The sequence below is a fragment of the Legionella cardiaca genome (assembly GCF_029026145.1).
In the GTDB taxonomy this organism is placed as follows: domain Bacteria; phylum Pseudomonadota; class Gammaproteobacteria; order Legionellales; family Legionellaceae; genus Tatlockia; species Tatlockia cardiaca.
In genome coordinates this window covers 1,485,686-1,543,356 of record NZ_CP119078.1, presented here as the reverse complement: position 1 = coordinate 1,543,356, position 57,671 = coordinate 1,485,686, and the positions used below count along the sequence as shown (strand labels likewise).

Below are 57,671 nucleotides of genomic sequence, written 5' to 3'. Positions count from 1 at the left end.
GTAGGAAGTGATTTATAAATCCCAACTGACATACCTGGATATAATCGCTCTTGTCCCTTGGTTACTAGTATTTGCCCTGGCTTTAAGCCGGAAATCACTTCAATATGTGATTTATTTTGTAGTCCAGTCTGAATAGGAGTCAAAACGATTTTATGATCGTCAACGACATAGACACAACGATTACCATTTTTAAGAAAAACAGCCTGATAGGGAATAACGACTACTTTTTTCTTTTCTTGCATAACAAGTTCAACATCGACACTAGCGCCCATAATACAATCTTCACAGACAATATCGACATCCGCGGGACACATGTGTGTTTCTTCATCAATCATTTTTTGAATGTGAGAGATACGGTATTCAGTGCCTAAAACCCGAACGAATTGACCCTCCCTGATGGTTTTAAGGTTGGTGCATGGAACATCAAAATCGATGGTTAGGGAGGTCGGATCATAAATGGTGACGACAGGATCACCAATGTTAATTTGTGTGCCCTCGCGTTTTTTATAGGCTCCGATAATACCGTCAAAAGGAGCATAGAAACGCATTGTATCCAATTCAATTTTGGTTTGAGAGAGATTTTTCGAAGCCTCTATCCAAGCCTGCTTTTTCTCTTCAACTTCCTTTGTACTTACATAACCTGTTTTAAGTAACGTTGATAATCTTTCATATTGAGTTCTTGCGATTCGTTCTGCGGTTTCGGAAAGCTGGTGGTTTTTTTCCATATCCGGATTATCAATTTTGGCGATTAACGTCCCTTTTTTTATATTTTGGCCTGTTGCTAATAATGAATCTAACATGCCATTTGCTTTGGCAATTAATACGGTGGTGTGTTTGGGGTGAATTGTCCCTATTAATTCTGCCGTTTGTTGGATATTTTGGAGTTTAATCTCTTCTACTTCAACGATTTTTAGGGTGTCGTTATTGACTTGGCTTTTGGAACCCCAAAAAAAATAATAAGCAAAAGTAAGTAAACAACAGGCAAAAAGAAACAAAACACACTTTATAAAAGTTTGTCTTCGAAGTACGCGATGAAAAGGGAACTTACTTTTCACAAGGCCTCACTTTAAGGAGTTCAGTAGTTATTTATATCATAAGGAACTTTATCATATAGCTGAAAAAAAACTAGCCAGCTTATGCGCTTGTATTCCAGTTTAAGTCTTGGATTTAAAATTAAGTTTTTGCGAGCATTCGAATGGTTCAAAACAAATCTAATTGCAATCTGGATTAAATATATCTCCAGCAGGAAGCTCTTTTTTGAAAAATTCCAATTGTTGTTTAAGTTCCGGGACATATTTCTCATCGGTTGCATAAAAATTCACTGTTTTATCTGCTACAGAAACTCGAGGTCCTACAAAAGATAAACAGCCCAGCGATACCCAATTAGAGGGTACAGTATAAAACCACTCTTTGTAGAGCATAACCAGTTTTACATGTGATTTTTTAATCGTTTTATCCATCCATAACGTATTTTTATGAGCGCTTCTTTTTTTATAAATATCATAACTTCCCAGTCCCCAAAGATCTAAAACGTAATAGGGATTATTAAAAGAAACCCAGCCTATATCATTGACTGCAACAGGAGACTTCACCCAATTGATAACAAATTTTCGCATCTGATATTGTTGTAGGTAAACATTGTTTGTGGCTTGGGGTAAGGTAATTAATACCGTGAAGTAAGGATAACCCGCTAAAAAAGTACCTATTAACAGCAAGACATACCATGTATTGGGCGTTTTAGATTGATAATAACTATCAAAATATAAATAAAAAATGAGAAGTAAGATTGCCGCATACAAATAAAGTTCATAGCGATGAAACCAATTAAATTTTCCAAGAAATAAATGCAGGAGAAGACTAATACTAACTACGCTTAATAATTGCTTTTTAATGAGTGTTAGTTTGGAAAAAGAAATCACGACCGTAAAGATAAATAAAAGAATTAGAAAAATAAGCCCTTGTCTCTGCGTTAAATTTAGATTGAATTGTTCGAATAATTCTTCACGAAATGAAGGATACTGTGCAAAACCAATTTTATTCAAAATCGATGCAGGCAAGATGGGTTGACCAAGATAAAGAAGAAAGATGGAAAATAGACTTAAAAGTACAAGCAAACCAATGCTAGTATAAATCACTTCCTTTCTATGTCCTCTATAAAACAAAAAAAACAATGCAGGTAGTAGTAACGATAAATTTTCATAGCGTATTAAAGGGCCTATCACTATGACTACTGCCAGCCATCGAGGAAAATATTGAGTGCGACTTTCACGGATAAGCCCAGATATTAAAAGTACACTAAAAAGCATCTGTAAGGAGTGTTCCATTCCAGAAAATATCAGGCCGACCAAATTTATTGCTGGTATTAAGATGCAAAATAAAAATACATGTTTCCATTGAATTTGAGAATTTTTAGGGTCGACAGATAAACAAAGTAAAATAAAAACTGACAATATTAAAAGAGAAAATAAGCTGTTGAGAAACAACGGCATAAACTCATAAAAAGACAAATGAGAAAAGAGGGATAATAAAAAAGGCCATAGAACACTGGAAGAAGGGCTAGAGACTTCACTATGATTAAAGCCATACTCGCCATTTGCGATGTGCTTGGCAAGAGATAAATGAATATAGGGGTCGTCAAGCGTATAGCTAAAGACACCATTATTAAGATGAAGTATTTCTAACCATTCAATGACCACCAGTGAAATAAGGAATAGGCAGGGAAATAGATAATAATGAATGCGCCCAGGAAATGAAGTCATTTCAGTTTATTTATCCCTAATGTGAAGGTTAAGAAATTTCACATGAAAAATAATATAAATTTTGTAAAAAATTCCCTTATACTGCGTGATAAGCTTTTTGTAGTCAACAGAATATCCAACTCTGAGCCCTTATAATGCAGCAGCTTGGCTTCGACATTATTGCTGGTATTTTTCTCCATGTTTGAAAATAGTTTCTGTCTCTTCATGAGGACACATATCATAAAGAACAGCACCAACGTCATCAGGTACTGGTTGTAGCCAAAGCGATTTTTTTAAAGCATTCGCTGCTTGTTCATAACCCATTTGTATCCCGTTATCGATAGATTTTGATGAGAAAGCATAATCTTTTGAAGATAAGTCGGTATTTAAGCCATGTCGATGAAATCGCACTAAGGTCATAATTGTTTTGCAACCCATTGCCCTTATTTTTTGCGCTTTAGGATTATTTTTCATATTCTCGGGGAGCATATTGTAAAGTTCAGTAATGGCGTGTCGCATATCATGTGCTTCGCAAAAACTTTTTAGAACACGCTTATAATGACTCGCATAAGTCATGTCTTTCTGCTTCAATAACACCTCATCCAAGGTTGTCGGATCCTTACTCTCAGGATCGAAAAGTTGCACCATAAAACATAAAGTACTGACACGAGGTAAGTCATTTAAAATAACCTCAATAGGGGTATTATTAACAATACCTCCATCCCAATAATAAAGCCCATCGATTTTAACTGCTGGAAATCCAGGAGGTAATGCTCCGCTTGCCATAATGTGTTCGGAATAAACCTTTTGATGCAAGGTATCAAAAAGAACTTGTTGACCATCTACCAGGCGTACTGCAGATAAGGTCAAACGTGTCTTGCCACTATTAAGAATATCAAAATCAATTAAATGCTCAAGCGTGTCCTTGAGCATGGAGGTATCATAAAAACTAAGTTCATCTGGTGTTGAGTTAGATGCAAAATGCGGATTGAATAGCCTTGGTTTAAAAAATCCTGGTTGTCCAAAAAGAAGGGTGGTATGTGCATGCAATTGATTATACCAGCGATGCATATCCACGTTTTCCAGGTATTGTTCCCACCAGGAAAAATAGGAGGGGGTTGCAATAATCTTCCAAAATTCCTTCAATTTCTCCACACGATGTTCTGGCTTATTACCAGCAACAATGGCAGCATTGATTGCGCCAATAGAAATGCCACTTACCCAATCTAATTGGTAACCGGCATTATGGAGTGCCTCATAGATTCCCACTTGAAAAGCTCCTAGAGCTCCACCCCCTTGGAATATAAATGCAACTCGATTCCAGGTAGGTTTTTCAAGAAATTTTTTCTTCACGCTGCCCCCTCCCTGAGTATGTTTCAATAGCGCTGTTTTAATTTTTGCTAAAGTGCAACTTTAACCGTGGTCTTGTTTTTATAAGCAATTTTTTTGCCTTTCTTACCGTACAGGCGCCAAAAAAGCCATATAATGACGATAAATGCATAAAATACAATGAACGATAAACGTATTGTGCTATTTTGCCACCGATAAAATGTTGTATTTTATGGAAGCCTATATTTCCAAATGTGTCATAGCAACTTAAGGTAACCAACGATCCTCGATCGTGATATTTAAAATCAATCAATGGCTTATTATTGAGTCGATTTTTAAGTGATTTCGCTAGGATACAAGCCTGTTGATGAGCAGATTGGGCTCTAGGTGGGACGGGGATGCCAAGCTTTGGATCAATAAAATTAGCACAATCACCCAGAGCAAAGATATTTTCATCTCGAGTTGTTTGCAGTGTTGAATTAACAATTAAGCGGTTAATTTGATCTGTTTCTAAGCCATTGAGGCTGGCTAAAAAATCAGGCGCCTTAATGCCAGCAGCCCAAACACACAAATCAGAAGGATGAAATTGCCCGCTCTTGGTATAGATGCCGTGTTCAGTCGCACGAGTAACTGTTTCATTCGTGTAGACAGCAATATCAAGAGACTTTAAGCGTTGGGTAACTGCTGTGGCTATAGCCTCAGGTAAAGGTGATAAAATTCGAGGGGCACTTTCAATTAAAGTAATTTGAGCTAATCGAATCGTCTCATGATCTAAACCATAAGTTTCAGCTTGTCGTAAACTGTTATGAAGTTCCGCAGCTAACTCAACTCCCGTAGCGCCACCACCGACAATTACAATATTAAAAGTGGGGTGTAGTGATGGAGGTCCATACTGCGTGCAGAGAAGTTTGTTGAGGTATTTTCTTTGAAATAAATTTGCCTGGTCAAGATTATCAAGCGATAAACAATGTTGCCTAACCCCAGGAACATTGAAATCATTGCTTAAGCTACCCACCGCTAATACCAATGTATCGTAGCTTAAGAAGCGTTTAGGAACTAGTTCTTCGCCATTTTCATCTACCAGTGCCGCTAGCAAGATTCGTTTTTTATCTCTTTCCAGACCTTCCATTGTGCCGGGTTGGTAATGATAATAATTGTCTGCAGCATGGGCATAATAATTGACTTGATCAATATTGGAATCAAGAGAACCTGCAGCAACTTCATGAAGTAGGGGTTTCCACAGATGAATAGGCTGCTCGTCAATCAAAGTAATTCTGGCTTTTCCTTGCTTGCCTAAGTTTTGTCCTAGTTTGGTGACTAGTTCAAGCCCTCCAGCCCCTCCACCGACAACAAGAATATGATGTTGTGTTCGGACACTCATAGCCATTTCCAAAAATATTAATTTTAAATAGTCGCAATAATAGGCTCAAGTTAAAAAATTTTATTTCTATGCAAGTGATGCTTTGAGCCAATTAGCAATTTGTTCCTGTTCCTTATTTTCAAATAGCATCGGGGCATGTCCGGCATTTTCCACCTCGATAACGTCGACATGCGGATGGGCTCTTTGCATGCGTTTGATGTATTCTGGCAAAAGCATGTCTGAATTTTTACCGCGAATTACCAAAACTGGGCATTTGACATTTTGCCATAGGTACCAAAGATCAATATCGAAGAAAATACCTTCCAGGGCTCGATGAGGGTTTGTGAAAAACTCTTTTACTAATTGGCCACTTGGTTTGGATCCTTTAATATGAGGGTCTAATTTAGAGACATAAATGCCCGGAGCTTGCTCTTTGATACTATGGATTGTTAGATAATTCCACTGTTCATCGCTTAAATTACCAAAGCTTTCATAAATAATTTTGAAATATTTTTTTGCTTCTTCTACATTACTAAATTCAGGATGTTTACTAACATATTGGCTTAATCGCCATAAAGCCTGAACGGGAATTTGTGGTCCAATATCATTTAAAACCAATGAACGAATAGGTGTGTCAGGCAAAGAGGCGAGTGCCATGCCAATCAGCCCTCCCATAGAGGTGCCAATCCAATCTATTTTTTCTGCCCCCGTTCTTGCAATAAGCGTGGTCATATCTGCAATATATTGTTGATAATTATAATGTTTTGGATTTTTAAACCAGCTGCTGTCTCCGCGACCGACAACATCAGGACAAAATACATGACGGCCTTGTGCACTTAAAAATTGTGCGAGATGATCGAAATCACAGCGATTGCGCGTTAAACCATGAACGCAAATAATCGCTGAATTGTCTAATTCAGCATGCCCCCATTCGGAATAAGCAATTTTATGAAATCCCTCTTGTGATGTGCAGGCAACATAATTTAGCTTCATCAGATTCTTATCCTTTTGAGCTCTTTATTCAGAATAGTATAGAAAATAAATAGCAAGGATAAAATTATCATGCTATTTGGCGGCTAACATCCAGTGGTATCACAGCATTTGTCTTATCAAAATGAATAATCGAATCAAATTGATAGGTTAGGTGAGTAAAAAAATAATGGCTAAGACGTTCAGTTTCAGGACGGTAAATAACACCAATTGCGCGTTGTAATCGAGGAATTTTTAAATAATGTTCCAAATGTTCATTGTTTTTTAAATCCAGCAAAAAATCATCGAATTTTAATTGATGAAATAACTCTTCATAGCTGCTTTCAAAGCCTGGAATTATTTTTTTACGTTTAGGAGGATCATCCCATTCGGAAGCTGCAGTTACAAACCCTTCATAAGTAGAAAAACCAATGGAATAACTATTTCTGTCATGTTGTTCGCGCACTAGTTGACCAAGATTGATTTCGCCTTGTTCGCTCATTTCTGTCGCCCGAGCATCACCAATATGGGAGTTATGAGCCCAAATTATGATTTTTGCAGGCCTATCAAAGCGGTTTTCTAAATGATCAGCAAGAGTATTTAAGGTTTCATACATATGCCTGTCGCGAATATTCCAGGAGGATGCGCGCCCTTCGAACATGGAACGGTAATAAACCTCAGCGTCCTTAATTACTCGAGCATTTTGAGTGGCGAAAAAATATTCATCTTCTGCAGTAATTCCATCTTGGCGAATATACTCAAAAGCGTGATGCTGTAGCTCCACTAAAACAGCGATTGCTTCGTCAATGCAGGATTTTTTAATACCGATATTGGTTAAATAGCCATAGGTTTGTGGATCAATATTGCTGTGATCAAAACAAGCATAACGTTTTCTTGCTCGCTGAGCAGCAGCGGGATCAATGCTCATTAGATAACTAATTACAGCTTGCATGGAGGCATTTAGACTATATAAGTCAAGGCCGTAGAAACCAATTTGGCCAGTGAGCGGCAGATTTCTATTGTAGTTATGCAGCCATTTCAAAAAAGGAGGCATGGTCTTATTGCGCCACATCCATGTAGGAAATCGGCGAAAGTCTGCTAAAGCTTGCTCTGGCTGAGTAAAGTCAGTTTTTCTCTGTATGTAGCGATGAACGGTATAGGCATCAGGCCAGTCACCCTCGATGGCTACGGCCATAAAATCCTTTTCTTCAATAAGGCGGCGGGTGATGTTGATTCTTGTTTGATAGAATTCACTAGTCCCATGAGTGGCCTCACCAATCATTACAAACCGTGCATCATCAATTTTATCTAAAATAGTCGCATCATTATCCGTAGTAGAATCTAAAGGTTCTATCGCTTCATTGAGTACATCAATTAGTTTCTGCTTATTGTGATTCAACATAGAACCTCCTACACTCAGGAAAATGACAAAGATCAAGAATTATGAAGATATTGAACAAACCAATCTTTTGCCAATCTAGCTACTTCACCAAGTGTTCCTGGCTCTTCAAATAAATGAGTTGCTCCAGAAACTATTTCTAATTGTTTGATACATTTTAATTCAGAAAACGCGGATTCATTCATCGTAATGACGATTTCATCATGACTACCGACTATCAATAATGTTGGCGCCTTGACATCTGCTAACGATTCTTGTGCTAAATCGGGTCTCCCCCCTCGTGAAACAACTGCTTTTATAAGTTCTTTTTTGTTAGCGGCAGCAATCAGTGCAGCAGCAGCTCCTGTACTTGCTCCGAAATACCCCAAATGCAAATTAAAATTTTGCTCACTGCACCAATTGGTTGCATCAATTAATCTATTGGCCAAAAAATGAATATTAAAACGAAACTCGCGTGTGCGAAGATCAAGCGCCTCTTCTTCAGGTGTTAATAAATCAAATAATAAAGTGGCTAATTGGGCTTTATTTAATGCATGAGCAACAAATTGATTTCGAACACTAAAGCGACTACTACCACTGCCGTGCGCAAAGAGGACAATACCTACAGCATTTTGAGGGATATATAAAATTCCATTAAGAATAATACCATCATTTTCAATAGTAATGGCGTGTTCTACCTCAATGGAAAATCTCATAGAGCCTCCCTGGTACTACAAAACTGGCGATTTAAACGTGTTGCTAGTTTTATTGGCCAGTAACGCAGACACTTCATTATCGCTGGTTTGAGCAAAATCTTCATACCATAAGCCCACTGCATAAAAATGTAGTGGTTGTAATGGACAGATGATCTCATCAACGAGTTTTGCCATTTCCTGGTAAGTCGAATAGGCTGCAACTGGAATGGCCATAACAAGACGCGCAGGATTCTGTTTTCTTAGTGATTTAATGGCTGCACGCATGGTAGCGCCTGTAGCAACGCCATCATCTACTAAAATAACGATTTTATTTTTAAGACTCGGATAGGGCTGATTGTGACGGTACATGTTTTCACGACGAGCCAGTTCTTGTTCTTCAGAGTGAATAACGCTATCGATTGCCTCTTTGGAGACATGTAAAGCGTCAATTATCTCTTCATTAAAAATTACTGTGGAGCCAGAAGCAATCGCTCCCATGGCTAATTCCTCATGCCCTGGTACGCCAAGTTTACGCACAATAAACACATCAAGAGGTGCAGAGAGAGCCTTGGCTATCTCATAACCTACAGGGGCACCGCCACGAGGTAAGGCTAAAACAATGACATCAGGATTATTCGCGTAAGATTTAAGTTGATCAGCTAAAATTCTTCCTGCCTCGTGTCGATTAATAAACTTATCCATACAATGACTCCGATTATCGGGTTTTTCTTCCTATTTTTATTCATTTTTACAAAGATTTTAATTTGTTATCTTACCTATAATTTTAGCATATGGACCTAGGGTTAATTGAGTAAACAATCTATAGAAAATCTATACTAAGAGGTTTGGAAAAGTAAATTTGATGAGAACACGTGGTTGTTGTTCACAAGCAGACAAGCTAATCGAGTAGAGATGAAAATGTGTGAATTTCCTTGTTATTTCGCATTTAAATAACAAGGAGCTTATGAAAAATTACATGTGTAACAAGCCAAAGAGAATAGCGGAGATCGCAACGAGACCAATAAAGCTTATAAATAGATTGACCAGGGGATTTCTAAATTTTTGCATTGCAGGGACCTTGGCAATCGCATACATCGGCATTAAAAATAGAATAACGGCAATAACAGGGCCACCCAAGGTTTCAATCATACCCAAAATACTAGGATTTAATGTGGCAACTATCCAACATGTCAAAATCATAAATCCTTCGATAAGCCGATTTATTTTTTTCGAGCATAAACTCTTGCCGCGGCTTTCAAGTCCTTTAACGATTAACCCTTGCAGACCCTCACTGGCACCAAGATAGTGGCCAAGAAAAGATTTAGCAATGGCAATGAAAGCAATTAATGGCGCAATATAAGCCATTATTGGCGTATGAAAATGATTTGCTAAATAAGATAAAATAGAAATGTTTTGTTTTTTTGCTAGTGCAAGATCTTGAGGTGAAAGACTTAAAACACAGCTAAACACAAAAAACATAACCGTAGTAACCATCAAAATGTGGCTATATTTTAGAATCCACGAGCTTTTTTCATCAGCATCTTTGCCATATTGCTGCTTTTGCGCAACTGCGAAAGAAGAAATGATGGGGGAGTGATTAAAAGAGAAAACCATTACCGGAATAATTAACCACAAAGTCATTAATAACCCTTGAGCTCCATTGCCAGGAAAGGTATTTGTCTGTTGAAAAATGGCATCGTTCCAGTGTGGTATCAAATAAAGTGATAACATAAGAAGAATAGCTACAAAGGGATACACAAGCATACTCATTGATTTCACAATGATTTGTTGACCAAAACGCACAATCGCCATGAGTACAAAAATAAGCAGAATAGCTAAAAGAGCTCGCGGAGGGGCTTGCAAACCCATTTGATTAACAATAAAACTTTCAGTCGTATTAGTTATAGCGACACTATACATCAATAAGATAGGGTAAATCGCAAAGAAATAAAGAAACGTTAATATTTTTCCAGCCGCACGTCCAAAGTGTTCATCAACAACCGTCGTGATATCTCCTTTAGCTAAAGAACCTGAGAGCACAAATCGACATAGAGCCTGGTGGGAAAAATAAGTCATCGGAAATGCGAGTAACGCCATAATAATTAACGGCCAAATACCGTTTAGTCCTGCGTTAATGGGTAAAAAAAGTGTACCTGCACCAATTGCTGTACCATATAGACTTAGCATCCATACTGTATCTTGCTTTCGCCACTTTGAAAGTTCGTTCTGTGTTTCGGGCACACTGACTGCAATCTCATTCAGAGACATATAACATCCTCGTTTCTTATTTGAGTTGAAATTAACTCACGCTAGAGTTTGGCCTTTCAGTTGTTCTTTTTTTATGCAACATGTAACCATCTTAACGAAACCTAAAATACAAATCAAGAGCGGTGTTCTTTTAGTAAAGCGAAGGCAGGAAGGTATTTCGCACTAACAATAAATATGCTTTTGATTTTAATGGAAAAAATAAACGATTAACCGATTAAGGTTAAGTAAACTATTTTATCATCAAAAACACTTACTAAAGAATAATCAAAGTAAAAAAGCAGTGATTTATTTATGATCTAATTAAATAATTATTTATCTCTAAATAAAGTAAATGTACAATTAGCGCAATTTAATAAACAAATCACTTCGAATTATTATGGCTGTAGCAATTTTAGGAGCGGGTCCTAGCGGTCTTTACTTAGCGGCTAAATTATGGAAAGCCGGGGTAAAGGATATTGTTTTAATAGATCCACGAGCTAACGAATATGTTAGGCCTGGACATATCCTTAACACAGTTTTTGAGAAAGCAGAGAAAGGTGTTGGACAAAAATTACGCTCAAATACAAACACGGCACATATCAAAGACCTTGAACGGGCACTTTATAAATACGTTGAATCATCAGGCATTTCTATCCAACGAGGTACATTTCTTCGTTTCTCAGAAGAGAAAAAAGGAATCATTATTACATTAGAAACTGGTGAGGAAAAATTTATAGCTTGTGAGTATGCTTTTGATTGTACAGGAGCAAAACGAGCACTAGTTCATGCTGTCAATGCCAGAGTAAAACCAGAAGATCCCAAACCATTTGAAATTGTTCCTGTGACAAAAGATGTCACCGTTAAAAATCATTTGTTGGCTTATGTCAAAATGAATTCTTTAGAAATGACAGAGGTTAATTACATTGATCATGCAGGTTTTAAACTTGGCTCTAAAACATCGTTGGATTTTGCTCATGCAATGGAGGCCTTTCGGAAATTAGGTTGGCGTGAAATGGGCTACCCCCGTTGCTACGGTATGGAATTTGGTAAATCTAAAATATGTCTTTACCTAGAGGCTCCAGATAACCTTCCTGAAAATAAAAAAGCAGAGTGGTTGCAAGCAGTGCTTGCCTATGAAACGGAAAATCCAGATATCAGTTTTCAGTTTGTAAAAGACTCTCAAAAATATAAATATAAACCAAGATTTACGACTTTCGAAATTGATCCAAAGCAACTGAAGCAGTTTTGTTATCAGAAAACAGGATTACCTTGCGTTATTACTCAAGGTGATACTCAAATCGATCCAAATTATTTTCTTGCGCATGGTATTGAAGATTCATTCGAACGAATTGATAAAACGATTAGTTGCTTGCTTATAGATGATGGAAAAATAATCTATTTCGATAAAGAAACCTTTGAAAAACAAATGGTAAAAAGCTTAATCAAACATCGCAATGCTCTTATTGAACATTATGAAGAGCGACAGGAATATTTTCTGGGATGGTTATTGAACTCCAGGCTTTACTATGAGAAGGCTATTAAGGTTACCTTAAACCCAGAGACAAGAGTTCTTTTTAAAACTCGCTTAGCAGAAATTTGTGCTCGTCTAGCTTATCATGATGCTGTCGATATTATTGATAAACTAAAAGGATTCAACGGCGGTATTAGTTTTACTTCTTATCCTCCCGCAGAAGTAATGGCTCAGCTAGTAAAAGCAAGAAAATTATTTGAGCAGGCCAATAGAGAGTTGCCGCCAATGTTTAAGAACGAGCAAGAGGATACTAAATTGCAATTGGCTCGTCTGGCAGGCTATTTTAAAGAATTTGGTAATCATTTGTATTCCCAAGCTGCATTTGTTAAAGCATTAGAAGCTTATCAACATGTGATAGATATATCTAAAATGGGGTTTGTGGACATGCAAACGCTCATCAGTCTCTATTCAAGCATGATTTTTACTCATCGCAAATTAAATCAGCCTTTAGTTGCTATCCGGATGGCTTGCAAAATTCTTGGTGAAAAAGAAGTTAATGAAATGATGAGAAAAAAGATTTTATTTAATGCTATTTGTGCTGCGATTGATGCGATAGAAGGGATGGATGGTAATAATATCAAAGATGTATGCAGGGAAATCGAGCAACTTCAAGAACTTTGTTCCAGGAATGAGGATTTTATTGAGGAGCCATTGCAAGTTGAGTTCTCGAAGGGGCTTGAGAAGGTTAAGTATTTTCTAAGAGATCTTGCAAAGCAATTTTTGGAGCGCGGCGATTTTGCTGCTGCTGCAGAATATAATGAAAAAGTGTTAATGATTGCAAATAAAGAGACTAAAAAATCTCAAATTACTTCCGTAGCAGGTGCAGTTGACGATTTAATAGCTAGTGGTAAAACCCATTTAGCTTCTGGCAAATTCGCATTAGCCTTAGTAGCCTACGAAGATGCACTTTTAATGCATCGCTCCTCAACTAAGTCTAATGATAGAGAACTTGAAGGAAACCTGGTTGCTGAGATTGTTTGTATTTATCGCAAGTTAAATCGGACAGTGGAAGCATTTCCTGTAGCAATTCCGCTTCTTGAGTTAGCGTTATCAACCGATATTAAAAAGAAAATATTATTTACTCTTATTAAAGGGGCTGCTGAAGTAATTAAAAGTACTTCTAATCCGCCTCAAAATATTTCTAAACAGATTGAAAAATTGTGCTTAAAGCATGGTGATTTTATCGAACAAAATCTAGAGAAAAGTTTAAGAGCGGAGCTGGAATGCATTACTGCTAGTATAACTTCTGAGAATAATAAGGCGCCTAAACCTTTATTTTAATTAAACGAGGCGTTCATGAATCCAGGTATAAACCGCGCTACGTAGTCATTTGAGGGAATAAAGCAAACACAGGAGATTCTTAAGTCAACAATTCTGGTAATTATAACTAGAACCTGGCTATATTTTGATCTGTGAAAAAAAGTATATTAAATTTTCAGTTTGGTTAATATTTTCTTAATCTCCCTCTATTAAAGTAGCATACCTTTGTAATGCCGAATTATTAAACTTATGAGTACTGTCATTATTGGCGCTGGGCCTAGTGGTCTTTATACAGCCATAAAATTAAAGTTAGCGGGTGTTAAAGACATCGTCGTTATTGATCCACGTGCCGGAGAATATGTTAGACCAGGACACATTAATCATTCCGTTTTTAAAAAAGCTGAAAAAGGACTTGGTGTACCTTTAATCTTCGATGAGAAAAAAACAACGCATATTAAAGATATTGAACGAACACTTTACTCGTATGCGAAATCATTGGGTATTACCTTTGAAAATGCTTCATTTCTTCGTTTTGACAACAAGTCAAAAGCTGTTGTCATTAGTAAAGGAAATAATGTCCAAACACTCACTTGTGATTATGTTTTTGATTGTACTGGTTCAAAGAGAGAATTAGTTAACAAAATCAATGAAGAAGCAAAAGATACAACAATGAAACCGTTTCAACTGTCTCCTATCTCTAGTGAAGTAGTTGTCAAAAATCATTTACTCGCTTATGTGAAAATGGATGCCAAGAATGCAAAAAAAGCGGATCTAATTGAGTTTAACGATGAGTTTGGGCTTAGTGGAAAAACACCCTTAGAGTTTGCAAAGGCGATGGAGCGCTTACGTGGATATGGTTGGCGTGAACTGGGATTTCCCTGTTGTTATAACATTCATTTTGAAAAAGATAAGGTATGTTTTTATACTGAGGCCCCAGATAATCTCTTAGCGGAACAGAGGGCTGAGTGGCTGCAAACAGTGCTTGAATGTCTTACAGGTGATTCTGCTATTAGCTTTGAATTATTGCCACCTTCAAAAAAATATAAATCCAAGCCTAGACTAACTAGCTTTCAGGTCGATCCAAAGCAACTTGATCATTTTTTTTATAAAGTAGGCGATGATTTTTGTTTGATTGCGCTGGGTGATGCGCAAATTGAACCTAATTATTTTCTCGCTCATGGCTTAGAAGGTGGATTTAAGCGCATTGATATCCTAATGAATTTTTTAACGATTTCTAATGGAGAGATTGTACAATTTGATGGGGTAGGCTATGAAGAAAATATGGGGAAAGCTCTAGAGAAGCATCGAAGTGCTATTGCTGAGCATTATCACGAACGAAAAAAATATTTTCGCCGATGGTTACGTGATGCAAAAACTTATTATGAATTGGCTTGTTCTATGCAGCCAGAGCTTGCTGTGCTGCAAGAGCGATTAAAAGAAATTAATATCCTTATTGCTTATCAAGATGCTGTAGACACTCTTCAGAACTCCTTGTTGGAAGGAAACTTCACAGCTGCCGCATTCCGTGAGACTTTACGAAAAGTAAAAGAGGCGTTTAGCACAGCTAAAAGGGAGTTGTCTTCCACCTACGAACTGGAACAACTAGATGCTCAGTCAAGGTTAACAAATCTACCACTTTATTTTAAAGCCTTAGGGAATCAACGTTATCAAAAAAATGAATTTGATTTAGCCTTAGTCGCTTATAAAGAAGCATTGAATCTGTATGAACATGAAGCTAGAGATAGGCAAGAGATCATCAAACTTTATTCAAACATGATTTTGACCTATCGGAAATTACATCAAGGAAAAGAGGCACTTGAATTAGCGGAACAGGTATTAATTACAGATTTAGACTCTTCATTGAAATTTAAAAAGAAAATAATCTTCAATACGCTGAAAACATTTATTGCGAGTTTAAGCGCTATGAGTGGTGCCGACGGAAAAAAATTTACCAGAAAAGCCGCTATTTTTTATTTAAAACATAAAGAATTTATTGATAAAAATTTATCTCCTCACTTAAAGGCGGAGCTTAAAAAAATCCGAGATACCCTAGGTGGTTATAACGAGTTAAGACAAGAAGGCATAAGTTATTTTTCAAAGGGCGAATCGACGATGGCTTTAAAAAAATATAAGGATGCTTTATTGGCACATTCTCTCTCTAGCCCCTCTCCTGATAACCCCATCGCAGCAGAGCTAATTGCTAACATAGTAGTGCTTTATCGTAAATTAGATCGAATATCAAAAGCGTTTTTTATTGCAACACCAGTACTAATGAATAGTCAATTAGCAACTGTGTCTAAAAAGAAAATATTGTTTAACCTTATTAAAGGTGCTGTAAATAAAATACAAGAAAATTACGCAGATGCGGCGACTTTAATCAAAGAAACTAAAGCTGTTTGTGATTCACACCATGCATTTATTGAGAAAGAGTTGGCAACAGGCTTAAAAGACGAGCTGGCCTTTATTGATTCTCTTACACAAAAAAATATGAAGTTGATTACTCAAAACCTATATTAAAAAAAATGTAATAAGCATACTTAAGTAATAATCATTCAGACTACTTTTAGTTGTCTAGCTTCAGTGCCTGTTTTTGCTATTATTAGCTCAGGTATGTTACTTTTTTTTAGAATTAGGACGCCTCATGACAACTGAATTGATTTTTCAAACTTTACAAAAACAAAGTTATGTACAGGTACCTTTTTTAATGGAAACAAGCGTCCTGACCAATGCCGTCACTGCTTTTTTTAAATTTTTAGAGGAGCCTGATTCTGTTAAAAATCACATTGATTTTTCGATTGCCCCATTGCATCGACGAGGAGATGTAGGATTTAAGCATCGTAATGCTGGTGAGCATATTTATAATGATTCAAAAGATTTTTTTCACTTTCATCCTGCATTATTTGAGAAATATAGAGATTTTCTTAATGAAAACGCTGTCGTTTTTGATTTTGTCTCCAAGGCTAAACCAATATGGGATTTAGCGTATAAGACCGTGTACAATATTTTACACACACTAGAGGAAAAATTTCCTGGGGTGGTTAAAAAGGTATTTGATACTGAGCATGCACATCTTCTTTTAAGGTTCTTAAAATATGACTGGCAAGAGTCGGGAAAATATCTTGCAAAGCCGCATTTTGATGCAGGTTCCTTTACGTTGGCTATTGCTGAAAGCTCACCAGGCTTGAGGATTGGGAGCTGTCCTGATAACTTAAAACTCGTTGAGCATAGAGAGGGACATGCAATTTTCATGCTTTCAAGTAATTTTGCACAGGTAATTGAAACCGAGGAATTGTCAGCAGGATGGCACGATGTAATTCAGTTGGATGAAACCCTGATTGGTAAACCCTACGCAAGATGGGCGATTGTCGCGTTCATTGATGGTCATGGGGTGAAAGCTTTACCAAGAAGTGAAACACATAAATGGTATACTGGTGAAGTCGCATAGTAATTTAGCATAAAAATAAGTGATAAGGATTCATAATTTATTATGAATAAAACAAAAATATGAGGGCACTTAAAAGAACTCTGCTTTTTATTTATTTGTATTTAGCAAAGCAGACGGAAGAAGCAAGCCATCAAATTACTTTATTTGCCATCGTTATGATGATCAATTTCCCTTTATTTGGTGTACTGTGGAAATTTGAGATATTTCAAGTCAGCGAAGAGTTTGTGCTTCGAATCATAGCAACTGCTCTTTGTGCGCTATTGGCAACACACCAATTTTGGCCTGGACGAATACTTAAAATATTGCCATTTCTTTGGTATATCACTTTATTATTTTGTTTGCCGTTTTTTTTCACCTACTTAACCTTGCTTAATCATGGTTCAACTTTATGGTTAATGAATTGTGTCTCTGCCATTTTCTTTTTGCTTTTAGTAACCAGCGCTCTTAATGCTCTGATTCTCTTATTTTTAGGAGTAGGGTTAGCGTTTATCAGTTATTTTTATTTAATGGGCAATACAGTGGTTTATCTGCCCGGAAATGTCTCAATTTATAGTCTGATTATTACCTTTGCTGCTGCAGCAATTATTGGTGCCTTGTTTGCACGAGACAGGGAGTTAATTCAGGAAGGAAAAATTTCAGGAATGCGTTTATTAGCCGGTAGTATCGCCCACGACCTGCGCACACCACTAGCGAGTATTCATTTGCAGGCAGAATTACAGGAAATGTTTGTTGAAAAACTTAAAAATCCTAAAGTACGTAAGCATCTGAAGGAAAGTCTTCATAAGATCACTCGTGGTATTGAAATGAGTAATCAATTAATTAGCATGCAATTAAATAATATTCAGCGTGATAAATTCGATACTAAAGATTTTTTAATCTTACCGATTAAAGAGTTATTGGAAAGAGCTTTGGAGGAATATCCTTTAAAAAAAGGACAAAAAGAATTAATTCATTTGAATTTGGAAACAAATTTTTCCATATGGATTGAGGAAGTAGCCTTCAAAAATTTAATCTGGAATCTATTAAAAAATAGCTTGGATTTTATCGATGAAATTGGAAAAGGCGAGATTACTATTTGGCTCGTTACTGGTGAGGAAAAGGATGATTTTAATTATTTGCATATTAAGGATACGGCTAAGGGCATTAAAAATCCCGAAAAAATTTTTGAAAGTTTTTATTCAAGTCGTAAGGGAGGAACAGGGGTAGGACTAGCATATTGCAAATTATTGATGACTGCTGCGGGCGGCGATATATTTTGTAAGGGAAAGCCTAATGAGTATGCGCATTTTATTTTGAAATTTCCTAAAGTTGATTAGGCTTGCCCTCAAATGTAAACAACACTCTTTATGCAAAAATAATATCAGAAAAGTCCTCCCACATTTTTAATTGATGCGAGTAAATAAAATTAAACGAGTTTTTAACCTTATCTTCAGAATGTTCCCAAATAGGTGCTAATTTCCCTATTGTTGATTCAAAATGTTCAACATGCATATGTACATGAAAAAAAGCAGAGGCGGATGAAGAGAGATTCAAAGACTGTGCAAATCCTGTTAAGTAATGATAATCAATATTATCTAATCGCTCATAAGCAGCAAAGGTAGCAAGACGTTCATCTGCATCATGTGTGGCAAGCCAACGTAAATGCCCTTTATTAAATTCTTTAGCAAACGGTAGATAGTGAGTTTCATTTACAATCTCATCATGAATATCTACTTGGCATTCTTTAGCAAAATTTTCATAGAGTTTTTCATGAGAAAAACGCGTGCCAGGGCCCAATTCTTCATGAATATTTTCAAGAATAATTTTCTTTGTATACTCATCATTAGAAAAGTTTGCCACATACCACATAAACTCAATAAAGTGACCGCGAAGATGGTAAAAAACCCCCGCAAAGAAATTTTTTTTACCGTCACTAAGCTTGCTCGTTCGCGTTTTGTCAAATAAAGAAATCATGTGCATACGTTGACGATAACTATCATCTATTTTTTCGAGAAATTTAGCAAAGGTTGATGGTATTTTTCTGACGTTGGTATTTGACATTGTTTCTGCAGCCAAGTTAATTATTTTCTGTTAAGAATAGGTGGTAATTCTATCTTTTAAAAGCTAAATTTAGCCCTATATTATTTCAAAATATTCTTGTTAATGATATAGACAAAATCATTTACTTTTCTAGCATGAGTATATATTTTTCAAGCGCTAATAAATCTTTCTTTGAACGTAATTCAATAAAATTAACATGAGTGTACTGTTCACGTAATTTTTTTAATATGGAGCTAACCCTGGTTTCATAATTCCACAGGTATTTTAATAGAGACCAACGGATTGTATTGTTACAGCCAGAAGGCCTGTCATCAATGCTGACGTTTCTTTTAAAGAATCGCTTGAAAATACGCCAATAACATAGCCAACGAGGAAAATTAAAGTAGAGACATAAATCGGTTTCACGATAGCGTAATTCAAAAGATTGAGTTGAATTACCATCGATAATCCAGAATGTTTTGGCAATCAATGCCTTTTGGATAGATAGGAACTCATCATGATTTCTCTCAACCCAATTGGCAGTAAAGAAAAATTTATCTAAGTGAAACACTGGTAATCCAAGTTTTCTTTTTAAAGTAAGGGCAAAGGTTGATTTGCCGCTTCCAGGTTTGCCAATAATCATAATTCGGTTAGGGTGCTCCATTTGACGCTCAAGAGCCATTAATTGATATTTCTTTTTATTCGCGGTGATTTCTACAAGATTCTGAAAACCAAGGCGATGATAGCTGCGGATTGCTTTAAAATTGGTTGTTTCAGGATCAACGATAATCTCTGCAGCCATAGCACAATATTGCTTGATGAAACAACTGAGAATCTTTGATGACCATCCTTTACCTAGGAAAGTTAAGTTTCCAATAAATAAATCAATACCCATACTGGGAAAGCATTGAGTGTATTTCCAGAAGGGATGGTTTTTTTCGACAGGATATCGCTGTATATAGCCTACGGGTTCTCCGCCAATCATCACAATAAAACGTATAACATTATCATATTTTAAATAATGTTGTTTGACTTGCCTCAATTTACGATGACCGTCATCCCAGAACTCTTGAACATGTGGAAGCTGAAGCCAGGCGTGCAAAATGGATATATCTTGGTTAGTTAAGGGCTTAAAAAATATCATTTAAATTCTGGTAATTAAAAAGCATGATTATAGTCTGCTTAGCGGTGAGATGATATCGTTACTGGCCCTTTTTATGCATTGTTTTACACGAACGTGTTACTCATCTATGTACTATACTTTAGAAGCATATGCGTAAACTTGGGAGAGTGAGAGTTATGTCACACGCACTAAACAAGGATGAGCCTAAAATTATCTATCAATATTTTAAAGATATTCTTGAGGCCATGCCAAATCTTCTTTACATTGTAGACAAAAATTGCACATTTGTGGGCGCTAATAATAATTTTTTAAAACTTTTGGGTTTTAATCGGCTTGAGGATTTAGTCGACAAAACTTATAAAGAAATCACTCATCATTTTCCATGGTCTGAAGAGCGTACTCAGCTGTTTAAGCGCGATGATATCAATGCGTTGCTCTCCAGCGAACCCAGCTATAACGTTGAAGAAGCTCCAGTTATTAATGGCGAAGAGGTGACTTATTATTTATCAACAAGAATACCACTCTTGGATAAAAATAAGACCATTGAGGGCTTGCTGGTAATATTAACTGATGTCACAGAGCATAAGCGCTTAGAGGAACAATTAAGCAAAGTAAAACAACAGTTGCAAGGGGAGAATGTAAAACTCCAATCTTCACCCAAAATTACAAATTTTGCTAATGAAAAAAAAATTCCTAAAATTTTAATGGTAGAAGATAATTCTATTGCACAAAAAGCCACTCAAGCACTATTGATGCAATTGGATTGCCATGTTGATGTAGCTGATTCGGGTGATAGAGCGATTAACTTGTTTGAACCCGGAAAATATGACCTTATCTTCATGGATATAGGCTTAGAAGGTACTTCTGGCTATGTTGTATCAAAGGAAATCAGAAAAAAGGAAAAAGATTCCGGTTATCGTGTGCCCATTATTGCATTAACGGGATTTGAAGCAGACATTGTGAAATACGATTGTGTCGATTATTTCATGGAGGGGGCGCTCACCAAACCCTTAACCAGCGAGCAGGCAAAGCAAATTATTCAACACTATATTTATGATATTGATATTCCTGTTCGGGGGCTAAGAAGTATTAAGGAAGCAGGAAATTAATCTGTTGGAGAATAATTTTCTCTATTAGATATTAGCCATTGTGTAAGGTAGCGTTCCGTTTCGTCCATGACATACATTAACTGTTGATAGAGTTTTTCTAATAAGATGGATTGACCAGATTTTTGATACCGTTCAAGATAGAGACATGCGTATTGGAGGCGTACTGTGCCACAATAAATAGTGCCAGATTTCATTTTGTGTGCTAATTCTTCAATTTTGTGCCAATTTTTATTTTTATAGGCTTGCTGAATGTAGCTGCGGTCTTCTGGGATAGCTTTCTGTGCCATCACTTGCAGTAACTCTTTTAATATTTGTTTATTTCCTATATTTTTTATGCCTTGATTAATATCAAGCAATAAAAATTCATCTAATTGAAATAACTCAGCTTCTTTTAGCGGCAAACCAGCCTCTAAAATACTTCTCGATTCTTCACTAAACGCTTCTTTGCTGCCAGCTGGTGGTAGTAAATCAGCTAATAGCGCATGAAATGTTTCTGAATAAATAGGCTTACTTAAGATCTTATCCATACCAGAATTGAAACATTTTTCTTCAGCTTGAGAAAGAGGAAGTGCAGTCAGGCCCACTATAGGTATATGTTTAGGAGACGAAGAGTTTTTTTCCCATTCGCGTATAGAGCGACTTAAATCATCACCTGACATGCCAGGCAAGCCAATATCAGTGATTAACAAATCAAAATTATTTGTTTTTATTAATTCTAATGCTTGTTCGCCATTTGCAGCTGCTTCTGTCTGGCAACCCGCTTTCCGGGCAATCGTTTCAATAAGATGTAAAGCAATGGAATTATCTTCCACAAGGAGAACATGGGGGGCATTTTTAATAGGGACATTTGACGAAATTTTAGCAATTTCTATCTGGTTTTCGATAGGGGATTTTACCATATTACTAATCTTGAAATACTTTGGATTTAATTTTTTTGAATGACAATCTAAAATCATACCACTCTTATTAATTGAGTAAATACTATGTGACGCATTTTTAAATAATTTTTTATCACTAGTTTCTTCATTGTAACCATTTTTCTCAAATCCAGGACTAGATAAAAACAATAAGATTTCATCTTTAACTTTAAGTGAAGAAATGGTCCAGATGATATTTTTATTGCCCATCATCATGTTGAATTTTAAAGGGTGGCAGGCGATATATTGCATGCGAATTTGCATGTCGAGAAAAGTCTTTAGATCTTCATTTTTCCAGACGGAAAAAAGGTGTTTCCCTAACATGTTTTTTTCAGGAAAACTGAATAATTTCTCGGCTTTTGAGTTAAATATTAATACATGAAAATTGCCATCCAAAACGATGTGAATTTCTTTGGCTTGAGAAAGTACCAATTTTAATAGAGGGAGATAAAATTTAGCCTGCGAAGTATATAAACCAATCTTGTGAAAGTGCCTGTTTTCCATTGTAAAAATTCCAATCCATTCATATTAATAGTTTTCATAAAAATTTTATTTTCCTCCTTTATTAGTTAATAGATCAGATTAGAGAATTATTCCAATTTGTCTCAAAAAATATTGGTTTTAAGAGATAATACTGGTTTTATTAAGTACTAATTAATCGATACATTAAAAGGGCAGCGCGCTGAGTTTGCATCGTCAAAGAATTCAAATCGAGAGTTTCTTTAATGGAGTGCGCACCAACCCCAACGGGACCTAAGCCCGCTAAGCATGCAGATACAATACTTGCAATATGAGAGATATCTCCAGCACCTCTTAATCCTGGATCGAGTATCTTAACGATTCCATATCCTAAATCATTACTAACGCTGCTGTATTTTTTTAATAGTTGTAAATTTGCTTCTGTAGGCGGCATGGCCGGGATGCCATCATTAAATATAACCGACGCGGTGGTATTAGGGAGATGCTGATTAACAATGGCTATTATTTTCTTCTCTGCATTAGATTTTTGTTGCTGTGAAATGAAACGTAAATCTCCCATGACAATTGCTGTTTTTGCAATGACATTTGTTTTTCCAGAAGCTGTACCTTGCGCATTATTCTCAGCATTATTGACAGTATTTCCACCTAAGATAACACCAGGATTGAATGATAAATAAGGCTCACGAGAAAGTGTGCCTCGCATGGTATTTAAAATGCGGGCTAGTTCAAAGATAGCACCATCACCTACTTGGTGTTTAAAAATTTCTGATGAGTGTGCTTCTTTTCCTTGTGTTTTTACTGTCCAGTTGGTTATTCCTCGACGAGCAATTGTTGCAGTATCCGGTGTAAATGACCATTCAAAATCTAAAGCAATATCACTATGCTGAGCTGCATCAATTAATGGTTTTCTCGAAACAGAGGTAGGTTTTCCTGAGTCTTCTTCGTCGCCAGTTAGTACTACTGTGATAGTAGCATCGTCTAAGAGATGAGCTTCGTTCAAAGCCTTTAAGGCGTAAAGAATGACGACATCACCACCTTTGTCATCAATAACGCCGGGGCCTGTTGCTGTACTGCCATGGTGCTCAAAATGCTGAAAAGAACTATCGGACGGGAATACTGTATCAAGATGACCAATTAAAAGCAGCCTTTTTCCTTTATGACCTATCCGTTTTGCAACCAATGTTCCTGCTCGGTGCATCGAATGTGGTTCTTCAATCCAATAAGTTTTAAAACCCAATTGTTCAAATTGATGGCGTAAAATTTCACCGACTTTTTGTACCCCAACCATATTGGTTGTGCCGCTATTTAAATTAACCAGTTCTTCGAGTAATGAAAGTTGTGAATTTGCTTGCGTAGTTATGTAATGAGAAAGGTATTCTTCTGTTTGATTTAATCCTGTTGCCTCTACAATCTGCGTCAGTAAACAGGAAAGAAAAATAGCAGCGAATTTTTTCATGGTAACTTATTTAGATTATCGGAGATTATGCGTATTTAAGGGTATAGATGTGAAGATGTAAAGTAGGTTAATGCAAAAACAAAAGAGCAAATAATTGATTATAATTTGCTCTTTTTTTTTTAGTATACTTATCTGAGATTAGGGTGAGAGAAAACCTCTACTTGTTTAAAGTCTTCAGAAAAATTCTCCAGTTTTTGATATGAATCTGTTGGAACCGGCGCTAAAAAGCGGTATCGTTGGTTAACAAGTCTATTCACAACAAGTGCGATACCGAAAGTTGCAATTGATATAACGTAGAATCCTATATCACGCAGCAAATTTTTACATCCTCGATGGTTGTCTAATTCGCCGTGAGCAAGTCGAACTGCATCCTCACATTTTTTTCTGAATTCAATAGGACCTATGTTTTTATCCTCAAAGTAGCCTTTACGTGCAGCTTGTAATTCATCGTATAAAATGGTTGCGGCATCACTCGCTTTTTTATAATTCTTATCTTTTTTTGCTTTTGTATGCAATTCATTTAATTTGTCGGCTAACGTGGCTACTGCAGCTTCAAAATTTATTTTTGCCTCACCTTCATTAAGTATTGCTTGAGCATCTCTTAAATGTTCTTTAACAGCGACCTGAATCTCTTTATATTCTTCTAACGCTTTGGCAAAATCAGCCTCTACCATACGTAATTCTGCAAAACGCCTTCTTAGATAATCTTTTTGTGGTTCCATAAGACTTGGCTTGTCGTCTAAGGGTAAAAACTGTTCAAGACACGTGAATAAGGCACCAGTCAGTGCATAGTGCAAGCTAAAATTTAAGCGTCTTGAAAATTCAACACGATAAAGGTGGCTGAGGAAGAGATGAAATTCAGCAATACTTGTGATCTGTTTAGGTGTTTTGCTGAAATACTCAGCATGAGATGTTTGGTTTAAAGCTACTACTTCATAATTAAGCTTCTCTAATAACTTTTCCAGCAGAGGCATTGCCTCTGCGTGTTTATTTTTCCGAGTAAGTTCCAGAATTGAATCTTTAATCCCGTCAACCTCGGCACAAGCCGCTTTATCTGCAGCGATAGCAATATTGGGGCTATTTAATTCAAACTCTTTTTGTTTTAGGGGAAATGGTGGGCAAACAAAATTTAGAGGGTTTAATTTTGAGAAATTACCAAGCAAATTATTATGGGTTGTTTTTAGCTTATTATGAGAGGCAATCAACTGTTTTAATTCTTCAGGAGTCATACTAATACGATGGCTAGTTTAAAAATGGAGCATGATGATCGCATAATGGACACAAAAAGGCAAGAAAAAGAAGGCCTGCAGAGAAAATAAATGCTCATTTTTAAGCTTTTTGAGTGGAATAAATGCAAATTTTATTCGCAAGAGTGTAATAATATAACTTTTCGGATTGAAAGTTAACTTTGTGTTTTGATATTGAATGGAATAAAGTTAAAGAGAGGATGTAAAAAACTAAGGAGGGTATGATGTTAAATCTTAACTCAGGAATAATCTGCGATATTTTGCTTAAGGTCAAACAATTTCAAGCAAAAGAAAATGTCAGTTTTCCGGAAGTGACGGATGACATGGATGCATCCTACGTCCTTGCTGATTATGAAGATGATCTTGTTTATCAAGAGGTTGTTACGGCAATTAATAATTTGCGACCAGATCAACAAGCAACGCTTGTGGCTCTTATGTATGTTGGTCGAGGAGATTATGACAAGAGTGAATGGGAAGATGCCATGCTTACCGCCAAAGAGGAATGGACCACCCATACAGGTCAATATTTGCTATCAAGACCTATGATGGCTGATGATATAGAGCGTGGATTAGAGCTTTTAGGGATATCTTGTAATGAGTAAGTTTTAGTTTATAAAAAGAAAGTTATTGGATATGCTCTAGATTTGCTTTATCGCTTAGAAATTAATAAGTATATGATTGACACAGAAAAAAAAACCTCCCGCTTGCTTTCACTTGATGTGTTTCGCGGACTAACTATCGCATTAATGATTTTGGTAAATAGTCCTGGAAATTCTACCGTCTACGGATTTCTTGAGCATTCAGAATGGAACGGCTGTACCTTGGCAGATGTTGTTTTTCCTTTTTTTATTTTCATCGTAGGTGTTTCACTTGTTCTTTCTTTGACTAAATCCAAAGCGGTGGGTTTAACATTCAAAGAATTACTCCCTAAGATTCTGCGTCGTACCTTCATTATTTTTTTACTGGGTTTGTTTCTTAATGCATTTCCTTATCATTTTGATTTCGAAACATTGCGATTCTTTGGTGTTTTACAACGAATTGCAATTTGTTATCTAGTGTGTGCTTTACTGTTTCTCACCACTCGGATCACGACCCAATTTATTATTTTAATAACCTTACTTGTGGGATATTGGCTGTTAATGACATTTATTCCTGTTCCTGGCTACGGTACTAATAATCTAACTCCTCAAGGAAATTTAGCTGCCTATGTGGATCGTCTAATTTTTTCATCAGCGCATTTATACGGTAAATTTTATGATCCGGAAGGTCTTTTAAGTACTTTACCTGCTATTGCAACCGGCTTAATTGGAAATTTAGCAGGATTTTGGTTAATTTCTAGGCGAAAACCTTCAGTGCAAATAACAGGGATGGTCATTGCAGGCGTGTTATGTTCAATTGCAGGAATACTATGGGGCTTGTGGTTTCCAATTAATAAATCACTTTGGACCAGCTCTTATGTGTTATGGACAGGGGGATTAGCCCTCTTAATTTTAGGCTTCTGTTATTGGTTGATTGATATAAAAGGTTGGAAAAAGTGGTCAAAGCCATTTGAAATTTTTGGAGTTAACGCTTTGACTGCTTATTTTCTGCATGTTTTTTTTATAAAAATTCAAATTATGGTTGTCATTCCCCCTGGTAACCTACGATCATATCTTACTGAGCATCTTTTTGGTTGGGCATCCTCGGTGAATGCATCACTACTTTATGCATTAAGCTATACACTGTTCTGGCTTCTGATTCTAACCGTGCTTTACCGTAATAAAATTTTTATTAAAATTTAATAAGCTGCCTAGTTTTTTTCATATTGTGACTGTTTCATGCTTTGTTCATTTCCTTATAACTCGCACAATGAATGATCACGTGATATCTTATGGGCACTTTGGTGAAGTACCTGCCAGGTAGTCAATTATGAAAAATAAACAGCCAACCAAAAATCGCGGTGCTCTTAGTAATCCTGAAGGCCGATTTGAAACGCTAAGCTACGATGATTTTGATGATGGATGGGGTCTTGAAGAAGAGATGTTGCCACCATTAGAAACGTTCCTCTTGCCTGAAATATCCAAATCAGTCATTTCCCGGAACGACTCTCCAGATCTTGGATTTGAACAATCAATTAATCCTTATCGGGGTTGTGAACATGGTTGCATATATTGCTATGCCAGACCTAGCCATGCTTATATGAATTTATCACCAGGACTCGATTTTGAAACAAAAATTTTTTACAAAATGGATGCGGCCAGCTTGTTAATTAAAGAACTGAATAAGCCGCGATATATTTGTAAGCCCATTGTTTTAGGAGCAAATACGGATCCGTATCAACCGGCGGAATCCAAACTAAAAATTACTCGTAGTATTTTGGAAGTATTAAGAGAACACCAACATCCGGTAATTATTATCACCAAAAATTCGCTGATTGAACGTGATAGTGACATTTTGGCTGATATGGCGAAAGATAATTTAATAAGAGTAGCTGTAAGCATTACTTCACTTTCCTCCAAACTTAAGTACATTATGGAGCCAAGAACGTCAGCACCTTCTGCAAGGATTCGTATGGTGAAGCATTTATCTGCAATGAATATTCCTGTGCGGGTTATGGTAGCGCCGGTTATCCCAATGATTAATGATGTTGAAATAGAAAAAATTTTGCAGGCAGCAAGTGATGCAGGGGCACAACATGCAAGTTATGTTTTAATTCGGTTGCCTCATGAGGTAAAAACGCTTTTTAAAGAGTGGCTTGCTACCCATTTCCCACAAAGAGCCGAGCATATTATGAGTTTGATACGTCAAATGCGCGGAGGAAAAGAATATGACTCCACTTTTGGGACACGTATGCGAGGTGAAGGAGAATTTGCCAATTTAATAGAAACGCGTTTTCGCCTGGCTTGTAAGCGATTTCAGTTAAATGTAAAACCTGCTTCTGAGTTAGCTACCCAAAAATTTAAGAGAGTGAAAGAAAATTCAGTATATAAACAATTGAGTTTATGGGAAGAGGAATTGGAATAATGAGGGTGCAGCTTAATTTTCGTTTGAATAATTTAATTGACGCTAACCTTTAGTATTGTAGAATTAACCTCTTTCTAAATGTTAAGTCGCTGATTTTCAAAAACTCAATCTTAGTAAATTAATTTGGATGAGAACAGAGTCATTATGAGAAGAAGAATTAGAGTCAAGGATTAGACATGACCAGAATGGATAGTAGTAACAAAGCTTGTGACTTAATTTTGTTTGGCACATTAGGAGATCTGGCTAGTCGCAAACTATTGCCTGCTCTCTATCAATTAGAAAAATCGGGTCTATTACACTCTGAAACCCAAATTATCGGTGCTGCTCGTGAAGAGTTAACTAATCAAGCTTTTGCTGAACATATTAAAACCAATTTAGAAAAATTTGTCACCGCACCTATTGAGACCGAAGTATGGCAGCGCTTACAACAAAGGTTGCAATATGTAAAAATCGATTTATTGCAGGCGACTGATTATGAAAAATTAGCTTTAGTGACGAAACCTGCATCGCATGTGCCAGTAAGTTATTTTGCTACGCCACCCTCTTTGTTTGGGCAGATTAGTCAGGGGTTATCCACGATAGGGTTGGCAAATGAGCCTGCACGAGTTGTATTAGAAAAGCCCATAGGCCATGACTTGGCTTCTTCAATAGTCATTAATGATCAGGTGTCACGTTATTTTAAAGAAAAACAAATTTATCGCATCGACCATTATTTGGGTAAAGAGACAGTTCTAAATTTGTTAGTTTTGCGTTTTGCAAACGCAATTTTTGCATCAAATTGGGACAATACTGCAATTGATCACGTGCAAATTACTGTCGCAGAAGAGGTCGGTGTTGAAGGGCGCTGGGGATATTATGATGATGCTGGGCAGACACGTGATATGGTACAAAATCATTTACTCCAAATTTTGTCTTTAGTTGCGATGGAACCACCAAGGAATCTGGATGCAGACAGTATTCGCGATGAAAAACTTAAAGTTCTAAAAGCATTGCGTCCTATTAATTTATCGAATGTTCAGGAAAATACCGTTCGCGGGCAATACCATCATGGTTTTGTCAATGGGAAGGCTGTACCGGGCTATCTTCAGGAGGCAGATGCAAGACAGAATAGTAAAACAGAAACTTTTGTAGCGCTTAAGGTTGATATCGATAATTGGCGCTGGGCGGGAGTCCCTTTCTATTTACGTACTGGTAAGCGTATGCCTAAAAAGCATAGTGAGGTTGCTATTTGCTTTAAACCACAGCCTCACAATATTTTTCAAACAATCTATAAACATTTAACACCTAACAAATTAATTATTCGTTTACAACCTGATGAAGGGGTAGAGATTCAAATTATGAATAAGATCCCAGGGTTGGGCGAAACAATGCAATTACAACAATCAAAATTGGATTTAAGTTTTGATGAGACCTTCAAGTCACAACGAATTGCCGATGCTTATGAACGGTTATTATTAGAAGTCATGTTAGGTAATCAATACTTATTTGTTCGTCGCGATGAAATTGAACAAGCCTGGAAGTGGGTTGATGGTATTTTGGATGCCTGGCGTAATTTCAATGAACCGCCAGCTCCGTATCAGGCGGGTACTTGGGGACCCATTGCTGCTACCTCATTGCTTGCTCGTGGCGGGCGAAATTGGGACGAATAAAATGCAAATACACCATTTTGATAAGCCTGAACAACTTAATCAGCATTTTGCACAGACAATAGTATCTCTTTTAGCTAATGCAATTGCAGAAAGAGGTCAGGCTTTTTTAGTTGTCTCCGGAGGCAAGACACCGTTAGGTTTGTTCCAGATGCTTGCCAAAACAAATTTAAGTTGGGAAAAGGTAGTCATTACACTGGCGGATGAGCGTTGTCTAAGTCCTGCTGAAAATGATAGTAATGAGCGTATGGTGAGAAATCATTTATTGCAACATAATGCGGCGAAAGCAACATTTATTAGTTTATATAATGAAGATAACAGTTTTGACATCGAAGCACGCCTTTCATTATTACCAACATTTGATGTGGTAATCCTTGGTATGGGAGAAGATGGTCATACAGCCTCATTATTTCCTTGTAGTGATGAAATAGAAAATGGATTAGCTGATGAAGCAAGCACAACATTAATGGTTAATCCAAAGACAGCATCCCATAAGCGAATTTCCTTAAGTAAGACCCGCCTATTAAAAAGCCGCGCAATTTTTTTACATCTTGTGGGTAAGAAAAAATTGGAAGTTCTTAATAAAGCACTTGATGGCAAAGATCCCCTGGAAATGCCGATAAGAGCGTTTTTACATCATCCGGCTACTAATGTTCAAGTTATGTTTGCCCCCTAGGACGAGGTAAGTGATGCAACCTATTATCAAGAAAGTCACAGAAAGAATTAGAATTCGAAGCGAAAAAAGTCGGGCTCATTACTTAGAGCAAACTGAAAAAGCACGATTAAAGGGGCCTTATCGCAGCACTTTACAATGTGGAAATTTAGCTCATGGTTTTGCTGCATGCCCTGCTCGAGATAAAGCTGACCTTCGAGCGATGACTAAACCCAATATAGCTATTGTATCTGCTTATAATGATATGTTATCAGCGCATCAGCCTTATGAAAATTATCCAGCCATTTTAAAGCAGGCCATTAGTGAGTTAGGTTGTGTTGCTCAATTTGCAGGTGGTGTACCTGCTATGTGTGATGGTGTGACACAAGGTCAACCGGGAATGGAACTTAGCCTTATGAGTCGTGATGTGATTGCAATGTCCGCTGCCATTGCCTTGTCTCATAACATGTTTGATGGCGGCTTAATGCTTGGTATTTGCGATAAAATTGTTCCCGGATTATTAATTGCCGCCTTAAGTTTCGGGCATCTACCTTTTGTGTTTGTACCTGCAGGCCCTATGCCCTCAGGGATTGCAAATAAAGAAAAAGCACGAATTCGTCAATTATTTACTGAGGGGAAAGTTGGGAAAGAGGCTTTGCTTGATGTGGAGGCTGCATCTTACCACTCTCCTGGTACTTGTACATTTTATGGTACAGCTAATTCAAATCAATTGATCGTTGAGGCAATGGGATTGCATTTACCTGGTGCTTCCTTTATTAATCCGCAAACAAAGTTGCGTGAAGAGCTAACAAAAGCAGCAGCTCGCCAAGTCACTTATCTTACGCACTTAAGTGATAATTACTTACCCATTGCTAAACTGGTAGATGAGAAGGCAATGGTAAATGGCATGATTGCTTTACTAGCAACGGGAGGCTCTACAAATCATACAATGCATTTAGTTGCGATCGCTCGTGCTGCTGGATTAATCATCAATTGGGATGATTTTGCTGAATTATCAGATGTTATTCCGTTAGTGACAAGAATTTATCCTAATGGACATGCGGATATTAATCAATTTCAACAAGCAGGTGGGATGTCTTATTTAATTCATAGCTTATTGGAGGCAGAATTATTACATGAAGATGTACATACCATCATGGGATTTGGCTTAAGACATTATACCCAGCAACCGATCCTGCAGGAAAATCAACTCATTTGGGTCGAAGGCGTTAAAGAGTCAGCAGATTTGAATGTATTAAGAGCGCCTGCAGAGCCTTTTAAATCACAAGGTGGTTTGCAAGTTTTATCGGGAAATATTGGACGCGGAATCATAAAAACATCTTCTTTGGCAGAAGGTACCGAAATAATTGAAGCACCGGCCGTTGTATTTTCAAATCAAAATGATTTGGAGAATGCTTTTAAAGCAGGTGAATTAAATAAAGATTGTATTGTTGTCGTTCGTTTTCAAGGACCTAAATCCTGTGGTATGCCTGAATTACATAAACTGACACCACCACTGGGTGTACTTCAAGATAGGGGTTTTCGTGTTGCTTTAGTTACTGATGGACGTATGTCTGGAGCATCTGGCAAAGTGCCTGCTGCAATTCATGTAACACCCGAGGCTGCAGAAGGAGGAATGATTGCCAAAATTCAAACAGGTGACACTATAAAAATTGATAGTAAAAATGGTGTCTTACAAGTTTTGGTTTCTGATGCCGAGTTAGCTCAGCGACAACCTGCCAAAATTGAAAATTTTGAGCCAGTTTATGGTATGGGTCGAGAAATTTTTGGCCATTTACGTGCTCAGCTAACCGGCGCTGAGCAAGGGGCATCCTGCTTATTTGCAACCGAGAACTGGAATGATTAATCCACAACATTGGAATGTTAGCAATAATCTGAATACCCACGCTATTGTTGCGGATATTGGTGGAACTAACGCTCGATTTAGTCGTGTTGATTTGAATAATTGGCTAGTTGATAAGGTCGCAGTATATCCTTGCAATGATTTTTCAAGCTTAACGGCTGCACTGAATTTTTACCAAGAAAATCAAGAGCTTTCTGCAATAAAACATATAGCAATTGCCATTGCATGCCCAGTGACTAGCGATTTTATTCGTATGACTAATTTTCATTGGCAATTTTCTATCAATGATGTGAAACAACAGTTGAATATTGCTCAATTGCAAGTAATGAATGATTTCGCAGCTGCTGCAATGAGTTTACCTCTATTAAGAGCAAGCGAAAAAATTCAAATTGGTGATGGAACTGCCGATAGTAATAAGCCGATGGTTGTCCTTGGGGCTGGAACCGGGCTCGGTGTTGCGCACTTAATCCCAACGGCCAATGGTTTTGTTCCATTAGCTGGTGAGGGTGGCCATGCAACCTGGGCTGCACAAACAGAACAAGAATGGTTTATTCAACGTTATTTAACTGAGCAGTATGGGCATGTGTCTTGTGAACGATTGCTATCAGGGCCTGGTTTGGAGAGTATCTATCTGGCATTGGCTGCTTATCAACAAAAGCAAGTCACAGCGCTTTCGGCTGCCAAGATTACCATGTTAGCTTTATCTCAACAATGTGAGTTAGCGTCAGCAACCGTTGCGCAATTTTTTGCCAGCTTAGGCAGTTATGCAGGTGATTTAGCGTTATCTCTGGGGGCTTTTGGTGGTGTATATATTGCCGGTGGTATAGTTCCAAAATTATTACCCTTAATAGAAGGTAGCGAATTTAGATCTCGCTTTGAAGCGAAAGGTAGATCGAGCGTTTTCAATCGTCAAATTCCTACTTACGTGATAGTGGCTGAACAGCCTGGTTTGTTGGGAGCGGCTGCTTACCTCAAACAAATGATGGAGAAAGAATCTTATGATAGGTGATAATTGGTCGTTAAGTCCCCAAGCGTTATTCTCGCTTAGTCCTATAATGCCTGTCATTGTCCTTAAGGAACTGGAGAATGCTATTCCGATGGCCAATTCTTTGCTAGCAGGGGGTATTAAGGTTTTGGAGGTCACTTTAAGAACGCCTATAGCCTTGGATGCAATTCGCCTGTTAAGGGAGTCTGTGCCAACTGCAATTGTTGGGGCTGGGACAATCACAACAGTAAAACAATTGCATGAAGCCATTGAGGCCGGGGCTCAATTTATTATTACTCCCGGACTAACTCAAGAGTTACTTCAGGCAGGTCGAGATGCACACGTGCCCTTAATTCCTGGTGCAAGTAGCATTTCTGAATTAATGGAGGGGATACGGTGGGGGTATACCCATTTCAAATTTTTCCCCGCCGAAGTCGTTGGTGGTTTAGCAATGCTAAAAGCTATTCATGGCCCATTCCCGGATTTACGATTTTGTGCCACAGGCGGTATTAACGAAAAAAACTTTCTGGACTATTTAAGTTTGGCTAATGTAGAGTGTGTGGGCGGAAGTTGGGTGTTGCCTGTTAATGAAGTTAAAGAGAAACGTTGGGAGCAAATTACAAAATTAGCCTCTGCTGCCGTGGAGCAAGCTGCTGTATCTTAATTGGATTGAACTATTTTAAGGATAAAAAATGGCTTGGTTGGTAGCAATTATTGGATCAGTAACAGGTTTTTTGTTCGGTTATGACGAAGGAATCATCGCTGGATCTTTGGATTTGGTACGTAATTATTTCAATTTGACCCACACAGATGTGGGGGTTGTTGCCTCTGCTTTACCATTCGGGGCGTTGATTGGCTCGATGCTCATAGGAATTTTACTCGCATCCCGCCTTGTCAAGCGTTTTGGTCGACGCACTATTTTATTCTTTGCAGGTCTCCTCTTTTTAATGGGTGCATTAGGAACTGCTGTGGCAGCGGAAGAATGGATATTAATTGTTGCACGTTTTATTCTTGGAGTTGCTATTGGAACTGCTGCTGTAACCACTCCTTTATATCTGGCGGAAACAGCTCCGATGCATCAGCGAGGGGCGATCGTAGCTATTTACCAATTAGCAATTACTATAGGGATTGTTTGTGCTTATTCAGTAAATTATTTACTCATTGAACATCACGCTTGGCGAACGATGTTTGCATCCAGTGCCATGCCAGCGCTTATTCTGGTGTTTGGTATTTTCTTTTTACCCGAATCCCCCCGTTGGCTAGTCAGTATTGGCAAAGAAAGGGAAGCAGCAAAGGCACTAACGCGTTTGCGAGGCAATCAATCAATAAATAATGAATTGTTAGATATTCAAGCGACGTTAGCAAGCGAACCGCAAAAACATAATTGGGCAATGATGTTTAAAAAACCATTGCTCCCTGCATTGTTATTAGGAATGACATTGTTCTGTTTACAGCAATTGAGTGGCATTAATGTCATTATATATTTTGCACCAGAAATTTTTAAAAATTTAGGTTTCACTAATGCTGTTGGACAAATTTTAGCGACAATGGGAATTGGTATCGTTAATCTTCTTGTTACTGTTTTAGCTATATGCTGGATTGACAGGGTAGGAAGACGCAAACTGTTATTAATTGGATTTGCAGGGGCTTGTATAAGTTTGGCTTCGTTAAGTATGTTTTCCTTTTATCAAGCATCATTACTTTCTTATCTTTCCGTTCTATGCTTAACGCTGTATATTTTCTCATTTGCAATTAGTATTGGTCCAGTTCCACACATTGCCATGGCAGAAATCTTTCCTCTTCATGTGCGAGGAATGGGAATGGGATTATCTTCTATAAGTAACTGGGGCTTTAACACGTTAACAGTCTTCAGTTTTCCTATTTTACATAACCAATTTGGCATAGAGTTTACTTTTGCGATTTACGCCGTAATTTGTTTATTGGGCCTTTTCTATACCTATTACTTTATGCCAGAAACCAAGAATCTAAGTCTTGAAACGATTGAAAATTATTTAATGAAAGGACAAGCGCTTCGTTACTTAGGCCGGGATGATGATAAGCAATCTAGCCATCAAGAAAATGAAAAAATTGCCTTGGCTTACGAATAACGTGTGTAATGATTTGATGCGGCGAATAATCTAGCCTGGTGAAATAAGTTCTTGAATCTGTTGGGCCATTTGACCCAACAAAACTCAATACAACCTTATAGAACAGCCCCAAGATGTTTAATTATGCTTTTAGCGTTGCTTGACGGGCAATTAATTTTTCCCTCAAATCAATAGCTCTAAGAACAGCAACATAACTCCACGTTAAAGAAACTGCACCTTGCTGAATACCTGTATTCAGATTTATTTGTTCACTCATATTGAGATCATTAGGAGCATAATGCTTAATTAATTTTAAGAAATTATCTCCCTGCTTGATATAAGTCCGAATCTCAGCTTGATGCTGCTTCTCAACCGGAAGCATGGCTGCAAGTGAATAATAATATTCGGCCATTGTTGCGGTTAAAATAAACCAGGGGTTACCCAAGCCATCATTGCGATATCCATCATAAGTGTCACCAGGATAGCGGCCAAACAATAAGGCATCATGATGGTTGTCATTGATTGGATAAAGCGATCTATATTGCTCCTTTAGAGCAGTTACTGTTTTTTTCACGTAGTAATTATCAGGGGCAAAAGGAGTATTATCGGTATAGCCTAATAAAACACCAAGTATGACAGCAGAATCTAATTCTTTTGTTTTTTGGGGACCTGGATGAGGAGCCAGACTTGCCTGAATTATTGCATTGTCATTATCAATATGTTGCTTTAAGCGCTGCTCTATTAGGCTGGCCTGAGCCTCATAAAAAGTTGCTGCCGGTAAATCATTTAATTCTCGCGCCAATTTAGCTCCTTCAATGAGTGCTTTTCTTTGCACCATAGCTGTGAAGAAATGATCGCCGTAGACCTCTTCCCAAAGATCATAGTTTTTATCTTGCCAATGATGGGCGGTATATTCCAAATCCATTTTAATGGCACCCATGGATTTTGGATCCAACCCGCCTCCATAAAGATGCGAATGCACATAATTGTTTTCTTTATTCTGTAAAAGTTTATTGGCAAAACGTATTAATGTAAGTGCTCGTAGAGCAGGACCATCATTTTGAGGACGCCCCCAAACACCATCAAAAGCATAACCATCCAGATAAAACTTAGGTTCTCCCAGAATATCCTGACCAGGAAGCGTGTCAATTTGATGTTGAGCTTGTTCTACCCAGTGCACGTAATTATATAGTTTCGTTTTATACTCGGGCTGCTCACCATTTTCATACCATGTTTCAATCAAACCCATAGTAATGGCAGCATCACGGACCCAATCATAATAATAATCTGGATAATATCTGGAGGGCGAAGCGATAACAGCGCCTGTATCAGTAATGTTAGCCAAAAAATGCTGTTTTAAAGTTAGAACTTCAGTTGGTGAAAATACTGCAGCAGAGGCAGTTGAGATGAAAAAATAAAGGGGCAAAATCAACATCCGTTTCATTAATATTCTCCTGAAACAATATTTTAAAAAGCACTCCATCTTACCGGAAAGGTTTTAGGCATGCTATAACACTTTGACAAGATAAATTTAATAAGGCAGTAGTATAAAATTATTGTTCTAATTCATTTCTTGCAATTTAATAGCTTGTCATATAATAGTATGTTATAATAGCTGTTTGCTACCTATGCCATGATGGTTTATCAATATGTACCAGGAAACGCCGTTAATCTATTCTCAATACCTTAAGAATACTTTGAGTAAAGATATTTTTTTTAAGCTTGAAGCGCTACAGCCAACAGGCTCATTTAAAATTCGCGGAATTGGCAAATTATGTCAGGAGTACAAAAAGCAAAATTTCAATCAATTTGTTGCATCTTCAGGAGGAAATGCAGGTATAGCCGTAGCTTATGCAGGAATGAAGCTGCACACTCCTACGACGGTTTTTATCCCCGAGACAAGTCATAAGATTTATATTAATGAAATTAAATCTTATGGCGCAAAAGTTGTTGTTGCCGGCAAGGTTTGGGATGAAGCACATCAGGCTGCACTTAACTTTGCAAGCGAACAAAACGCCGCTTATATACCGCCATTTGATCATCCTCTTATTTGGTCGGGGCATGCAACGATAGTTGATGAAATAATTGCTACGGGTGTACAGCCCGATGCAATTGTAGTCGCAGTAGGTGGAGGTGGCCTTGCTTGTGGGATTCTTGAAGGAATGCACCAAAACAATTGGTCTAATATTCCTTTAATCGCTGTCGAAACCCAAGGGGCTGATGCATTTTATCAGTCAGTAAAAGCTGGTAAACAAGTGACTTTAAAAAAAATTACCTCGAAAGCAACAAGTCTCGGAGCAAAGCAAATCGCTGCAGAATTATTTCAATGGTCATCTAATCATGACATAAAGAATATTGTAGTTACTGACGGAGAAGCTGAATCAGGATGCAGAGCCTTTGCCAAAGATAAGCGTATTCTAGTTGAACTATCAGCGGGTGCCTCTCTTTCTTTGGTTTATAATAATCATGCAATTCTTCGTGATTACCGATCAATTATTGTTATTGTTTGTGGCGGGGTTAATACAACATTTTTCAATAATTAAAATACTAATTGCTATGGATAATCTGCTTATCGGGTTCCTCTTGATTGCGTTCGCAGGTCTCATTTAATGCAGATTTAAATTTATTTTGTATGTGTTGAGCTTGATTAGCGTTGGGAAAGATCTTCTCAAGTATTGCAGCATTTACACTCTCAAATTTTTCCTGGCAGAATTTATAAAGACCAATGACATCCTCTACTTTAGCGTCTTTCGCATATTCTTGTAGTTTCTTCTCAATTACAGGTAATAATTGTTTGATTTGTTGTGAGGTTAACTTATCCAAAAACTCTATGACATCTCTGCTAGATTTGTTAGTGACCGCATTGAATGAGACAGATTCCAACAGCTCTTTAGCTTGAGCATGTGGGATATGTGGTATTAATCGGCCTAGTTGTTCAAAATTTAAGTCCATCTTGCCAATATTATTTTTAATGGAGGAAAAAAGTTGTTTTTTCTGATCTGAAGTAAATAATTTTTCCATAATTAAATTAACATTATCCATATTGGTAATTAACTGTTTCATTTCCGGAATTTTTAATGCTTTCTCCATTTTATCTGGAGGTAAGAATCGAATAATATTTGCCAATTCCTCCGTACTTTTTACTATGTGGGGTAAATTAGCAGCAAAACTCTCATAAGATGCAGCCCGTGCCCTGTCTGACATGTGGTATAGCCTATGAGCAAGCTCTGCAGGATCGGTAATATTCCTAATACTAACAAGTGGCGTGGCTTGATAAGAGGAAGCTGGTTTGGAGTTATAAGTTTCTGTTTCGTCAATGTATTGTGTTAAATCAGGATGAAATAGAACATTCTCTTTAAGAAATTCTTTAACGAGCTTATTAAGCTCATTATAATTGTTGCTTGATATTCTTCCTTTTAAAGCCTTTACTCTGGCTAAAATATCTTCTTGTAGTGCCTGTTTCTCATGAAGTGAAGCATCCGTTATTGAATAATCTACTAGTAATTGATAGACATCCCTTCTGAAGTCTTTGAGAGCATCGGGCTCATTTTTTTCTTTGCGAAAGACATAAGAGTTAATGTTTTCAAATTCAACAATAAACTCTCGCAATACTTTGGCTTCAATAGTACTTTTTCGTACCGCAATATTTAACGTTTTTCTATCTGCGAAATCAGAGGCAAGTTGTAGTGCGTAAAGTGCTTGTCCTATTTTGACAGGATCAGAACGACTTACAAGCGGATAGAAAAAAGCAACTGTATCAATCAGTTTTTCTTTAAAGCGAGCTGATAACCCCGTTCGCCCTTCGACTCCTATATGAGTTTTTTGTTGTAAAATTTTAGGAACAAAGAATAAAGGTGCTGTATCTTCTGAATAATATCGTTCATTTTTGGCTATTCCTCTATTATAGAGAAACTGTTGTTCTTCATTCTCTGCCATAGGATTCCATCTAAGGTGATGAGTTTTAGGAACGGTGTAGATTGCATGATCACAATTAGCTTGAAATAGCGGGGCCATTTGCCTAAAAAATTTATTATGCAGTGGGCTTACATTTTTTTTGTAAGCACCTAAAACTACCGTTGCATGCTGCAAGTTTTTGCAGCCACTTAAATCATGATTTTTATAAAACTCAGAAGATTGTTTTTGGGCATTTTGTTTACTATTACCTGGTACTGGATCACTGGCATAAAGAGATATAGGTATGTCAAGATCGTCTAAATGACGAGCAACGGCAAATGTTGTCACTCCTCCGCGACTAAAACCAGTTAAGGTGATATCATCAATCTGAATTGAATCGTCGTCATCATTAGCGCCTTTAATAATGATGGCGCTGCCAAATTTTTGCTTTAATTTAGCTAAAGATAGCTCGCCTGTGTCATTAAAACATTCACGTAGTTTGCTGCTAACAACATCAAGATTAGGGCTAATATAACCTATTCCAGGTGTTTTACCACCAATCGCATAGTCTTGGCAGCCGCTGAAATAGACTCTCACGACATCATCATTAAAATCTAACTTTTTTTGATAGCTTTCGCTTAATCTCTCTGCTTTGTCTCCTGTTCCGCCAAAAGCAAAGAGAATTTTTTTGCCCATTTTAAATCTCGTTAAATTATTTACAAAAAGCTCTATAATTATCATAATAGATCATAAGTAAGTCAAAGAGAAGTTAATATGGCCGAAACGATAAAAGTTAAAAGAGATGATGAATTTTTCCTTGCAATAGCCAAAGAGGGAATTCATAGCTTTGTTATGTTAGGTGTGGTACAGGATAACAAGCCACTAATTTTGGCTCGTGTAGGCAAAACTAATGATATTGACTCTGATGTGAGAAGTCCTCTGAAATTAGGAGTGAAATATATAACTACGGGAACATTAGGTCGACTAGCTGATGAAGGCATTGAACAAGACGATGGAGAAATAAATTATCAGGCCTATGCTATTAATTACGAGCAATATAAAGAATTTTTGGCACTTATATGGACTATGGAGCAAGAACAGAAGAAAAATCCAACAATTCTAAATGAGCTTAATACGAATTACTACGTTGTTGAACGTGCTAAGAATGCAGCTATATCTTGTTATGTACCTCACGAACCAACAGAGGGTGGTGAGATTGAATTAATTCATGAAGAACTCGGCACAAATACATTTGTACCTAAAGAAGGGAAAGAAGAACAATTTAATAAAGCAGCTACAAATACGCAAAAAATACAGATTATTAATAATTCTTGCCGCACCACAGCTTTAAATATTCTTGATATCGTTTTAGGTTTTAAGGCCAATGTTTCGAAACACTTTTTTGTCGCTCCTGCTTATAAAACGCAATTCATTGATAAGAAGTTGGATGCAGACAGCTTTTATATTTTTCCTCCGCCCCCTACAGCTTATAAAGACTTGGGAAAAACGCAACGTGCTGTTCTTGAGAAACTTTATAAACGATTAGAAGAAATTCCCCATAAAGACACTAGAGAGCAGGCAACACGAGATAAATTTGCCGCATTGAAAACTATGTATAACAGTATCGCCGGTAAAAATAATTTAAGTGCAAGTGATCTGCTGCAATGCATCAGCGAACATGAAAAAGGGAAGGAGGAAGTCCTCTATGCAAAACGATCACCAAGCAAATTAAGTACCTTTTTTAATTTATCTTCATCTACCAAAAAAATGGTCGATAGTATGAAAGAAAAACTTAATAAAGAAAAAAACTCTGAGGGGACAACAGAACCACCGAAATCTTCAATGTAACTGCTCAGGGAAATAAAATCCTCGTTAAGAGCTCCAATGCTGTTTGTTATTCATAATCGTTAGTAGGATTATTATCATATAATTCAATCGCAAGAAATTTTATTGCTTTTAAAATTCAAATTTTAATAGTAAGCTGCTAACGTTTTTACGGGAAGCCAAGGAGAAGGTTGTGACAATCAGTAAAAAAAATAGCCCTAATCAAAGCAAGTTTTTCAAGAATATACCTGAAGGTCTTTTACAAGATACACTCCCTACCATGAGAAGTGTGATTGTCCTTTTGAACGAACAGGAAGAACAAGAAGAAAGAAATAACGAAGATAATTCTATAACGATACCTTCTTTATAGGATTCAAAATGAAAAATTCTCCTGTACCCTTAGATCAAGTCTCTGCTGTACCAAAAGCACATATAGCAGAGACGTTGTATAAAGCATACAAACAAAGATTTATTCACAGTTTTATTCAGCTGATAAAATATGCCCAGCAGGTATTACACAAGGATTTCAATTGGATTGTTTCTGAATTGGGTCAGCTGGAATTATATTCTGCAAGTTTTATTTCTCCTTGGCTTTATAGTCAATATTTTAAGCTTCTAGAATCAATGAAAAAGGATGACATCTTTAGCGTCGAGCAAACAATTCAAGACTTAGCTGATACTAACTGCTGGTTGATCCATGAAAGGTTAATCGCTTTAGGGCTTAAGAAAGAATGGGAAAAAAAGGTTTTTGTTGAAGAAGTCAGTATTGCATTTGGTTCGGATCACTTAAAGGCGTTTTCCCCGCCTGAAAAAGAATTAGAGAAATTTGAAATTGCAGTTTCTGATGCTTTAAAGTTAATCACTGAGGCCGATAATCATTTTATTAATGAAATAAATTCCTTTGTCTCCACAATTAATTTGGTAAAAAGTAATCTAAATGTAGGGGCTACTTCTCCTAAATTCTTTGGAGCAATCTATTTATCCTTACCGGATAATTTATTGCCATTCCACCGTCTTTTTTTAGTCGAGCATTTAGTTCATGAAACGTCTCATTTATATCTAAATGCAGTAATTGCCTATGATCCTTTAGTTTTAAATGAGGTTGATGAACGATTCATTTCTCCTATTAGAACTGATTTGCGTCCTATGTTGGGTGTTTATCATGCTGCCTTTGTCTTAAGTAGGGTATTGAGAATTTTTAAACAAATACAGCAATTAAAGTTATTTGATAATAGACAAATTCTTAATCAATCTATTGCCAATTTAACAAAAAAATATAAGGCTGCTTTTGATACCGCTCATAATCTGGGCATTCTCACCACACTTGGGCAACAAATTTTGCTGTCAACCAAAGAGTGCGCCTTGATGTAGTAAGATTGGTTCATTATCTAGCATGTGTGATTAAGAAATGTTGGCTACTAAAAAAGGAGGCTATCAGGAAACAGAGAGTGGCCATGATACCTAGTAAACTACGAATTGCATGCAAAAAGCCCCATCGTGTAATTAAATTTCGTGTTTGTTCATTTGCTTCATTTTCAGAGGTGGCCATAATTTTTTGATTAACAGGTAAGATCGCCATTAATGTATAAGGCCAGTTGGCGAGAATAAAAAAGGACCCCATTAGGCACCACCAGTTAAAGTCTTTCAAAAAGCTGATAATCCCGCAGATGCTAGCTAATAAAGCAAGAGAAACTTGCATTACAGCCCCTTTTTTGTAGGCTACTTTCCACTGTTTTAACAATGCAGCATTTTCAAGACGCAGACGAGCGGGCTGTTCAACGCAATTAATATAGATTGCAGCTCCACTAAAAACAGCCGCAATCAATAATGAAAGCTAGCCTGTGAACATGATTTATATCTCCCGTAAAATGGATTTCCTTTTAAATAAGGGAAATCCGGGCGGTATTTTATTCAGTAAGGAATTGAGTCAAGCAATCGCTCGTACAACCCCGCCATCAACTCGTAATGCAGCACCATTGGTTGCAGAGGATAGAGGACTGCATATATAAGCAACCATTACAGCGACTTCATTCGGTGTTGCAAAGCGCTTGAGCAATGAGGTAGGACGTACTGAGGTAAAAAGTTCTTTCTCTATCTCTTCAGGTTTTTTATTTTGTTCTTTGGCTAGATTTTTAATGAAATCATTTACACCTTCGCTGCTTGTTGGCCCAGGCAGCACGGAGTTAACCGTTACATTTGTTCCTACTGTGGTTTCAGCAAGCCCTCTGGCAACTGCGATTTGAGCTGTTTTCGTCATTCCATAATGAATCATTTCTATAGGAATTTGTAATCCTGATTCACTAGAGATAAAAACAATTCTTCCCCAATCGTTTTCTAACATGTGCGGAAGATAATGGCGACTAAGACGTATGCCACTCATGACATTGGCTTCAAAAAACCGTAACCAATCGTTATCAGAAATATCATTAAAGAATTTTACTTCATAAATACCAAAATTATTTACAAGAATATCGGTTGTTGGAACATATTGAAAAATGGCATCGCAACCTTTTTGATCACTAAGATCTGCTGGTGCAGGAATAAGTTTTGCTGAGGGGCAGACGGATTTTATTTTGTTCATTGCCTCAGTTACTCGTTTTTCGCTGCGTCCATTAATTGCAACGGTTGCTCCTTCTTCAGCAAGTAGTTGTGCAATCGCAAACCCAATTCCTGCAGTAGATCCTGTAACAAGCGCTGTTTTGTCGCTTAACTTATAATCCATAATAAAATCCTTATATTAAAAAGATACTTCCTGTGTTAATCCATGTTATGGATTACGTTCTATCATACGAAAAAAATTCGCGGTTCTACAACTAATAGTATGGATATAAAGGTTCAAGATTTATTTAAAAGCTGGCGTTTAGACATTGCTTGAAATAATCCTTCTTGTTGCATTAATTGTGCATAAGTTCCAGACTGAATAATTTTTCCCTGATCCATAACCAGAATTAAGTCAGCTTTTTCAATTGTTGTTAGACGATGAGCAATAACAATGCGTGTGGTGTTTAGTTTTTCCAGGCTTTTAATCACAATCGCTTGAGTAAGATTATCAAGAGCGCTGGTTGCTTCATCAAAGAATAAAAGTCGTGGTTTTTTAGCTAGGGCTCTTGCAATGAGTACGCGTTGGCGCTGACCTCCGGATAGGGTGCCGCCGCGCTCTGAAATAATCGTGTGCATGCCCATGGGCATTTTTCGAATATCATCCGCAAGGCCTGCCATCTCTGCTGCTTCCCATGCATCATCCTGGGTTAATGGAGCAGAGCCAACAATATTTTCAAATAAAGTGCTTGAAATTAATAAGCTATTTTGTAATACAACACCGCATTGTTCACGAACTCTTTGGACGTTTAATTGCTTAATATCATGGTCGTCAAAAAAGATATTACCTTGTATAGGCTTTTCAAAACCCAGTAATAGACGTAATAGAGTTGATTTCCCCGAACCGGAAGGTCCTGTAATTGCCACATACTGTCCTGGATTAATAACAAAAGAAACATCATTAATGATCAATTCTTCTTTAGATGAATAAGAAAACCGAAGGCGATCTACTTCAATTTTGCCATTTAATATACCAGGATCATGTTTACCGGCGTGAACTTCAGGTGTATTTTCAAGAATAGGAGAAAGGCGTTTGATTAACGGAATACTATTGATGATGGCGCTAACGGCATCTGTCATTCCAAGCATGCCTGCAGTAAATTGTCCCAATGCAGCAGTAAATGCTAAGAATATTCCTAAACTGAGAGGATCATCCCGATTTAAAAACTGGATAAAAATGATGACATACAGCAAAGGAAGGCATAATGCATTTAAGCTAGACAAAAGAGCGTTATACCAATTTGCCTTGTAAAGCTCATTTTTTATTTGACTATTTTTTATTGACCATAGAGAAAAAGCGGTTTTTTCGCGACCCGTGGTTTGAATTTTACTTATGCCACTCAGTAATTGCACGGTCATGCCAGAGAGCTCCCCACTAACCGTCGTCATGGCTTTATAATAGGAAAGTTGTCTTATGCTAATTAGAAAGGTATAAGCACAAATTATTAAAGTAGCAATAGCAGCAGTGAATGCTAATTTAACATCATAATAGAATAATAAACCTAAACTGAATAACGAAAAGATGCCACTTAATAAGGAGCTAATAATTACACCAGCCATAATTCGGCGTACATTACTAACAGCCATAGCTCTTTTGGTTAAATCTCCGGTCGTAAATTGGCGGAAAAATGTAACAGGAAGACGAATTAGGCGATCCCAAATAGAAATTTCAAGATTAAGATTTAATTTGCTACCTATTCGAAGCACCGTAATCGCCCGGACAAGTTCAAAAAAACCTGCTGAAAAGGCCGCTACTAATAAGGCATATACTATTTGCTGCAATTGAGTAATGTTACCAGCAGGGACTACTTGCTCAAATAAAACACCTGTAAACCATGGAGTAACAAGAGTAAGCATGGCGGCAATGGAACCGACAACTAACAAACGTGCTAAATCACGCTGACAGCCACGAAAAGCAACGGGAATTAAATCTCTAATTTTTAGTTTTTTCTGAGGGAGGGGAGAATAAACCTGCCAAGCTGTAGATAAGAAATCCTTCGCATCTTTGGATGTGAGTTTTTTCTGTATTCCTTGGATCGGATCAATTAACGTTAGTCCGCGACTGATTCTGGGGAGCGCCAAACAAAATCCTTCCCCCTCCATTTTTTGTAGAAGTACAGGGTGAGTTACGGCATGCCACCATTTTCCGTTAAGTTGCACTTGACGCACCTGCATTCCAGTCTTTTGCACAATATCGTCCATAGCTTCTATTTTAATATGTTCGGCTATTGGTTCCTGATAAAACTGAGCAATATATTGTATGCAAAAAGTTAAGGTATCATTCTGGCCAATTTTACCAATCGGGTTATAGGAATGAAGAATCGAAAACATTTGTATATAAGCACGTTTAAGAAAATTGTTTTCCATCTTTCTTCTTTCATTCGCATCGTGTCTCTCCAAATAGCGAATTGATTCGATGGTGCTAAATAATTGCTGCTTAATCGCGTTATAAAAATTTGAAATTGCCTCAGGCAATTCTTCTAGAGAAATTTCTCTATTTAATAGAGATTCATTAGGATAGTCTTTTTTATGTTTTTGTAGATAAGCAATGAAATGCTGTTGCCAATTTAATAAAGACTCTAACCGAGACGAACTTGCTAAATCATGCCAATCCAGGCGATTAAGCGTTGCGTTAGTTGAGCAGGAGGCAATTAATTGCCAATTTTGTTGGTTATGCTTCTCTTTCAAACCAATTAATAGTTCTCCTGTTTGCCATCTTCCCAAAAAATAACGCTTACCCTGTTTATTTTTATCAAAAGGGACCAGAAACACATCTACGACGCCTGTGACGATTTCATAATGATTATGACTTTGCAATAAATCAAATTCTGAAGGGAAGTTGTTATGTTTTTTTAAACTATCACTCATTGCTAAGCCTCACTGGCTAATAAATGACAATAAGCGCCTTGAAGCGCTAACAATTCTTGATGGGTTCCTCGCTCAACAACTCTGCCTTGATCAAGCATAATAATTTCATCGGCATCTCGAATGGTACTTAAGCGGTGGGAAATAATAAGGAGAGTACACCCTAGCTGGCGTAAATGACTATCAATGATTTGCTCCATTTGAGCATCGAGGGATGAAGTTGCCTCATCTAATATAAGAATGCTGGGCTTTTGGAGTAGGGCGCGTGCTATTTCCAATCGCTGGCGTTGTCCCCCACTAAAGTTAGAGCCTCCTTCATCCATCATACTTTCATAACCATATTCACGACTTCCAGCTATCACATCATGCATAAGTACAGCCTTACAGGCATTAAGTATCTCCTCGTCCTTAACTGTTTGATCCCATAGGGTTAAATTATCTTTTAATGTAGCATGAAACAAATTAATGTCCTGATCCACACTAGCGATGGAAAGAACTTTGACTTCGTTAGGAATGTCCTGCAGCAACATATCATCAATTAAAATATTACCTGACCAGGGTTGATAATAACTTAGCAAAAGTTTACCTATGGTTGATTTCCCACTGCCTGAACTACCAACCAAGGCGACGCGCTTACCGGGTTTAATTTCTAAAGAAAAATTACTGAGCAATGGTTCTGCAAGGGGGTTATACCCAAACGTAACATTTTCAAAGACTACATGTCCTGTTAATTTATGATTTGCGATAGGAGTTTTAGTGGCAGGCTCAAGATAACGATGCGCCAGTTTATGAGAAGTAATATCTTCTATTGTAAACAAATCAGCAGAAATTTCCTGAATTTTCCCTGAAAGCATTACTAGCATTTTGATTGGATAAATGAAGCTTCGATACAAGAGTTGAAAACCAATGACCGTACCGATGGTCATTTCACCTTGAATAGTCAACCAGGCACCAAAGCCTAAGATTGCAGTATTTGTTATTAATTCTAATGCTGTAGGCACGACGGAAGAGCAATCTCTTGTCCATCCTAATTGCTGTTCTGCAATTAAATAGTTGGCATGTTTGCCAGTAAAGTTTCGAAAAAAATCCCCTTCAGCCCCAGATGCTTTGTAAGTTTCTATCATTTGTAGGCCACTTACAGCAGCGCTTGTTAAATTATTTAAGGCCTTCGTAGTTCGCTGGCTCTCGCTAGTTCTGCGTTGGGCAATAAAAAATAAAATTAAAACATTAAGCGTTGTGGATGCAAGAACTAATAAGGTTAAAGGAATACTCAGTAAGAACAAAATGACTAAATAAATGAAGGCCAATAACAAATTAACCATATTCGTACCGAATTGTTGCGATACTAAACTGGCAACAGAATCACTTGATTGTAGACGATTAAGAATATCACCCAGATAACGCTGGCTAAAAAAAGACATGGGTAAGCGTAATAAATGCCAGAAAAAAGAGGAGCCACTCACTAATGCTATTTTGGTTTCTAAACGCCCCAATATGATTCGTTGATACCAGGTTAATAAAGCATTAAAAAGAGCAGCAATAATTAAACCTGCTAAAATAGGTCTTTGCCAACTGGTAATTTGTTGAATTAGTACTTCGTCAATGAAAATCTTATTCAGTCCTGCAACAGCAATTCCAGGAATTGCTAAAGCTAAAGTTGCAAGAACAATAAAAAAAACGGCAAATTTAGAATGACTTAATCGACTAAGTAAGCTAGGAAGAATCTTAGGTTTATGACCCGCTTTAACAAAATCAGGGCCTGGGATTAATTCAAGCAAGATACCTGTGAATGCTTCATCAAATTCATCCCAACTCAGAATACGTTTTCCATAAGCTGGATCATTGATGTAGACATGCCGTCTGCTGACGCCTTCCAGCACCACAAAATGATTAAATTCCCAGTGAATAATTGCAGGTAAATGAAACTCATGGACCTCATCGGGTTCAACACTATAGGCACTCGCTTCCAAACCATGTTTCTCTGCGGCTCGAAATATATTATCAGCTCGGCTTCCATCTCTGGAAACACCACAGTCGGTACGTAAAATATCCAGGGGAATCCATCTGCCATAATAGGCAAGAACAATTGCAAGTGCAACGGAACCACACTCCACAGCTTCTATTTGTAAAATAGTTGGAGTTTTTTTTATCTGATTAAACAATCGAGTAGTTATCATAGCATCTCTTAGTCTATCCCTAAAAATTGTTTAAGCACAGGGATGAGTAACGTAATGGGAGGTTGTGTTTTTGTTATGATCTCCGCTTTACACAACGTACCATTAGTTACAAGCATATTAGGTCCTTTGGAGGTGGTCCACTTATAATGACTGGGTGTATTGGCTTTGATTAAACTGATGCGCACATAAAGCTGAGGACCGTCTTTGGTAAAATCTTGTACTAATTTTTCATTTGACAGTACGGCCATCATACTCGTTTCACTGCTAGGGAAACCTGCCACATCATCAACAACCCCAACGATACTGCCATACTCTTGTTTTTTAATAGTACTCGGTATGACTTGAGCTGGCATTCCTTTTAAAATCACTTTTCCCATTCCTGCAGGGACATAAATAACAGCATCTACTGTTTCAGCTAAGGGTTCAATATCCATAACTTTAAATCCTGAGCGAATAATTTCTCCGGGTTTGCCAATGATGTTAATAACTTCACCATCAATGGGGCTTACAATGATACTATGGACTTTAATTTTTTTTTGAAGAAAGGTGACCTCATGTTGAGCGTGTAAAATTCGATTTTTAAGTTCGACTAATCGCTGTTGGTTGGCTTCCGAACGACGCTTAAATTCAATAATGTTGTCTGCGATTTTTTTGCTAATTTCATCACGGAGTTGTATTTCTTTAAAGTAATTACTTTTAAGTTCCGCTAAGGCTTGACGAGATATTACTTTGTCTACAAGTTTTTCACGCTCATCTAAAGCCTTTTTTAAATATTGCAAATGAAGATTGGCATTTTCTAAATCTTTTGCCCAGTTTTTACGGAGTGTTAAATTATTTTGTTGCTCGAGTTTAAAATCCTTTTGGATAAAGCTCTGTAAGTTATCCAATTGTTGTTGTAATGTCGCTAAACTCTGCTGTTTATTTTCCAATTCAATAAGGAGAAGTGGAAGTTTAATGGTGGCTAATTTCTGCCCTTTTTTCACTTGCTCACCTACTTCCACTTCAATCGTTAGTAGACGACCTGAATCTTCAGCTATAGCATCATATATTTTCTGCCCTCCACTAATCAAAATACCATTGCCGGATATTTTTGTATCTATACTCCCCCAAATAGACCAGATAACAATCATGGTCAGAAGTAGTATCAATATTAATAAGATAATCCAGTTTAAAGGAGGAACAATCCGAAAGAGAGTGTCTAATTTTTCAGGACTGTTTAGACGTTGAAGGCTTTTTTTGCGAAACAATTTTGTCATATATTTCGGGCCTGTGATTCTTTAATAGTTTTAGATGCTTGTTTTGAATAACTTCTTTGTTTTAACTATAGAATAGTTGTGGACTAATGCGTACTTTCCCGGTTATTTCCTGTTTCAAATCTCTTGATAGCGACTTCATTATCTTTCTAGATTAGGCACGCATTTTGAAAAGAGCTCCCATGAGCTAGGGACAGCTGTAACTGCTTTTTTTAAGGTTATTATTGAGTTTGACTCAAACCTTGGCTGTTGTAGAGACTACTTTCAATTGTGATGGTACTCCGATATACCCCCTGTTTAGTGCAAGAATTTATGCCGACGAGATAAGTTTTGAAGAGAGATTTGGCTCGTCATGCTGCAGTCCCACCTTTTTATAATTTGGTGACCATCGTTAGAAACGATCCAGATCTGGCACCTTTCTATGTGGTGCGCTTAAAATTTTTACTGCAATTTTATTATTGTGAGCAAACTTTATTGCAACGCATAAAAAATCTTGGTCTGAATGGAAAAATACTGGTACCCATAAATAATATTGCTTTATTATTTAAAATATTAGCTATACTTTGAAGCGCAAGGTAAATGCATCTAATGTGTGAAATTAAATTGTCTATGCGCCGTTTTCCACGTCTTTATATGAAGATTGTATAGCTGCTGAGTATAAAGCACGACAAGGGCAAATGAGGCATTTTATGAGCAAATTTAAAATGTGTTTACTCTAAATTGAATCGTACAATCAACAAGGAAGATAATAATGAAAAAATTAATTGCTATTCTATTCGTAGCAACAACTTTGAGCACTGTAGGCTATGCTAGCTCTGGCACTAGCACAAGCACAGATAGTGGTACTAGCACAAGCACAGATAGTGGTACTAGCACAAGCACAGATAGTGGTACTAGCACAAGCACAGATAGTGGTACTAGCACAAGCACAGATAGTGGTACTAGCACAAGCACAGATAGTGGTACTAGCACAAGCACTGATAGCGGCACTAGCACTGGTACAGATAGTGGCACTAGCACTGGTATGGATACCAACACTAGTAGCGACACAGACTCTAGTACAACTCATTAATAGTTTTGTTTATCATATTGTTTTACTTAAAGCCCCCCATTGTTTTGTGTAATGAGGGGCTAAACTCATATTGCTTGATAAGAAACCAGAGGCAGATCACTTTATTGAGTATTAGAGGGACTTGCTAACACGGTTTGAATTGGAGAAACAAATTCTCTGTTATTTAGTGCAACATTACAAAAACCAGCTACCACTTTACCCACATAAAATCGTTCATTTAGTTTAATCTGACAAGCATATAAAATTCGAATTCCTTCTTGTGTCGGCTCAGCTCCAAGACCAAGCATGGGAAATTTACTGGGATAAGCTGTCCAAAATGCGGGTGTTTTATCATGGGTTGCAAGAATCTGATAATTGTCGCTTGAAAATGATTGTCCTGCATAAGTAATAACACATTGATTATCAAAAAATAAGCCAATTTGATAGCCGTTATTATATTGTGCGCGACAAATATAGAGGGTCTTGTCATTACGATAGCCGGCAACAAAATTTTTTTGCCCTTGTTCTTTTGTCCAGAATAAATTTAATTTTGCTAGTTGTTTATCAATGTCTGTAATTACTTGATCAATCGTTAATCCCGCTGAGGCCATTGCAGGTGCTACAGGAGGTATAATTGGTCCTGACTGAAAAAGAGTCTGTTGGTGTGTGGTTTTTGCAAAACCTATTTTGGTATGAATAGGATAAAAGGGGTTGTTTAATAATAGCATTGCAAGTAAGAAAAATAATGCAATAATTTTATTGCCAGAGGTTATCCAACGTCGTTGAATATCTGCTGGCATAAATGCAGCATTGGCGTAAGAGGCACAATAGAGCAAAGCAACGAGCAGACATAAGCCAAAATTGATAGGGAGACTATAAAATTGGATAAGACGATAGCTAAGAATTGCGCAAAGACAGAACAAAACTACGCGATAAACTTTGAGTAATAGAGATAACCAAAGCGAAGGGTGAATTTGCTCATTCCCTGTTTGAAAATGTGCATTAAAAAAGATAATTCCTATTATTACCAGGCTGGCTAATAGATATTCGGGTGCTATCAGGGTGTTTTGTACAGGCTGTGCTATTGCATTTAGATATAAAAGAAAATAGATAATTGAAATTACAGCTAGGAGCGGTAGCAAAAAATGCATCATTCGCAAGAGTAAAAAGCGTAAACTATGAATGGTTTTTTTGTGTTGATGAGCAATCCCTAAACCTATGAAAAAGAGTACTGTATTAATGAGAACATACACATTAAAATTGTTATAATATAAATTCCATAAAAGATCATTACCTACTGTTTTAAACATACCCGCGGCTAAAATAAGCAACAATTTTGCAATGCCAGAAAAGATACTTGCCGCAATCAGTAGAATAAAACTATCCCATACTGCAGAAAAGAGGGTTGGATACCTCATACGCCAGCTATTATCATGATGATAAGCATAATGAAAAGAATGACCTACATAAGCCACCAAAGGAAATAAAATCAGAAAAGAGATGATTTGTTCGAGATTATTGGCTAGTTCTGATAGGGTAGGTTTTAAGGAAAGATGGAGCGGTATAAACGGCGATGCCAGTAATATTGCTAAACCAAGGCTAGTTAGTATTAACCGAAAATTATTTTTTTCATTGTAACTTAAACCATAAAATAAACAGAAAAGCAGGATTGTGCTATAAAAGAAACTATTTGTATTATTAAAGTAATGTAAAATATCAGTCACGCTACCTAATAACAATCCTAGAACTAGAAAAATTAACATTCCTTTTTTTGTCTCAGTCATGATTTTAAAAGATTATATTGGTTATTACTGACAATAAACGATTTCCTTTCTTAATACCATATCCCAATATCTATGTTCTGCCCTCTATACGCAGAATCTAAAAGTCATCAAAGTTAGATGAGGAAGAGATTTTGTATCAAAAAATTAAAAGGGATTATCGTGATCAATGATTTTGCGAAATGACCTTAATATTTATTTAATAATAATAAAATAAAATTAAAAGAATATTGTTTTATTTGGAAGGCAAAATGCCTATTTCTGAATTCCATACCTATGAAGAATATGAAAAATTAAAAGATGATATTCGGGCCAAAATATGCGTCGAAAATGTAGAGGATATTCTTCAAAATTCTAAAAATGAGCTCTTTATACGACTTGTAAATCTTAATATTGAGGACATAAAAGAAATTGAGGAATTTTATTTGATTGCTTTTAAAATTACTACTGCTTTATCTTTAATTTGGGCCAAAGATACAGCGCATATACAAAGAATTCCAGTGGAAATAGCTCTAGAAAAATTTAGTACAGATGAGATGTTAGCCTGTATGAAGAAAGCTTTTGAAAAGGAAATAGGCCAATCTTATTTGGTCAAAATAATGGAAATTGACAAACTACATCTGCCTGCAAAAGAAAGCTGGGCACCGATTCATGCTCGATTTGAAGCGCTTGCCAGGATATTAATGCAAAATGAGAAGATTTTTAATCTCACAACAATTGTTAATAATAAGATTGCTTTTCTAGAGAAAAAGGAGAGGGAGTTTAATAACGAGGATGAGTATGATTGTAGTGACTCTGTAAAGAATTTAATAGACGGTATTAAACAAAGTACTTTTCAATATTTGGCTGACAACAATGGAAAGATTTTTCAAGAAAATTTGAAGAAAGTCTTTTCTGCAGCCTACCTTGTTTTGGAGCCCAAAGGATGGAGAAAAATTCTAGATAAAATTGCCCAAGCAATTATTACTGCAGTTACAAGGCAGGAAACTCATTTTTCCTTCTTTAATAACTCTATTAAAGACAATATGAACAAGCTTAAAAATGATATTAAAAAGAATGTTGAAGAGAACGACTCAAATGAGCCTGGGACAAGCGATTTAGATGAACCCGTAGATAATCCCGAAACAGGTGGTGTGGATGAGTCTAACTTAAATTCGCTAGATAAACACTTATAAAATCTTACCTAAGGGGTGAATTCGGTCAATACTAAAGTCTGCTCTGCTTGCTCAATGTTCTCATTGGAAACTGACTTTTTAAGGGTAAAGAAGGAGCTACGAGTCACTGCATTAACTAACGCTTTTAATAGATTTTGTAGATAAGGCCCCCAATCCAGATCCTTTTCAAGCTCCGATTTTGCTTCGGTGATTGCTTTTTCACAAGCTCTTCTAAATTCTTTCCCTGCATTTGCTACGTCAATACCAGGTGTTGATTTTCTTAAAGCTTCATAATACTTGATTTTGGCTGCCTGTAATTTTAATAACAGCGCTCGTGCTTTTATAGTCGCATCCAAGGAATAATGCTGGTCAATTTTACCAATTTTACTTGTAAGTGTTGCTAATGCATTATCAATTCTGGATTTCGTTGATTCAATAAATAATTGATGTTGTTTTTTACTCTGTTCTTCAAGTGCTTTTTCTAAATGGGGTTGCTTATTAGATGCTGTCTCAAATTTACTCTCTGAGAAATCTGATTGTTGTCTATGCGCTGTATAATCTTCTAGGTCATGTTTTGCTATATGTGCCACTTTGTCACTAAAGTCAGATGGCTTTTTATCTGCTGTTTTCCTACCTAGACCAGATTCCTTGGCAGTCGTTGTTTCAGCTTCTACTTTGGATTGTTTGGTAGTAGTTGTTTCAGCTTCTACTTTGGATTGTTTGGTAGTGGTTGTTTCAGCTTCTACTTTGGATTGCTTGGTAGTGGTTGTTTCAGCTTCTACTTTGGATTGTTTGGTAGTGGTTGTTTCAGCTTCTACTTTGGATTGTTTGGTAGTGGTTGTTTCAGCTTCTACTTTGGATTGCTTGGTAGTGGTTGTTTCGACTCCTACATCAGATTGTTTGGTAGCCGTTGTTTCAGCTCCTACATCAGATGCTTTTTTATCTGTAGCTTCAGTTCCGAGATCAGATTGCATTTTATCTGCTTCTTGGAGGGAGGTGAGATCCAGTGAAAAAGCTTGTTCAAGTGCGAACTGTTCTTCCCAATGTAGAAAAGACCTTAAGAAAGGTAATTGTGCTTTTGTCTCACTAGATAATTTAAAACAAAAGGGGCTGTCATTAGCCTGAATTTTTATAAAATTAAAAAAAGAAACTAAATCATATCTAGACACAATAGTTTGTTTATCTTTAGTTGAAAAGGGAATGCCTTTCAAACGAAAATAATCTTGAATTTTTGAGTCGGCTGAAAAAGCAGGAACAAGAGCATCATTATGAATAATTAGATTAATCATACATTCTTGCTGGACCTGATTACTTTTTTTAGCTTTGGTTTCAGGCTGAAATATTGTTTCCGGAATCTTGGAAGTCCAATGATTCCCATAATGATTAATAATTATTTCAGGCTCGCCCTCTTGGAAAAAAGGACTGGCGTTATTTCTATGGAGATGTAACACAATAATTGTGTCATAGAAGGTATCAATACTTCCACCCTTATTGCGCTCCATGCATTCTCCTTGAATGGCACGGTGCAAAACCATCAATGTTTCTTCTGTACCCCAAACAAACTCTTCTTTTAAGTGCTCTTTATACTTATTAAGATAGCGATCATCATCTTCTAGAAAAAAAGCAATAGTCTTTTCTCTGAGAATATTGTCTAGAATATGGGCCTGATGAAATTTGATATCAGATTCAGTGAGCTTAGCAGGAGGTTTAGTTTGCTCTTTAAGCTCTTCTTCCTTTAGTCCCCATTGTTGTTCAAGTTTCTTTACAACATCAGGCATTATTGTTGCAGCAAATTTTTCCAATGCCACTTTCATATCAGGAACTCGATATATCTCAGCCTCAGTAAAATTTCTATTATTGAATTCATGAGTGATAAGGTCAGAAAAATCTGATTTAATAGCTTTCAATGATTGCTTAATGTAATATTCCAGACCATATTTGGTGGCTGTAAATAATGAAGTGGCAGGGGGATCTGCCTTAAATTCAACTTTTGTATGTTCTGCTGCCAAATCTCTTGTTGCTCTTCCAAGAATAGGCTCAATAATTGTTTCAATTTCTGTTTTTGTGAACTGTTGGCGGGGATCTTTAGATAATAATTTGTTTAGTTCAGCTTTCTGACTTTCATTAAGTTTTAGTTTAGTCAGAATATCTTCAACTATTTCTTTACTTTTTTGGGCGCGCAAAAAATACATTAATGAAATGCTATACGCGTAATACATACAATTGCCACGACCGCTGTTATCGACAGATAACATACCTTTACCTATAAGAAATGATTAAGAAGAGTTCTGATTAATAATAAATCATCAAGCTTAAGGAAATATTATGTGTGAGGAGAGTTTTTATCAAAATAAATGTCATAAATTTGTTTACCTAATACTTCATAACTTCTTATATTTCATATCCTAATCTATAAATAATAGAGCCCGGCCTAGAGGTATAGTGGGTAAAATTACGTAAGACAATTAACATAACAAAAAAGAATAAATATTATACTGTCTGTGTATTATTTCATATGGGGGAATTATGAAAGCGCCGAATAAAAAATCAAAGATTACAGCTCAAAAAACAGGAGTGGGTGTTGGCATTATTGCTGTAATCATAGCAGGGATCTCGGCTGCCGGGGCTACTATAGGAACAGCCTTGGGCTCATTGGTTTTTCCAGAGCTCGGTACAGCTGCTGGTGCCGCGCTGGGTACAATGTTCGGTACCATATGGAATGTTTTGTTTTGGAGTGAGTAATAGCCTTCGGGCGCACTGAAGTGCGTCCAAAATGCTTCGCCGCGCTTTGCGCTCTTCGCTTCGCATTTTGTCGAACCTCTTTCGATTCGAACACTTCCGGGCCAAGGACTTCCGTGCTTTGGCCTGTATTTCGGAGTGATTTGGATTCTTTTGATTCTAAAGATGGCGCGCCCGGAAGGATTCGAACCTCCGACCCCCTGGTTCGTAGCCAGATACTCTATCCAACTGAGCTACGGGCGCGTGTTCTATTGGCGGAGAGAGAGGGATTCGAACCCTCGATGGGATTTCTCCCATACTCCCTTAGCAGGGGAGCGCCTTCGACCTCTCGGCCATCTCTCCATTCAATGGAGGCGAAGTATAGCAGGTATTTAGGACACGTCAACTCTATAAAAAATCTTTTTTATTATCAAATCTATAAAAGCTTACAAAACAGCAGGATAACTGCTATCTTTTATAAGATAATTTGAACGATTGTCAGCTGCATTGACAACTATCAGGAGGAGTAATGAAGCTCAAATCGAATTTAAGCGGTAGAGACGTATATGTAGTAGATGGCAGTCGGACTCCATTTCTAAAAGCAAAAGGAGTAGGTCCTTTTACAGGCTCTGATTTGGCGGTGGCAGCTGGAATGCCACTATTAAATCGTCAACCTTTTTCGCCTACGGAACTGGATGAAGTCATCATTGGGTCTGCTATGCCCGGTCCTGACGAAGCAAATATTGCAAGAGTTATTGCTTTACGATTGGGATGTGGCGAAGGTGTACCTGCCTTTACCGTAATGAGAAATTGTGC

General features: G+C 37.1%; 46 protein-coding genes and 2 tRNA genes (2 of these 48 running past the window's edge). 23 read left to right on the top strand and 25 right to left on the bottom strand.

Features of this window, described 5'->3' with window-relative positions; genetic code table 11:
- From PXX05_RS06680 to PXX05_RS06640, 9 genes are all read right to left on the bottom strand, one after another.
- Window positions 1–1,055, bottom strand: the 5' portion of a protein-coding gene (locus tag PXX05_RS06680; RefSeq protein WP_275090282.1) for an efflux RND transporter periplasmic adaptor subunit. Its footprint begins 13 nt before the window's first position; the window shows 1,055 of its 1,068 coding nt (coding positions 1–1,055); its start codon is at window positions 1,053–1,055; its stop codon lies off the left edge, out of view.
- 156 nt (window positions 1,056–1,211) lie between these two features.
- On the bottom strand, window positions 1,212–2,759 hold the full coding sequence (locus PXX05_RS06675; protein ID WP_275090281.1) for a hypothetical protein: 1,548 nt from the start codon (window positions 2,757–2,759) through the stop codon (window positions 1,212–1,214).
- A gap of 156 nt (window positions 2,760–2,915) precedes the next feature.
- Window positions 2,916–4,091: a patatin-like phospholipase family protein gene (locus PXX05_RS06670; protein ID WP_275090280.1), complete on the bottom strand. Its 1,176-nt coding sequence runs from the start codon at window positions 4,089–4,091 to the stop codon at window positions 2,916–2,918.
- Window positions 4,092–4,128: 37 nt separating this feature from the next.
- On the bottom strand, window positions 4,129–5,448 hold the full coding sequence (locus tag PXX05_RS06665; RefSeq protein ID WP_275090279.1) for an NAD(P)/FAD-dependent oxidoreductase: 1,320 nt from the start codon (window positions 5,446–5,448) through the stop codon (window positions 4,129–4,131).
- 66 nt (window positions 5,449–5,514) lie between these two features.
- Window positions 5,515–6,420, bottom strand: coding sequence for an alpha/beta fold hydrolase (locus PXX05_RS06660; protein ID WP_275090278.1), 906 nt, complete (start codon window positions 6,418–6,420; stop codon window positions 5,515–5,517).
- 67 nt (window positions 6,421–6,487) lie between these two features.
- On the bottom strand, window positions 6,488–7,798 hold the full coding sequence (locus tag PXX05_RS06655) for an erythromycin esterase family protein (RefSeq protein ID WP_275090277.1): 1,311 nt from the start codon (window positions 7,796–7,798) through the stop codon (window positions 6,488–6,490).
- Between the two features lie 32 nt (window positions 7,799–7,830).
- On the bottom strand, window positions 7,831–8,490 hold the full coding sequence (locus PXX05_RS06650) for a dienelactone hydrolase family protein (RefSeq protein ID WP_275090276.1): 660 nt from the start codon (window positions 8,488–8,490) through the stop codon (window positions 7,831–7,833).
- A gap of 15 nt (window positions 8,491–8,505) precedes the next feature.
- Complete coding sequence (locus PXX05_RS06645) at window positions 8,506–9,171, bottom strand: phosphoribosyltransferase (RefSeq protein WP_275090275.1); 666 nt, start codon at window positions 9,169–9,171, stop codon at window positions 8,506–8,508.
- 270 nt (window positions 9,172–9,441) lie between these two features.
- A complete protein-coding gene (locus PXX05_RS06640; RefSeq protein WP_275090274.1) occupies window positions 9,442–10,737 on the bottom strand; it encodes a serine/threonine transporter in 1,296 nt (431 codons plus the stop codon).
- Between the two features lie 376 nt (window positions 10,738–11,113).
- Between PXX05_RS06640 and PXX05_RS06635 the strand changes: the two genes are divergently transcribed.
- From PXX05_RS06635 to PXX05_RS06620, 4 genes are all read left to right on the top strand, one after another.
- The gene (locus tag PXX05_RS06635) at window positions 11,114–13,528 is read left to right on the top strand and encodes a Rossmann-fold NAD(P)-binding domain-containing protein (protein WP_275090273.1); all 2,415 of its coding nucleotides are present in this window, start codon (window positions 11,114–11,116) and stop codon (window positions 13,526–13,528) included.
- Window positions 13,529–13,756: 228 nt separating this feature from the next.
- Window positions 13,757–16,024: an FAD-dependent monooxygenase family protein gene (locus PXX05_RS06630; RefSeq protein ID WP_275090272.1), complete on the top strand. Its 2,268-nt coding sequence runs from the start codon at window positions 13,757–13,759 to the stop codon at window positions 16,022–16,024.
- 124 nt (window positions 16,025–16,148) lie between these two features.
- The gene (locus PXX05_RS06625; protein ID WP_275090271.1) at window positions 16,149–16,952 is read left to right on the top strand and encodes a hypothetical protein; all 804 of its coding nucleotides are present in this window, start codon (window positions 16,149–16,151) and stop codon (window positions 16,950–16,952) included.
- A 59-nt stretch (window positions 16,953–17,011) separates the two neighbouring features.
- Window positions 17,012–18,268, top strand: a complete 1,257-nt coding sequence (locus tag PXX05_RS06620) for a sensor histidine kinase (protein ID WP_275090270.1) — start codon at window positions 17,012–17,014, stop codon at window positions 18,266–18,268.
- A gap of 28 nt (window positions 18,269–18,296) precedes the next feature.
- Here PXX05_RS06620 and PXX05_RS06615 read toward each other — a convergent pair whose 3' ends face one another.
- The gene (locus PXX05_RS06615) at window positions 18,297–18,992 is read right to left on the bottom strand and encodes an iron-containing redox enzyme family protein (protein ID WP_275090269.1); all 696 of its coding nucleotides are present in this window, start codon (window positions 18,990–18,992) and stop codon (window positions 18,297–18,299) included.
- A gap of 121 nt (window positions 18,993–19,113) precedes the next feature.
- Window positions 19,114–20,115, bottom strand: coding sequence for a GNAT family N-acetyltransferase (locus tag PXX05_RS06610; protein WP_275090268.1), 1,002 nt, complete (start codon window positions 20,113–20,115; stop codon window positions 19,114–19,116).
- 155 nt (window positions 20,116–20,270) lie between these two features.
- Here PXX05_RS06610 and PXX05_RS06605 point away from each other — a divergent pair, with 155 nt between their 5' ends.
- Window positions 20,271–21,203 carry a response regulator gene (locus PXX05_RS06605; RefSeq protein WP_275090267.1) on the top strand — a complete coding sequence of 311 codons (933 nt, stop codon included), beginning with the start codon at window positions 20,271–20,273 and terminating at the stop codon, window positions 21,201–21,203.
- Here PXX05_RS06605 and PXX05_RS06600 read toward each other — a convergent pair.
- The 3 genes from PXX05_RS06600 to PXX05_RS06590 all read right to left on the bottom strand — a co-directional run bounded on the left by PXX05_RS06600 (window position 21,200) and on the right by PXX05_RS06590 (window position 25,285).
- Window positions 21,200–22,624, bottom strand: coding sequence for a response regulator (locus PXX05_RS06600; protein ID WP_275090266.1), 1,425 nt, complete (start codon window positions 22,622–22,624; stop codon window positions 21,200–21,202). The genes PXX05_RS06605 and PXX05_RS06600 overlap by 4 nt on opposite strands.
- Before the next feature lie 139 nt (window positions 22,625–22,763).
- Window positions 22,764–24,056, bottom strand: coding sequence for a M20/M25/M40 family metallo-hydrolase (locus tag PXX05_RS06595; RefSeq protein ID WP_275090265.1), 1,293 nt, complete (start codon window positions 24,054–24,056; stop codon window positions 22,764–22,766).
- 128 nt (window positions 24,057–24,184) lie between these two features.
- Window positions 24,185–25,285 carry a hypothetical protein gene (locus PXX05_RS06590; protein ID WP_275090264.1) on the bottom strand — a complete coding sequence of 367 codons (1,101 nt, stop codon included), beginning with the start codon at window positions 25,283–25,285 and terminating at the stop codon, window positions 24,185–24,187.
- 239 nt (window positions 25,286–25,524) lie between these two features.
- On the opposite strand from PXX05_RS06590, the gene PXX05_RS06585 reads away from it, so the two are divergent.
- The 9 genes from PXX05_RS06585 (at window position 25,525) to PXX05_RS06545 (ending at window position 35,561) form a co-directional block, all read left to right on the top strand.
- Window positions 25,525–25,905, top strand: a complete 381-nt coding sequence (locus PXX05_RS06585; protein WP_275090263.1) for a DUF3775 domain-containing protein — start codon at window positions 25,525–25,527, stop codon at window positions 25,903–25,905.
- 72 nt (window positions 25,906–25,977) lie between these two features.
- Complete coding sequence (locus tag PXX05_RS06580; protein WP_275090262.1) at window positions 25,978–27,084, top strand: acyltransferase family protein; 1,107 nt, start codon at window positions 25,978–25,980, stop codon at window positions 27,082–27,084.
- A 127-nt stretch (window positions 27,085–27,211) separates the two neighbouring features.
- Complete coding sequence (locus PXX05_RS06575) at window positions 27,212–28,306, top strand: PA0069 family radical SAM protein (RefSeq protein WP_275090261.1); 1,095 nt, start codon at window positions 27,212–27,214, stop codon at window positions 28,304–28,306.
- A 176-nt stretch (window positions 28,307–28,482) separates the two neighbouring features.
- Window positions 28,483–29,955, top strand: a complete 1,473-nt coding sequence (zwf, locus tag PXX05_RS06570; protein ID WP_275090260.1) for a glucose-6-phosphate dehydrogenase — start codon at window positions 28,483–28,485, stop codon at window positions 29,953–29,955.
- A gap of 1 nt (window position 29,956) precedes the next feature.
- Window positions 29,957–30,628 (top strand): 6-phosphogluconolactonase, encoded by a 672-nt coding sequence (gene pgl, locus PXX05_RS06565; protein ID WP_275090259.1) that lies wholly within the window; start codon window positions 29,957–29,959, stop codon window positions 30,626–30,628.
- 13 nt (window positions 30,629–30,641) lie between these two features.
- Window positions 30,642–32,471 (top strand): phosphogluconate dehydratase, encoded by a 1,830-nt coding sequence (edd, locus tag PXX05_RS06560; RefSeq protein WP_275090478.1) that lies wholly within the window; start codon window positions 30,642–30,644, stop codon window positions 32,469–32,471.
- On the top strand, window positions 32,464–33,477 hold the full coding sequence (locus PXX05_RS06555) for a glucokinase (RefSeq protein ID WP_275090258.1): 1,014 nt from the start codon (window positions 32,464–32,466) through the stop codon (window positions 33,475–33,477). The genes edd and PXX05_RS06555 overlap by 8 nt, the downstream gene beginning before the upstream one ends.
- The gene (locus PXX05_RS06550) at window positions 33,467–34,117 is read left to right on the top strand and encodes a bifunctional 4-hydroxy-2-oxoglutarate aldolase/2-dehydro-3-deoxy-phosphogluconate aldolase (RefSeq protein ID WP_275090257.1); all 651 of its coding nucleotides are present in this window, start codon (window positions 33,467–33,469) and stop codon (window positions 34,115–34,117) included. Before PXX05_RS06555 ends, PXX05_RS06550 begins: the two co-directional genes overlap by 11 nt.
- Before the next feature lie 28 nt (window positions 34,118–34,145).
- Window positions 34,146–35,561: a sugar porter family MFS transporter gene (locus PXX05_RS06545; protein ID WP_275090256.1), complete on the top strand. Its 1,416-nt coding sequence runs from the start codon at window positions 34,146–34,148 to the stop codon at window positions 35,559–35,561.
- A gap of 121 nt (window positions 35,562–35,682) precedes the next feature.
- Here the strand turns inward: PXX05_RS06545 and PXX05_RS06540 are convergent, their stop codons facing one another.
- A complete protein-coding gene (locus tag PXX05_RS06540) occupies window positions 35,683–36,984 on the bottom strand; it encodes a glycoside hydrolase family 15 protein (RefSeq protein WP_275090255.1) in 1,302 nt (433 codons plus the stop codon).
- 205 nt (window positions 36,985–37,189) lie between these two features.
- Here PXX05_RS06540 and PXX05_RS06535 point away from each other — a divergent pair, with 205 nt between their 5' ends.
- The gene (locus PXX05_RS06535) at window positions 37,190–38,083 is read left to right on the top strand and encodes a pyridoxal-phosphate dependent enzyme (protein ID WP_275090254.1); all 894 of its coding nucleotides are present in this window, start codon (window positions 37,190–37,192) and stop codon (window positions 38,081–38,083) included.
- A gap of 4 nt (window positions 38,084–38,087) precedes the next feature.
- Here the strand turns inward: PXX05_RS06535 and PXX05_RS06530 are convergent, their stop codons facing one another.
- The gene (locus tag PXX05_RS06530) at window positions 38,088–40,130 is read right to left on the bottom strand and encodes a hypothetical protein (protein ID WP_275090253.1); all 2,043 of its coding nucleotides are present in this window, start codon (window positions 40,128–40,130) and stop codon (window positions 38,088–38,090) included.
- A 78-nt stretch (window positions 40,131–40,208) separates the two neighbouring features.
- Between PXX05_RS06530 and PXX05_RS06525 the strand changes: the two genes are divergently transcribed.
- The 3 genes from PXX05_RS06525 (at window position 40,209) to PXX05_RS06515 (ending at window position 42,629) form a co-directional block, all read left to right on the top strand.
- A complete protein-coding gene (locus PXX05_RS06525; protein WP_275090252.1) occupies window positions 40,209–41,282 on the top strand; it encodes a hypothetical protein in 1,074 nt (357 codons plus the stop codon).
- Window positions 41,283–41,451: 169 nt separating this feature from the next.
- Window positions 41,452–41,628 (top strand): hypothetical protein, encoded by a 177-nt coding sequence (locus tag PXX05_RS06520; protein WP_275090251.1) that lies wholly within the window; start codon window positions 41,452–41,454, stop codon window positions 41,626–41,628.
- Between the two features lie 8 nt (window positions 41,629–41,636).
- Window positions 41,637–42,629, top strand: a complete 993-nt coding sequence (locus tag PXX05_RS06515) for an aKG-HExxH-type peptide beta-hydroxylase (RefSeq protein WP_275090250.1) — start codon at window positions 41,637–41,639, stop codon at window positions 42,627–42,629.
- Between the two features lie 13 nt (window positions 42,630–42,642).
- Here the strand turns inward: PXX05_RS06515 and PXX05_RS06510 are convergent, their stop codons facing one another.
- From PXX05_RS06510 to PXX05_RS06490, 5 genes are all read right to left on the bottom strand, one after another.
- Window positions 42,643–43,083: an anthrone oxygenase family protein gene (locus PXX05_RS06510; RefSeq protein ID WP_275090249.1), complete on the bottom strand. Its 441-nt coding sequence runs from the start codon at window positions 43,081–43,083 to the stop codon at window positions 42,643–42,645.
- A 102-nt stretch (window positions 43,084–43,185) separates the two neighbouring features.
- A complete protein-coding gene (locus PXX05_RS06505; protein ID WP_275090248.1) occupies window positions 43,186–43,980 on the bottom strand; it encodes an SDR family NAD(P)-dependent oxidoreductase in 795 nt (264 codons plus the stop codon).
- Window positions 43,981–44,093: 113 nt separating this feature from the next.
- The gene (locus PXX05_RS06500) at window positions 44,094–46,724 is read right to left on the bottom strand and encodes an NHLP bacteriocin export ABC transporter permease/ATPase subunit (protein ID WP_275090247.1); all 2,631 of its coding nucleotides are present in this window, start codon (window positions 46,722–46,724) and stop codon (window positions 44,094–44,096) included.
- A 2-nt stretch (window positions 46,725–46,726) separates the two neighbouring features.
- Window positions 46,727–48,898 (bottom strand): NHLP family bacteriocin export ABC transporter peptidase/permease/ATPase subunit, encoded by a 2,172-nt coding sequence (locus tag PXX05_RS06495; protein ID WP_275090246.1) that lies wholly within the window; start codon window positions 48,896–48,898, stop codon window positions 46,727–46,729.
- A gap of 8 nt (window positions 48,899–48,906) precedes the next feature.
- Window positions 48,907–50,154, bottom strand: a complete 1,248-nt coding sequence (locus PXX05_RS06490) for an NHLP bacteriocin system secretion protein (protein ID WP_275090245.1) — start codon at window positions 50,152–50,154, stop codon at window positions 48,907–48,909.
- A 327-nt stretch (window positions 50,155–50,481) separates the two neighbouring features.
- On the opposite strand from PXX05_RS06490, the gene PXX05_RS06485 reads away from it, so the two are divergent.
- The gene (locus PXX05_RS06485) at window positions 50,482–50,718 is read left to right on the top strand and encodes a hypothetical protein (protein ID WP_275090244.1); all 237 of its coding nucleotides are present in this window, start codon (window positions 50,482–50,484) and stop codon (window positions 50,716–50,718) included.
- A gap of 239 nt (window positions 50,719–50,957) precedes the next feature.
- Window positions 50,958–51,275, top strand: a complete 318-nt coding sequence (locus PXX05_RS06480; RefSeq protein ID WP_275090243.1) for a hypothetical protein — start codon at window positions 50,958–50,960, stop codon at window positions 51,273–51,275.
- A 49-nt stretch (window positions 51,276–51,324) separates the two neighbouring features.
- Here PXX05_RS06480 and PXX05_RS06475 read toward each other — a convergent pair whose 3' ends face one another.
- Window positions 51,325–52,986 (bottom strand): DM9 repeat-containing protein, encoded by a 1,662-nt coding sequence (locus PXX05_RS06475; protein WP_275090242.1) that lies wholly within the window; start codon window positions 52,984–52,986, stop codon window positions 51,325–51,327.
- A gap of 248 nt (window positions 52,987–53,234) precedes the next feature.
- Between PXX05_RS06475 and PXX05_RS06470 the strand changes: the two genes are divergently transcribed.
- Window positions 53,235–54,158, top strand: a complete 924-nt coding sequence (locus tag PXX05_RS06470; RefSeq protein ID WP_275090241.1) for a hypothetical protein — start codon at window positions 53,235–53,237, stop codon at window positions 54,156–54,158.
- 8 nt (window positions 54,159–54,166) lie between these two features.
- Here PXX05_RS06470 and PXX05_RS06465 read toward each other — a convergent pair whose 3' ends face one another.
- On the bottom strand, window positions 54,167–56,392 hold the full coding sequence (locus PXX05_RS06465) for a superantigen-like protein SSL4 (RefSeq protein ID WP_275090240.1): 2,226 nt from the start codon (window positions 56,390–56,392) through the stop codon (window positions 54,167–54,169).
- 271 nt (window positions 56,393–56,663) lie between these two features.
- On the opposite strand from PXX05_RS06465, the gene PXX05_RS06460 reads away from it, so the two are divergent.
- On the top strand, window positions 56,664–56,879 hold the full coding sequence (locus PXX05_RS06460; RefSeq protein ID WP_275090239.1) for a hypothetical protein: 216 nt from the start codon (window positions 56,664–56,666) through the stop codon (window positions 56,877–56,879).
- Between the two features lie 163 nt (window positions 56,880–57,042).
- Here PXX05_RS06460 and PXX05_RS06455 read toward each other — a convergent pair.
- Window positions 57,043–57,119, bottom strand: a tRNA-Arg gene (locus PXX05_RS06455).
- Between the two features lie 9 nt (window positions 57,120–57,128).
- Window positions 57,129–57,218: transfer RNA gene (locus tag PXX05_RS06450), tRNA-Ser, on the bottom strand.
- Window positions 57,219–57,384: 166 nt separating this feature from the next.
- Here PXX05_RS06450 and PXX05_RS06445 point away from each other — a divergent pair.
- Window positions 57,385–57,671, top strand: partial view of an acetyl-CoA C-acetyltransferase gene (locus PXX05_RS06445; protein ID WP_275090238.1) — the beginning only. 1,033 nt of this gene lie beyond the right edge of the window; the window shows 287 of its 1,320 coding nt (coding positions 1–287); its start codon is at window positions 57,385–57,387; the stop codon falls past the right edge of the window.

Coding starts and splice junctions, on each gene's coding strand:
- PXX05_RS06675 (WP_275090281.1), bottom strand. CDS start 2,759: ATGACTTCATTTCCTGGGCGCATTCATTATTATCTATTTCCCTGCCTA.
- PXX05_RS06665 (WP_275090279.1), bottom strand. CDS start 5,448: ATGAGTGTCCGAACACAACATCATATTCTTGTTGTCGGTGGAGGGGCT.
- PXX05_RS06660 (WP_275090278.1), bottom strand. CDS start 6,420: ATGAAGCTAAATTATGTTGCCTGCACATCACAAGAGGGATTTCATAAA.
- PXX05_RS06655 (WP_275090277.1), bottom strand. CDS start 7,798: ATGTTGAATCACAATAAGCAGAAACTAATTGATGTACTCAATGAAGCG.
- PXX05_RS06650 (WP_275090276.1), bottom strand. CDS start 8,490: ATGAGATTTTCCATTGAGGTAGAACACGCCATTACTATTGAAAATGAT.
- PXX05_RS06645 (WP_275090275.1), bottom strand. CDS start 9,171: ATGGATAAGTTTATTAATCGACACGAGGCAGGAAGAATTTTAGCTGAT.
- PXX05_RS06640 (WP_275090274.1), bottom strand. CDS start 10,737: ATGTCTCTGAATGAGATTGCAGTCAGTGTGCCCGAAACACAGAACGAA.
- PXX05_RS06635 (WP_275090273.1), top strand. CDS start 11,114: ATGGCTGTAGCAATTTTAGGAGCGGGTCCTAGCGGTCTTTACTTAGCG.
- PXX05_RS06630 (WP_275090272.1), top strand. CDS start 13,757: ATGAGTACTGTCATTATTGGCGCTGGGCCTAGTGGTCTTTATACAGCC.
- PXX05_RS06625 (WP_275090271.1), top strand. CDS start 16,149: ATGACAACTGAATTGATTTTTCAAACTTTACAAAAACAAAGTTATGTA.
- PXX05_RS06620 (WP_275090270.1), top strand. CDS start 17,012: ATGAGGGCACTTAAAAGAACTCTGCTTTTTATTTATTTGTATTTAGCA.
- PXX05_RS06615 (WP_275090269.1), bottom strand. CDS start 18,992: ATGTCAAATACCAACGTCAGAAAAATACCATCAACCTTTGCTAAATTT.
- PXX05_RS06610 (WP_275090268.1), bottom strand. CDS start 20,115: ATGATATTTTTTAAGCCCTTAACTAACCAAGATATATCCATTTTGCAC.
- PXX05_RS06605 (WP_275090267.1), top strand. CDS start 20,271: ATGTCACACGCACTAAACAAGGATGAGCCTAAAATTATCTATCAATAT.
- PXX05_RS06600 (WP_275090266.1), bottom strand. CDS start 22,624: ATGGAAAACAGGCACTTTCACAAGATTGGTTTATATACTTCGCAGGCT.
- PXX05_RS06595 (WP_275090265.1), bottom strand. CDS start 24,056: ATGAAAAAATTCGCTGCTATTTTTCTTTCCTGTTTACTGACGCAGATT.
- PXX05_RS06590 (WP_275090264.1), bottom strand. CDS start 25,285: ATGACTCCTGAAGAATTAAAACAGTTGATTGCCTCTCATAATAAGCTA.
- PXX05_RS06585 (WP_275090263.1), top strand. CDS start 25,525: ATGATGTTAAATCTTAACTCAGGAATAATCTGCGATATTTTGCTTAAG.
- PXX05_RS06580 (WP_275090262.1), top strand. CDS start 25,978: ATGATTGACACAGAAAAAAAAACCTCCCGCTTGCTTTCACTTGATGTG.
- PXX05_RS06575 (WP_275090261.1), top strand. CDS start 27,212: ATGAAAAATAAACAGCCAACCAAAAATCGCGGTGCTCTTAGTAATCCT.
- zwf (WP_275090260.1), top strand. CDS start 28,483: ATGACCAGAATGGATAGTAGTAACAAAGCTTGTGACTTAATTTTGTTT.
- pgl (WP_275090259.1), top strand. CDS start 29,957: ATGCAAATACACCATTTTGATAAGCCTGAACAACTTAATCAGCATTTT.
- edd (WP_275090478.1), top strand. CDS start 30,642: ATGCAACCTATTATCAAGAAAGTCACAGAAAGAATTAGAATTCGAAGC.
- PXX05_RS06555 (WP_275090258.1), top strand. CDS start 32,464: ATGATTAATCCACAACATTGGAATGTTAGCAATAATCTGAATACCCAC.
- PXX05_RS06550 (WP_275090257.1), top strand. CDS start 33,467: ATGATAGGTGATAATTGGTCGTTAAGTCCCCAAGCGTTATTCTCGCTT.
- PXX05_RS06545 (WP_275090256.1), top strand. CDS start 34,146: ATGGCTTGGTTGGTAGCAATTATTGGATCAGTAACAGGTTTTTTGTTC.
- PXX05_RS06540 (WP_275090255.1), bottom strand. CDS start 36,984: ATGAAACGGATGTTGATTTTGCCCCTTTATTTTTTCATCTCAACTGCC.
- PXX05_RS06535 (WP_275090254.1), top strand. CDS start 37,190: ATGTACCAGGAAACGCCGTTAATCTATTCTCAATACCTTAAGAATACT.
- PXX05_RS06530 (WP_275090253.1), bottom strand. CDS start 40,130: ATGGGCAAAAAAATTCTCTTTGCTTTTGGCGGAACAGGAGACAAAGCA.
- PXX05_RS06525 (WP_275090252.1), top strand. CDS start 40,209: ATGGCCGAAACGATAAAAGTTAAAAGAGATGATGAATTTTTCCTTGCA.
- PXX05_RS06515 (WP_275090250.1), top strand. CDS start 41,637: ATGAAAAATTCTCCTGTACCCTTAGATCAAGTCTCTGCTGTACCAAAA.
- PXX05_RS06505 (WP_275090248.1), bottom strand. CDS start 43,980: ATGGATTATAAGTTAAGCGACAAAACAGCGCTTGTTACAGGATCTACT.
- PXX05_RS06500 (WP_275090247.1), bottom strand. CDS start 46,724: ATGAGTGATAGTTTAAAAAAACATAACAACTTCCCTTCAGAATTTGAT.
- PXX05_RS06495 (WP_275090246.1), bottom strand. CDS start 48,898: ATGATAACTACTCGATTGTTTAATCAGATAAAAAAAACTCCAACTATT.
- PXX05_RS06490 (WP_275090245.1), bottom strand. CDS start 50,154: ATGACAAAATTGTTTCGCAAAAAAAGCCTTCAACGTCTAAACAGTCCT.
- PXX05_RS06480 (WP_275090243.1), top strand. CDS start 50,958: ATGCTAGCTCTGGCACTAGCACAAGCACAGATAGTGGTACTAGCACAA.
- PXX05_RS06475 (WP_275090242.1), bottom strand. CDS start 52,986: ATGACTGAGACAAAAAAAGGAATGTTAATTTTTCTAGTTCTAGGATTG.
- PXX05_RS06470 (WP_275090241.1), top strand. CDS start 53,235: ATGCCTATTTCTGAATTCCATACCTATGAAGAATATGAAAAATTAAAA.
- PXX05_RS06465 (WP_275090240.1), bottom strand. CDS start 56,392: ATGTTATCTGTCGATAACAGCGGTCGTGGCAATTGTATGTATTACGCG.
- PXX05_RS06460 (WP_275090239.1), top strand. CDS start 56,664: ATGAAAGCGCCGAATAAAAAATCAAAGATTACAGCTCAAAAAACAGGA.